At 52.3% G+C, this 55779-nt stretch carries 62 protein-coding genes, 1 other RNA gene and 1 riboswitch (1 of these 64 only partly in view); of the genes, 51 read left to right on the top strand and 12 right to left on the bottom strand.

The window, feature by feature from the left end; genetic code table 11:
- From infB to ssrA, 14 genes are all read left to right on the top strand, one after another.
- Positions 1 to 2388, top strand: a 2388-nt coding sequence (infB, locus tag Q0L28_RS00005; RefSeq protein ID WP_296629821.1) for a translation initiation factor IF-2, incomplete at its 5' end; no start/stop codon positions are given.
- Positions 2389 to 2406: 18 nt separating this feature from the next.
- Positions 2407 to 2853: a 30S ribosome-binding factor RbfA gene (gene rbfA / locus Q0L28_RS00010; protein WP_296629824.1), complete on the top strand. Its 447-nt coding sequence runs from the start codon at positions 2407 to 2409 to the stop codon at positions 2851 to 2853.
- Positions 2854 to 3762, top strand: a complete 909-nt coding sequence (gene truB, locus Q0L28_RS00015) for a tRNA pseudouridine(55) synthase TruB (RefSeq protein ID WP_296629827.1) — start codon at positions 2854 to 2856, stop codon at positions 3760 to 3762. It begins immediately after the preceding gene.
- Positions 3752 to 4120 (top strand): hypothetical protein, encoded by a 369-nt coding sequence (locus Q0L28_RS00020; RefSeq protein WP_296629830.1) that lies wholly within the window; start codon positions 3752 to 3754, stop codon positions 4118 to 4120. Before truB ends, Q0L28_RS00020 begins: the two co-directional genes overlap by 11 nt.
- A gap of 87 nt (positions 4121 to 4207) precedes the next feature.
- The gene (gene pstC / locus Q0L28_RS00025) at positions 4208 to 5191 is read left to right on the top strand and encodes a phosphate ABC transporter permease subunit PstC (RefSeq protein ID WP_296629833.1); all 984 of its coding nucleotides are present in this window, start codon (positions 4208 to 4210) and stop codon (positions 5189 to 5191) included.
- Entirely contained in the window at positions 5191 to 6276 is a 1086-nt protein-coding gene (gene pstA, locus Q0L28_RS00030) for a phosphate ABC transporter permease PstA (RefSeq protein WP_296629836.1), read from the top strand. The genes pstC and pstA overlap by 1 nt, the downstream gene beginning before the upstream one ends.
- Positions 6277 to 7059, top strand: a complete 783-nt coding sequence (pstB, locus tag Q0L28_RS00035; protein WP_296629839.1) for a phosphate ABC transporter ATP-binding protein PstB — start codon at positions 6277 to 6279, stop codon at positions 7057 to 7059.
- Positions 7060 to 7173: 114 nt separating this feature from the next.
- Positions 7174 to 8187 carry a substrate-binding domain-containing protein gene (locus Q0L28_RS00040; RefSeq protein WP_296629842.1) on the top strand — a complete coding sequence of 338 codons (1014 nt, stop codon included), beginning with the start codon at positions 7174 to 7176 and terminating at the stop codon, positions 8185 to 8187.
- A gap of 92 nt (positions 8188 to 8279) precedes the next feature.
- Positions 8280 to 9344, top strand: a complete 1065-nt coding sequence (locus Q0L28_RS00045) for a substrate-binding domain-containing protein (protein WP_296629845.1) — start codon at positions 8280 to 8282, stop codon at positions 9342 to 9344.
- Positions 9345 to 9386: 42 nt separating this feature from the next.
- Positions 9387 to 9797 (top strand): hypothetical protein, encoded by a 411-nt coding sequence (locus Q0L28_RS00050; protein WP_296629847.1) that lies wholly within the window; start codon positions 9387 to 9389, stop codon positions 9795 to 9797.
- Positions 9797 to 10723: a bifunctional riboflavin kinase/FAD synthetase gene (locus tag Q0L28_RS00055; RefSeq protein WP_296629850.1), complete on the top strand. Its 927-nt coding sequence runs from the start codon at positions 9797 to 9799 to the stop codon at positions 10721 to 10723. Before Q0L28_RS00050 ends, Q0L28_RS00055 begins: the two co-directional genes overlap by 1 nt.
- A gap of 105 nt (positions 10724 to 10828) precedes the next feature.
- Positions 10829 to 11203 carry a hypothetical protein gene (locus Q0L28_RS00060; protein ID WP_296629852.1) on the top strand — a complete coding sequence of 125 codons (375 nt, stop codon included), beginning with the start codon at positions 10829 to 10831 and terminating at the stop codon, positions 11201 to 11203.
- Between the two features lie 15 nt (positions 11204 to 11218).
- Positions 11219 to 11572, top strand: a complete 354-nt coding sequence (locus tag Q0L28_RS00065) for a hypothetical protein (RefSeq protein WP_296629855.1) — start codon at positions 11219 to 11221, stop codon at positions 11570 to 11572.
- Between the two features lie 138 nt (positions 11573 to 11710).
- Positions 11711 to 12083, top strand: a transfer-messenger RNA (tmRNA) gene (gene ssrA, locus Q0L28_RS00070).
- 122 nt (positions 12084 to 12205) lie between these two features.
- On the opposite strand, the gene Q0L28_RS00075 is transcribed toward ssrA, so the two are convergent.
- Positions 12206 to 13309, bottom strand: a complete 1104-nt coding sequence (locus tag Q0L28_RS00075; RefSeq protein WP_296629858.1) for a hypothetical protein — start codon at positions 13307 to 13309, stop codon at positions 12206 to 12208.
- A 201-nt stretch (positions 13310 to 13510) separates the two neighbouring features.
- On the opposite strand from Q0L28_RS00075, the gene Q0L28_RS00080 reads away from it, so the two are divergent.
- Positions 13511 to 13888 carry a DUF805 domain-containing protein gene (locus tag Q0L28_RS00080; RefSeq protein WP_296629861.1) on the top strand — a complete coding sequence of 126 codons (378 nt, stop codon included), beginning with the start codon at positions 13511 to 13513 and terminating at the stop codon, positions 13886 to 13888.
- A gap of 16 nt (positions 13889 to 13904) precedes the next feature.
- Positions 13905 to 14555, top strand: a complete 651-nt coding sequence (locus tag Q0L28_RS00085; protein WP_296629864.1) for a trimeric intracellular cation channel family protein — start codon at positions 13905 to 13907, stop codon at positions 14553 to 14555.
- A gap of 11 nt (positions 14556 to 14566) precedes the next feature.
- On the opposite strand, the gene Q0L28_RS00090 is transcribed toward Q0L28_RS00085, so the two are convergent.
- A complete protein-coding gene (locus Q0L28_RS00090; protein WP_296629867.1) occupies positions 14567 to 14959 on the bottom strand; it encodes a hypothetical protein in 393 nt (130 codons plus the stop codon).
- Between the two features lie 137 nt (positions 14960 to 15096).
- On the opposite strand from Q0L28_RS00090, the gene Q0L28_RS00095 reads away from it, so the two are divergent.
- Positions 15097 to 15522 carry a DoxX family protein gene (locus Q0L28_RS00095; protein ID WP_296629870.1) on the top strand — a complete coding sequence of 142 codons (426 nt, stop codon included), beginning with the start codon at positions 15097 to 15099 and terminating at the stop codon, positions 15520 to 15522.
- Positions 15523 to 15525: 3 nt separating this feature from the next.
- On the opposite strand, the gene Q0L28_RS00100 is transcribed toward Q0L28_RS00095, so the two are convergent.
- From Q0L28_RS00100 to Q0L28_RS00130, 7 genes are all read right to left on the bottom strand, one after another.
- Complete coding sequence (locus Q0L28_RS00100) at positions 15526 to 16290, bottom strand: ECF transporter S component (protein ID WP_296629873.1); 765 nt, start codon at positions 16288 to 16290, stop codon at positions 15526 to 15528.
- Complete coding sequence (locus Q0L28_RS00105) at positions 16287 to 17876, bottom strand: ABC transporter ATP-binding protein (protein ID WP_296629877.1); 1590 nt, start codon at positions 17874 to 17876, stop codon at positions 16287 to 16289. Before Q0L28_RS00105 ends, Q0L28_RS00100 begins: the two co-directional genes overlap by 4 nt.
- Complete coding sequence (locus Q0L28_RS00110; protein WP_296629879.1) at positions 17873 to 18832, bottom strand: energy-coupling factor transporter transmembrane component T; 960 nt, start codon at positions 18830 to 18832, stop codon at positions 17873 to 17875. Before Q0L28_RS00110 ends, Q0L28_RS00105 begins: the two co-directional genes overlap by 4 nt.
- Positions 18819 to 19355 (bottom strand): cobalamin biosynthesis protein, encoded by a 537-nt coding sequence (locus tag Q0L28_RS00115; protein WP_296629881.1) that lies wholly within the window; start codon positions 19353 to 19355, stop codon positions 18819 to 18821. Before Q0L28_RS00115 ends, Q0L28_RS00110 begins: the two co-directional genes overlap by 14 nt.
- Entirely contained in the window at positions 19355 to 20335 is a 981-nt protein-coding gene (locus tag Q0L28_RS00120; protein WP_296629886.1) for a hypothetical protein, read from the bottom strand. The genes Q0L28_RS00115 and Q0L28_RS00120 overlap by 1 nt, the downstream gene beginning before the upstream one ends.
- Positions 20336 to 20421: 86 nt before the next feature.
- A riboswitch (cobalamin riboswitch) is annotated at positions 20422 to 20543 on the bottom strand.
- A gap of 29 nt (positions 20544 to 20572) precedes the next feature.
- A complete protein-coding gene (locus Q0L28_RS00125) occupies positions 20573 to 21322 on the bottom strand; it encodes a CPBP family intramembrane glutamic endopeptidase (protein ID WP_296629888.1) in 750 nt (249 codons plus the stop codon).
- Complete coding sequence (locus tag Q0L28_RS00130; RefSeq protein WP_296629891.1) at positions 21306 to 21677, bottom strand: DCC1-like thiol-disulfide oxidoreductase family protein; 372 nt, start codon at positions 21675 to 21677, stop codon at positions 21306 to 21308. The genes Q0L28_RS00125 and Q0L28_RS00130 overlap by 17 nt, the downstream gene beginning before the upstream one ends.
- 129 nt (positions 21678 to 21806) lie before the next feature.
- Between Q0L28_RS00130 and typA the strand changes: the two genes are divergently transcribed.
- Entirely contained in the window at positions 21807 to 23720 is a 1914-nt protein-coding gene (gene typA / locus Q0L28_RS00135) for a translational GTPase TypA (protein WP_296629893.1), read from the top strand.
- Positions 23721 to 23783: 63 nt separating this feature from the next.
- Here the strand turns inward: typA and efeU are convergent, their stop codons facing one another.
- Positions 23784 to 24602: an iron uptake transporter permease EfeU gene (gene efeU, locus Q0L28_RS00140; RefSeq protein WP_296629895.1), complete on the bottom strand. Its 819-nt coding sequence runs from the start codon at positions 24600 to 24602 to the stop codon at positions 23784 to 23786.
- A 95-nt stretch (positions 24603 to 24697) separates the two neighbouring features.
- On the opposite strand from efeU, the gene Q0L28_RS00145 reads away from it, so the two are divergent.
- Genes Q0L28_RS00145 through Q0L28_RS00160 form a run of 4 tightly spaced genes read left to right on the top strand, consistent with a single transcriptional unit; the run spans position 24698 to position 28602 of the window.
- The gene (locus tag Q0L28_RS00145; protein ID WP_296629897.1) at positions 24698 to 25825 is read left to right on the top strand and encodes a PIG-L family deacetylase; all 1128 of its coding nucleotides are present in this window, start codon (positions 24698 to 24700) and stop codon (positions 25823 to 25825) included.
- Positions 25826 to 25855: 30 nt separating this feature from the next.
- Complete coding sequence (gene fdxA / locus Q0L28_RS00150) at positions 25856 to 26173, top strand: ferredoxin (protein ID WP_296629899.1); 318 nt, start codon at positions 25856 to 25858, stop codon at positions 26171 to 26173.
- The gene (gene dapC / locus Q0L28_RS00155) at positions 26173 to 27297 is read left to right on the top strand and encodes a succinyldiaminopimelate transaminase (RefSeq protein WP_296630207.1); all 1125 of its coding nucleotides are present in this window, start codon (positions 26173 to 26175) and stop codon (positions 27295 to 27297) included. The genes fdxA and dapC overlap by 1 nt, the downstream gene beginning before the upstream one ends.
- Positions 27298 to 27327: 30 nt before the next feature.
- Entirely contained in the window at positions 27328 to 28602 is a 1275-nt protein-coding gene (locus tag Q0L28_RS00160) for a citrate synthase (protein ID WP_296629901.1), read from the top strand.
- A gap of 89 nt (positions 28603 to 28691) precedes the next feature.
- On the opposite strand, the gene rsmD is transcribed toward Q0L28_RS00160, so the two are convergent.
- Positions 28692 to 29267 (bottom strand): 16S rRNA (guanine(966)-N(2))-methyltransferase RsmD, encoded by a 576-nt coding sequence (rsmD, locus tag Q0L28_RS00165; protein WP_296629904.1) that lies wholly within the window; start codon positions 29265 to 29267, stop codon positions 28692 to 28694.
- Between the two features lie 52 nt (positions 29268 to 29319).
- Here rsmD and Q0L28_RS00170 point away from each other — a divergent pair, with 52 nt between their 5' ends.
- From Q0L28_RS00170 to Q0L28_RS00270, 21 genes are all read left to right on the top strand, one after another.
- A complete protein-coding gene (locus Q0L28_RS00170) occupies positions 29320 to 31521 on the top strand; it encodes an ATP-dependent DNA helicase RecG (protein WP_296629907.1) in 2202 nt (733 codons plus the stop codon).
- Between the two features lie 45 nt (positions 31522 to 31566).
- On the top strand, positions 31567 to 32073 hold the full coding sequence (gene coaD, locus Q0L28_RS00175) for a pantetheine-phosphate adenylyltransferase (RefSeq protein ID WP_296629910.1): 507 nt from the start codon (positions 31567 to 31569) through the stop codon (positions 32071 to 32073).
- 6 nt (positions 32074 to 32079) lie between these two features.
- The gene (locus Q0L28_RS00180; protein WP_296629912.1) at positions 32080 to 32595 is read left to right on the top strand and encodes a YceD family protein; all 516 of its coding nucleotides are present in this window, start codon (positions 32080 to 32082) and stop codon (positions 32593 to 32595) included.
- A gap of 4 nt (positions 32596 to 32599) precedes the next feature.
- Entirely contained in the window at positions 32600 to 32803 is a 204-nt protein-coding gene (gene rpmF, locus Q0L28_RS00185; RefSeq protein WP_296629915.1) for a 50S ribosomal protein L32, read from the top strand.
- Between the two features lie 18 nt (positions 32804 to 32821).
- Positions 32822 to 33484 carry a ribonuclease III gene (gene rnc, locus Q0L28_RS00190; protein ID WP_296629919.1) on the top strand — a complete coding sequence of 221 codons (663 nt, stop codon included), beginning with the start codon at positions 32822 to 32824 and terminating at the stop codon, positions 33482 to 33484.
- Positions 33485 to 33487: 3 nt separating this feature from the next.
- Positions 33488 to 34417, top strand: a complete 930-nt coding sequence (mutM, locus tag Q0L28_RS00195) for a bifunctional DNA-formamidopyrimidine glycosylase/DNA-(apurinic or apyrimidinic site) lyase (protein WP_296629922.1) — start codon at positions 33488 to 33490, stop codon at positions 34415 to 34417.
- A gap of 68 nt (positions 34418 to 34485) precedes the next feature.
- On the top strand, positions 34486 to 38001 hold the full coding sequence (smc, locus tag Q0L28_RS00200) for a chromosome segregation protein SMC (RefSeq protein ID WP_296629925.1): 3516 nt from the start codon (positions 34486 to 34488) through the stop codon (positions 37999 to 38001).
- 2 nt (positions 38002 to 38003) lie between these two features.
- Positions 38004 to 39164, top strand: coding sequence for a signal recognition particle-docking protein FtsY (gene ftsY / locus Q0L28_RS00205; protein ID WP_296629928.1), 1161 nt, complete (start codon positions 38004 to 38006; stop codon positions 39162 to 39164).
- A gap of 10 nt (positions 39165 to 39174) precedes the next feature.
- Entirely contained in the window at positions 39175 to 40677 is a 1503-nt protein-coding gene (ffh, locus tag Q0L28_RS00210) for a signal recognition particle protein (RefSeq protein ID WP_296629931.1), read from the top strand.
- A 171-nt stretch (positions 40678 to 40848) separates the two neighbouring features.
- The gene (gene rpsP / locus Q0L28_RS00215) at positions 40849 to 41418 is read left to right on the top strand and encodes a 30S ribosomal protein S16 (RefSeq protein WP_296629933.1); all 570 of its coding nucleotides are present in this window, start codon (positions 40849 to 40851) and stop codon (positions 41416 to 41418) included.
- A 3-nt stretch (positions 41419 to 41421) separates the two neighbouring features.
- Positions 41422 to 41658 carry an RNA-binding protein gene (locus tag Q0L28_RS00220; RefSeq protein WP_296629936.1) on the top strand — a complete coding sequence of 79 codons (237 nt, stop codon included), beginning with the start codon at positions 41422 to 41424 and terminating at the stop codon, positions 41656 to 41658.
- A complete protein-coding gene (rimM, locus tag Q0L28_RS00225; RefSeq protein WP_296630210.1) occupies positions 41651 to 42193 on the top strand; it encodes a ribosome maturation factor RimM in 543 nt (180 codons plus the stop codon). Before Q0L28_RS00220 ends, rimM begins: the two co-directional genes overlap by 8 nt.
- Positions 42194 to 42195: 2 nt before the next feature.
- Positions 42196 to 42882 carry a tRNA (guanosine(37)-N1)-methyltransferase TrmD gene (gene trmD, locus Q0L28_RS00230; protein ID WP_296629938.1) on the top strand — a complete coding sequence of 229 codons (687 nt, stop codon included), beginning with the start codon at positions 42196 to 42198 and terminating at the stop codon, positions 42880 to 42882.
- Positions 42883 to 43032: 150 nt separating this feature from the next.
- Positions 43033 to 43383, top strand: a complete 351-nt coding sequence (gene rplS / locus Q0L28_RS00235) for a 50S ribosomal protein L19 (RefSeq protein ID WP_296629941.1) — start codon at positions 43033 to 43035, stop codon at positions 43381 to 43383.
- 21 nt (positions 43384 to 43404) lie between these two features.
- The gene (lepB, locus tag Q0L28_RS00240) at positions 43405 to 44154 is read left to right on the top strand and encodes a signal peptidase I (protein WP_296629943.1); all 750 of its coding nucleotides are present in this window, start codon (positions 43405 to 43407) and stop codon (positions 44152 to 44154) included.
- Positions 44126 to 44827 carry a ribonuclease HII gene (locus Q0L28_RS00245; protein WP_296629946.1) on the top strand — a complete coding sequence of 234 codons (702 nt, stop codon included), beginning with the start codon at positions 44126 to 44128 and terminating at the stop codon, positions 44825 to 44827. The genes lepB and Q0L28_RS00245 overlap by 29 nt, the downstream gene beginning before the upstream one ends.
- Positions 44828 to 44837: 10 nt before the next feature.
- On the top strand, positions 44838 to 45161 hold the full coding sequence (locus Q0L28_RS00250; protein WP_296629949.1) for a DUF2469 family protein: 324 nt from the start codon (positions 44838 to 44840) through the stop codon (positions 45159 to 45161).
- A 61-nt stretch (positions 45162 to 45222) separates the two neighbouring features.
- Positions 45223 to 45591, top strand: a complete 369-nt coding sequence (locus Q0L28_RS00255) for a YraN family protein (RefSeq protein ID WP_296629952.1) — start codon at positions 45223 to 45225, stop codon at positions 45589 to 45591.
- Positions 45591 to 47174, top strand: a complete 1584-nt coding sequence (locus tag Q0L28_RS00260) for a YifB family Mg chelatase-like AAA ATPase (protein ID WP_296629955.1) — start codon at positions 45591 to 45593, stop codon at positions 47172 to 47174. The genes Q0L28_RS00255 and Q0L28_RS00260 overlap by 1 nt, the downstream gene beginning before the upstream one ends.
- A complete protein-coding gene (gene dprA, locus Q0L28_RS00265) occupies positions 47167 to 48411 on the top strand; it encodes a DNA-processing protein DprA (RefSeq protein WP_296629958.1) in 1245 nt (414 codons plus the stop codon). Before Q0L28_RS00260 ends, dprA begins: the two co-directional genes overlap by 8 nt.
- A 2-nt stretch (positions 48412 to 48413) precedes the next feature.
- On the top strand, positions 48414 to 49322 hold the full coding sequence (locus tag Q0L28_RS00270; RefSeq protein ID WP_296629963.1) for a tyrosine recombinase XerC: 909 nt from the start codon (positions 48414 to 48416) through the stop codon (positions 49320 to 49322).
- On the opposite strand, the gene Q0L28_RS00275 is transcribed toward Q0L28_RS00270, so the two are convergent.
- Positions 49319 to 49849, bottom strand: coding sequence for a M23 family metallopeptidase (locus tag Q0L28_RS00275; RefSeq protein ID WP_296629966.1), 531 nt, complete (start codon positions 49847 to 49849; stop codon positions 49319 to 49321). The two genes, Q0L28_RS00270 and Q0L28_RS00275, sit on opposite strands and share 4 nt — an antisense overlap.
- 280 nt (positions 49850 to 50129) lie before the next feature.
- Between Q0L28_RS00275 and rpsB the strand changes: the two genes are divergently transcribed.
- From rpsB to Q0L28_RS00315, 8 genes are all read left to right on the top strand, one after another.
- Entirely contained in the window at positions 50130 to 50975 is an 846-nt protein-coding gene (gene rpsB, locus Q0L28_RS00280) for a 30S ribosomal protein S2 (protein ID WP_296629969.1), read from the top strand.
- Between the two features lie 2 nt (positions 50976 to 50977).
- Entirely contained in the window at positions 50978 to 51805 is an 828-nt protein-coding gene (gene tsf, locus Q0L28_RS00285; RefSeq protein ID WP_296629972.1) for a translation elongation factor Ts, read from the top strand.
- Between the two features lie 98 nt (positions 51806 to 51903).
- Positions 51904 to 52614: a UMP kinase gene (gene pyrH / locus Q0L28_RS00290; RefSeq protein WP_296629976.1), complete on the top strand. Its 711-nt coding sequence runs from the start codon at positions 51904 to 51906 to the stop codon at positions 52612 to 52614.
- A gap of 28 nt (positions 52615 to 52642) precedes the next feature.
- Positions 52643 to 53203, top strand: coding sequence for a ribosome recycling factor (frr, locus tag Q0L28_RS00295; RefSeq protein WP_296629979.1), 561 nt, complete (start codon positions 52643 to 52645; stop codon positions 53201 to 53203).
- A 1-nt stretch (position 53204) separates the two neighbouring features.
- Positions 53205 to 54062 carry a CDP-archaeol synthase gene (locus Q0L28_RS00300; RefSeq protein WP_296629982.1) on the top strand — a complete coding sequence of 286 codons (858 nt, stop codon included), beginning with the start codon at positions 53205 to 53207 and terminating at the stop codon, positions 54060 to 54062.
- A 19-nt stretch (positions 54063 to 54081) separates the two neighbouring features.
- Positions 54082 to 54633, top strand: coding sequence for a DivIVA domain-containing protein (locus tag Q0L28_RS00305; protein WP_296629985.1), 552 nt, complete (start codon positions 54082 to 54084; stop codon positions 54631 to 54633).
- Between the two features lie 16 nt (positions 54634 to 54649).
- Positions 54650 to 55276 carry an HNH endonuclease family protein gene (locus tag Q0L28_RS00310; protein WP_296629988.1) on the top strand — a complete coding sequence of 209 codons (627 nt, stop codon included), beginning with the start codon at positions 54650 to 54652 and terminating at the stop codon, positions 55274 to 55276.
- Positions 55277 to 55365: 89 nt separating this feature from the next.
- Positions 55366 to 55779, top strand: partial view of a lytic transglycosylase domain-containing protein gene (locus Q0L28_RS00315; protein ID WP_296629991.1) — the 5' portion only. It continues 243 nt past the right edge of the window; the window shows 414 of its 657 coding nt (coding positions 1-414); the start codon lies at positions 55366 to 55368; the stop codon falls past the right edge of the window.

Consider the following 55779-nt stretch of genomic DNA (forward strand, 5'->3'; position numbering starts at 1 on the left):
GCAACTCCGCCACCGGCAACTCCTGGCGCACCAGCGCCGGCAGCCCCGGCCGCGGCCGCTCCAGCAGCGCCTTCGGCCACCCCAGGCATTCCTCGCCCGGGCAACAATCCTTTTGCAGCTTCACAGGGCATGGGCATTCCTCGCCCAGTTAGCCGCCCAGGCAACAACCCATTCGCTTCGGCTCAGGGAATGGGTCGCCCAGGCGCACCTCGCCCTGCAGGTGCCGGCCGCCCAGGTGGCCCAGGTGCCGGTGGCGCAGGTCGCCCAGGTGGTGCCGGCGGTGCTGGTCGTCCAGCAGGCGCTGGTGGCCCAGGTCGTCCGGGTGGTTTCTCTGGTGCTCCGCGTCCCGGTTTTGGTGGCGGTGCTCCAGGTGGTGCTCCAGGTGCGGGTGGCTTTAACCGCCCAGGCGGTGGCCCAGCTGGTGGTCGCGGTCGCGGTGTTGGCGGTGGAACCGCAGGTGCGTTTGGTAAGGGCGGTGCTCGTGGCCAAAGCCGTGCGCGCAAGTCAAAGCGTGCAAAGCGCGAAGAGTTCGAACAGCGCACCAATGCGCCATCACTTGGTGGCGCGATTGTTCCACGCGGTGACGGCAACACAGTTGTGCGTTTGCGTCGCGGTGCCTCAATCCAAGATTTTGCCGACAAGATTGAAACTACTCCTGGTCAGTTGATCACCGTGCTTTTCGCACTTGGTCAAATGGCAACTGCAACCGCATCGCTAGACGAAGAGACTTTCCAGATTCTTGGTGAAGAGCTTGGTTACAAGATCGAAGTTGTTTCACCAGAAGACGAAGAGCGCGAACTGTTCGACAGCTTCGGCCTCGATGTTTCAACAGACTACGACGATGACGAAGAAGATCTAGTTGCCCGCCCTCCAGTAGTTACCGTTATGGGTCACGTTGACCACGGTAAGACTCGCTTGCTTGACAGCATTAGAAACTCAAACGTCATCGCAGGCGAAGCAGGTGGCATCACCCAGCACATTGGTGCCTACCAGGTGCACGTTGAGCACGAAGGCATCGACCGCGCAATTACCTTTATCGATACACCGGGTCACGAGGCGTTTACCGCTATGCGTGCACGTGGTGCACAGGTAACCGACGTTGCGATTCTGGTTGTTGCCGCCGATGACGGTGTGATGCCGCAGACCATTGAAGCGTTGAACCACGCTCAATCGGCCGGTGTACCTATCGTTGTTGCTGTTAACAAGACCGATAAAGAGGGCGCGAACCCATCGAAGATTCGTCAGCAGCTAACCGAGTTCAACTTGCTAGCCGAAGAATACGGCGGTGACGTGATGTTCGTTGACGTTTCTGCGTTGACAGGCAAGGGCATCAAGGAGCTTCTTGACGCTGTGCTTTTGACCGCGGATGCTGCGCTCGACATGCGCGCCAACCCAAACAAAGACGCTCGCGGTGTTGCCATCGAAGCAAACCTAGACAAGGGTCGTGGTTCAGTTGCAACCGTTCTGATTCAGTCAGGAACTTTGCACGTTGGTGACTCAATCGTTGCGGGTGCTGCTCACGGTCGCGTTCGAGCAATGTTCGACGAGAACGGCAACGCGGTTGAGGCTGCTGTGCCTAGCCGCCCTGTTCAGGTTCTTGGTTTGCAGTCAGTGCCTCGCGCTGGTGACACATTTGTGGTTACCGAAGACGAGCGTCAGGCTCGTCAGATTGCCGAGAAGCGTGAAGCTGCCGACCGCAACGCACTGCTTGCTAAGACTCGCAAGCGCGTTAGTCTCGAAGACTTCACCAAGGCTCTTGAAGACGGCAAGGTCGAGTCACTTAACCTCATCATCAAGGGTGACGTTTCTGGTGCTGTTGAAGCACTTGAAGACTCGTTGCTCAAGATCGAAGTTGACGATTCAGTTCAGTTGCGCATCATCCACCGTGGTGTTGGTGCAATTACCGAGTCTGACGTTAACCTTGCAACCGTTGACAGCGCCATCATCATTGGCTTCAACGTTAAGCCAGACAACAAGGCCAAAGAACGTGCCGACCGCGAGGGCGTTGACATTCGTCAGTACTCAGTTATCTATGCAGCTTTGGATGACATCGAGAAGGCCCTTAAGGGAATGCTTAAGCCTGAATACGAAGAGGCGCAGCTTGGAACCGCAGAGGTTCGCGAACTGTTCAAGTCTTCAAAGGTTGGCACCATCGCAGGTTCGATCGTTCGCTCGGGCACCATTAAGCGAAACTCTTCGGCACGCGTTCTTCGCGACGGCAAGGTAATTGTCGACAACGTGAAGATCGAGTCGCTAAAGCGATTCAAGGATGACGCAACCGAAGTTCGCACCGACTTTGAGTGTGGTATCGGACTTGCCGGCTTCAACGAGCTTGAGCTTGGCGACATCATTGAGACATTCGAAATGCGCGAAAAGCCTCGCGTTTAGTTAGACGGAATTAAGTAAATGGTTGATGCTGCACGTGCCCGCAAACTTGCGGAACGCATTAAGGTTTTGGTGGCCGAGGCGCTTGAGCGCGCGGTCAAAGACCCTGACCTCGGTTTTGTAACCATCACCGATGTGAAGGTCACACCAGACCTGCAGCACTCAACCATTTACTTCACTGTTTATGGTTCTAACGAAGACAAAAAGCGCAGCGCCGAAATCATCGAAAAGAACCGCGGAGTAATTCGTCGCGAAGTGGGACACAAGCTAAACATTCGCCTTACTCCAACTGTCACTTTTGTTGCCGACGAAATTCCTGAAACGGCAGCACACATGAACGACTTGCTGGCTGCGGCAAAGGCCCGCGACGAAGAAGTGGCTCGCTTGGCCGCTGAAGCGCAATGGGCTGGCGAAGCTAACCCATACAAAGAGCCAAAACAGCACCACGACGAAGAAGACGAAGACTAAATGCCTTCTGGCCTGGTTCTGATTGATAAACCGATAGGTTTCACCAGTCACGACGTAGTTGCCAAACTGCGCGGCATCGCCGGCACCCGTCGCGTGGGCCACGCCGGCACTCTCGACCCAATGGCCACCGGACTATTGCTAATCGGCATCAACTCGGCCACCAAACTGCTCACTTTTTTAGTTGGCGAAAACAAAACTTACTTGGCAACCATTCGCCTCGGTGCCAGCACCATAACCGATGACAAAGAATCTGAATTTCTAACCGTTGCAAATGCTGCGGATGTCTCCGCCCTAACTGACGATCAGGTTGAAAACGCAATTTCACAGCTGCGTGGCGAGATCATGCAAGTGCCAAGTTCGGTGAGTGCAATCAAAGTTGATGGCCAACGCGCATATGCAAAAGTTCGCGGGGGAGACGAAGTAAAACTCGCAGCCCGCCCAATCACAATTCACAAATTTGAAATTCTTTCGGCCCCGACTCGGGTGACCGAAGGCGGCAATTCTTTTATCGATGTCGAGGTTGTCGTTGATTGTTCGTCGGGCACTTACATTCGCGCACTTGCTCGCGATCTTGGCGAGGTGCTTGGTGTTGGTGGCCACCTAACCGCTCTGCGTCGCACCAAAGTTGGCAGCTACAACATCGAGCAGGCTCAATCGCTAGAAGGCCTCACTCGCGAAACCCTCCAAGTGTTGCCAATCGAGCAGGCAGCCAAGCAGCAATTTGAAGTTCGCAAACTTTCGGCACAAGAGGTAATTGATATTCGTCACGGCAAAAAATTGGCTGTGGAAAACGAGGGTGACCAACCCGTTGCCGCTTTGGATGATTCGGGCAATTTGATTGCCATGCTCACCAAACAAGGTATCTCGGTTAAGTCGCTCGTAGTTTTTGCGGAGGGTAATGATGCTTGATTGGCTTTATTCGGCGCAGGTTGCGATTGCCACATCCGCAGGAGTGTTGTGTTTGATTTTGGGCTTAGCCAAACGCAAACCAAGTCTGATCACGCTGGGTTCTATTGCTCTGGTTGAGCTGGGGTTGCTGGTTCAACTCATCGCCTCAATCGCCATCGTGATTTCGGGGGCCCGAGCCAAAAATGACACCATTGAGTTCTTTGCCTATCTGCTGGTTGCCTTGATGATTCCGGTCGGGGCGGTTTTCTGGGCTTTGATAGAGCGAAACCGCTGGTCAACCGTAGTTTTGGCGGTTGCCGGGCTAACCGTGGCAGTCATGCTGGTTCGAATGCACCAAATTTGGACTGGAATTTACTGAAAAATAGTCCCAAAAACGCCAAGTTGTTCACCTTGCGTTTACCTAGCGACTAGCGAAATTTCACTAGCGCCGAACATTATTGTTGCTATGACTGCCCAAGCACCCGAGAAGATTCCGCCACGCCTCAAACTGGTAGTAAAGCCAACCACTGTTCCAGACAAGATTTTCTTCGGAATCTCTACTGCAGCTGGCTACTCGTCTATCGTGCTTGTTTCGCTGATCTTGTTGTTCTTGATCATTCGCGCCTGGCCGGCCTTCGCTTCGCAAAACATTTTTGACTTCATGTTTGCTGCTGGTTGGGATAACGCAGCTCAGCCACCAATTTTCCACATCGGCGCAATGCTCTGGGGTTCGCTCCTAGTTGCGGGACTCGGAGTTTTGTTTGCAATTCCAATGGCGATCTCAATTGCCTACTTCATTGAATTCATGGCTCCAAAGGCAATTGCAAAAGGCGCAACCGTTTTAGTTGACTTCCTAGCGGCTATTCCTTCGATTGTGCTTGGCCTCTGGGGTTTCACAGTTCTTTCACCAGTGGCTGCCGAATGGGCGGCGATGCTTAATAAGTCCCTGGGCTTCATTCCGATTTTTGCAAACGGTGACGCAAACTTTCAGCGGTCACCATTCATCGCCGGCATCGTAGTTTCGGTGATGATCGTGCCGATCATCGCATCAATTACTCGCGAAATTTTCAGCCAGATGGACCAAGAGCTCATCAAGGGTTCATTGGCTTTGGGTGCTACAAAAGAGAGCACTTTCCGTCGCGTTATCCTGCCAACCGCATCCGGCGGCATCGTGGGTGGTGTTTTGCTTGGTCTTGGCCGTGCCCTAGGTGAGACCGTCGCAATCTTCTACGTGTTGAACGTTATTTACGACGACTTCAACTGGTTCAACATTCTTGAGCCACGCGGTGGTTCGATTGCATCATTGATTTTGGCGAAGTTTGGTGAAGCCACTTCGGATGAAATTCCTGCGCTGATGGCTGCCGGTGTGGTTTTGTTCGTCGTGACTTTGATCATTAGCTCGATTGCTTCTTACATCGTGGCTAAGGCTCAGCCTTGGAGGAAGAACTAATGGCTAACACTATTGACCTAAGCCCAGTCGCTCGTCCTAAAACGGCGACTCCTTGGACTCGCACTTCGCCAGCTCAGAAACTTTCATACGCAGCGGCTGTCGTTGTGCCAGCCGGTCTTTACGCGTTGTACATGGTGCTAACCGGTGCAGATTTGATGTCTGGTTTGTTCACAATCTTCTTGCCACTTCAAATTCTGGTTGGCATGCTTGCTGGAATTTTGACCTACGGCAAGAAGGGCATCATGGATGCACTTCTTTATGTAGTGACAATTTTCTTCTCGGCATTCGTTTTGGTGCTACTGCTTTCAGTGATTTGGTCACTAACTGAGGCGGGGTTGAAGGCAATAAGTCCTCACTTCTTCTATCAAAACAACAACTACGTGCAGGTGAACACCAGTCTTGAATACGGTGGTGTAGGTCACGCAATTCTCGGAACCGTGCTGATCGTTGGAGTTTCGGCTTTGATCACCGTGCCTCTCGCAATTGCAACCGGAGTGTTCCTAACTGAGACTCGCAGCAAGACTCGCGGTGTAATTCGCACTTTGTTGCAGGCTATGTCAGGTTTGCCTTCGGTGGTTGCCGGTTTGTTTGTTTACTCAATGCTTATCGTCACAGGCGTTACACAGTATGCAGGTTGGGCTGGTGCTATCGCCTTGATTCCGTTGATGTTGCCAACCGTGGCTCGAGTTACCGAAGAGGCACTTCGACTTGTGCCAGTAGAGCTTCGCAACGGTGCACTTGCACTTGGCGCACCAGCATGGCGTGCATTCTTGCAGGTGACCTTGCCGGCAGCTCGCACGGGAATTTTGACTGCTGTTTTGCTTGGTCTAGCTCGCGTGATTGGTGAGACTGCTCCACTAATTTTGACAACGCTGCCTGGCAACGGAACCAATTTGAACATCTTTGAGGGCCCGATTGCCACTCTGCCTACCTACATCTACTACTACATCTCGGTTGGTTTCGACACCTCTATCCAACGCGCTTGGGGTGCTGCGCTGGTCATCATGATTTTGGTAGCCATCTTGTTTACTTCAGCTCGTCTAGTTGCTCGTCCAGTCGGTCAATTCCGCAAAAAGGGAAAATAAATGAACACCAACATTAAGAACCACCTAACCTCAGAAGACGTAAACGTCTGGTTCGGCGAGCGTCACGTTCTAAAGAACGTGTCACTGCAGTTTCCAAACCGTCAGGTGACCGCGCTCATTGGCCCGTCTGGTTGTGGCAAGTCAACTTTTATTCGCACGCTAAACCGCATGCACGAGTTGATTCCTTCAGCTGGTTTCGCTGGCAAGGTATTGCTAGATGGCGACGACATTTACGGCGAAAGCGTTGACCCGGTTACCGTGCGCGCAAAAATCGGAATGGTCTTTCAGAAGCCAAACCCGTTCCCAACTATGTCGATTAAAGACAACGTGCTTTCAGGCATGAAACTTTCGGGCACCAAGATCACCAACGGTGAAGAGCTAGTTGAAACTTCTCTTCGTCGCGCATCAATCTGGAACGAAGTTAAAGACCGTCTAGGCGAGCCAGCACTTTCACTTTCAGGTGGTCAGCAGCAGCGTCTTTGCATTGCCCGCGGTTTGGCTATGAGCCCAGAAGTGCTATTGATGGATGAGCCTTGTTCAGCGCTAGACCCAGGCTCAACCCGTCGCATCGAGGAGACCATTCTTGAGCTAAAAGAGCAGATGACCATCGTTATTGTGACTCACAACATGCAGCAAGCACAGCGCGTTGCAGACCAAACTGCTTTCTTCTTGTCTGAAGACGGCAACCCGGGTCACGTTGTTGAGTTTGGCACCACCGACCAAGTGTTCAACATGCCAGTTGATGCGCGCACCAACGACTACGTAAACGGCCACTTCGGTTAAGCAAACGTTAACCTTTGGTTCTTGCGCCGTTCAGGCACTTTGCTAACCAAGTTAACTTGCAAGCCTTTCAATGTAACCAGTCTGAATAGACCCCCAATACAAGGAGAAAAAAATATGAAGCGTTCATTCGCTGGCATCCTAGCTGCTACAGCTTTGGTTGCATCTTTCGCAGTATCGCCTGCTGCAAACGCCGCTGATGTAAGCATCACTGGTTCAGGCTCTTCATACATCAACTCAATGGTTACTACTTGTGCTGCTGCTGCTGATGGCGTAAAGGTTACTTACGCAAAGCCTGGTTCTGGCGCTGGCCGTGCAGCATTCGCTGCTGGCACCGTTGACTTTGGTGGAACCGACTGGGTTTACACCGCAACCGAGGCAAAGCCTTCTGTTAAGTGGACCTACGTTCCAGTAGTTGCTGGCCCAATCGTTGTGACTTACAACGTTCCTGGTCTAAACCTAAAGCTTGACGCTAAGACTCTTTCAGCAATCCTTAAGGGCAAGATCACCACTTGGAACAACGCAGCAATTGCGAAACTAAACAAGGGTGCAGCTCTTCCTTCACAGAACATCACCATCGTTTACCGTGCAGCATCATCAGGTACCACTCAGAACCTAGTTGCGTACCTTCGCGACCTAGTTCCTGGCGACTCTTGGAAAGACTCAGGCACTTACACCACTGCTTCGGGTAACTCAAAGGGCACTGGTGTTCCAACAAACACTGAAATCGTAAACACTGTAAAGAAGACTCCTTACACAATTGGTTACGCAGACCTTGCTGACACCCTAACCGCTGGTGTTCAGGCAGCTGCAATCAAGAACGGTGCAGGCGCTTACGTAAAGCCAACCGTTTCAGCTGCAGCTAAGTTCCTTGCAAAGCAGCCGATGTCTTCAAACGGCGTTGTTCGTTTTGACTACGAAGAAGTTATCAAGGGTGCTTACAACCTTGCTCTAGTTGCTTACGCAGTTGCTCCAACTGCTTCAGGCTCTGACAAGGCTGCTGCAACCAGCACCTGGTTGAAGGCTTTCGTTGGCACCTGTGCGCCAGCAAAGGCTGCTGCACTTGGTTATGTAGCGCTTACTGGCTCTGCTAAGACCACTGCTCTAAAGCTTGCTGCAACCGTAAAGTAATCAGCAAACAGAGTTAAATCAGAAGAGGAGCGCGATCATCCGGTCGCGCTCCTCTACTGTTTCTCTAAAGTCTCAAACCTAAAGGAATCAAAATGCTCGCCAAGTCACTAAAAGTTTCAGCTCTTGCGCTAGGTCTCATGATTGGCTTGACCGCCTGTGACCCGCCAATGCCACCGGAGCTGCTTACCGAACTTGCCGAGCGCAGCGTTACCTGCGTAGACGGACCGGTCACCGTTTCAGTGCCAGAAGGTCTTGTAGACCAGGCAGACACCTGGGCCGCGACTCTTGTTGATGCCTGCCCAGGCACACAGTTCAGTTATGTAGCAGATGGTCAGAAGGCCGACATCGTGCTTTCGGCATCGCAGCCTGCCGCTACCGTGTGCAAGCCTTTCGCTACTGCACCCTTTGCCATCGATGGCACCGCTCTAGTTTTCATGTCTGCTGACTTCACCAACATCAACCTTGATGGGGCTGCAGCCGCCGGCATTTTGACTGGTCAGATTTCAACCTGGGATGACCCAGCTCTTGTAGCCCTAAACCCAGACATTGCACTTCCGTCTACTGCCATCACTCTCGACACCAAGGCTCCAGCACCGCAAATTGCTGCCGCTGAAGCGTGGCTGTCAAATTTGACTAAGACCGAAGTAAAACTTTCAAACTTCACCGTTGATAACTCTGCAACTGGCCAGGATCGCCTCTACAACATGCCTGAAGGCGCTCTGGGCCTCGCAGCATTCTCTGACTCAATGGCTGCCAGCGCTTACATGGCAACCATCATCGCCGGCCCAGATGCAACAGTTGATTTCGTGAACCCAGAATCTGCAACCTTGGCTTCTGCTGCAACTCAGCTAAAGATCACCAAAGATGCAGCCTCGGTAACTGTCGCACTTGACCCAAGCATCAAGGCAACTCCGCCAGCTGGTTCAGACACCGTGCCAAACCCATACCAAGCAATTTTTGCCACCAACATGTACCTATGTGGCAAAGACAACTTAAATGCCCGTGCGCTTGCGCGTTTCTTGCTTCGTCAAGACACTCAGGGAAACGTTGCTGGTGGAACCTCACTGCCGTTGCCTAACAACGTAAAGTTCAAGGCAATCTCGTTGATTGAGACCGGCTTGCCGTCACCAAGCCCTGTTGCCACCGAAGGCAACTAAGCCCCGAATTTTGACACCGGTCGCCAAGGATAGAATCTATCCATGGCGACCGGTTCTTCATCTCTAGGCATTGGCCGCGTTCTTATAGCCGCATATGCAGTGTTGGCTTTTGCCTCTTTTGGTCGAGCCGGATACGAACTCGCTGCAAAATTCAATGAAGCCCCTTTGCCGTATGCGCTTTCGGCATTCTCTGCGGTGGTTTACATCGTTGCCACCTTCGCGCTGGCTCGCCGTGGTTCAACAGCCCGCAAAATTGCTTCGATTGCCGTGAGCATCGAATTGCTCGGTGTTCTCACAATTGGAGCAGCGAGCCTGATTTGGCCAGAGGTATTCACGTTTGACGGCAAGCAGGTTCGCACAGTTTGGTCATTCTTCGGCATCGCCTACGGCTTCGTTCCATTGGTTTTGCCGGTGCTCGGCTTGCTTTGGTTAAGAAAGACGGCAACTAAGTAATGCAACACATCCAAGGCTTAAATAACGTGAACGCTGAGCAGACTGGCAGTGCCGTCACAATCGGCAAGTTTGATGGCATTCATCTTGGGCACCAAAAACTTATTGGTGCCTTGTTAAATGTTGCCCAAGAGCACCAAATCGCCAGCGTCGTGGTCACTTTCGACCGCCACCCAGATGCACTTTTGAATCCGCAGCAATGCAAGCTGCCTCTAGTTGGCGCGGGCCAAAAAATTGCCTTGCTCGAGAACCTTGGCGTTGATCAACTGCTCACTCTCGAGTTTGACCACGCACTAGCTCAGCTGACTCCAGAAGAGTTCGTAGTCAACATTTTGGTGCAGGCGCTCAAAGCCAAAGTTGTTTTGGTGGGAGAGGACTTCAAGTTTGGAGTTCGCGGCAGCGGCGATGTTTCAACCCTGCACGACCTAGGTCAACAATTCGGATTTGAAGTTCGCGTTGTTTCAAGCGCCTTTGTGGGCGATCAAAAAGTTTCAACCACTGCAATTCGCAATGCTTTGGATGAAGGCAATGTCACTGCAGCGGCAGCATTGCTGGGCCGCGTGCACACCACCATCGGTGTAATTGAACACGGACTCAAAATTGGTCGCACAATTGGTTTTCCAACAGCCAACATGGCGCGTGACTGCGAAGGCTATTTGCCCCTAGATGGCGTCTATGCCGGTTGGCTTATTGCCGATGGAGTGCGCTACCCAGCAGCCCACTCAGTTGGCATCAACGAAACTTTTCAAGCAGTGCCGCGATTGGTTGAATCGCATGTGCTCGATCGCAACGACATTGACCTATACGACAAAATCGTGACCCTCGAATATGTCGAGTTCATTCGCCCTGCTGCAAAATTCAATGGCGTGGATGACCTGGTTGCGGAAATTAACCGCGACCTAGACAAGGTTCGCGCGGTTCTGGCCTAGCTCGCCAAGTCTCAGACAACACACAGGTGTTTTGCACCTTGCGCTCAAGTTGCCCTGCGAAATTGTTCTTGTGGCAAAGACCACCAAAACGAATTGAGGCAAAAAATGAGTGAGCAAAACCAAAACTCGCCTTACGAATATGACGCACCTAAGGGTGGCATCAAACGCAAGGCAACCAGCATCGCCGTTCTAGGTGTGTTGGCAGCTGGGGCAATCGTTGGCGGCAGCGCTTGGGCCTCAACTAACACTTCTCCAGATCCTGTGGCTCCGACATCCCAGGTTGTAAGCGCCAGCACAGATGCTGCCACCGACGCAACCGCAACCGATGAAACAACCGAGGGCACTTACACAGTTGATGACCCAACCGTGAGCGTGCCAGTGGTTTCATACTCAGACGACGATGACGCAGACGACCAAGGTGACGATGCCGATGACCAGAGCGTCGACAGCACTCACGACGACACTGAAGCTGACGACTAATAACAGGGGGAACACATGACTAAGAAAACTAAAGCAGAAGAAGTAGTAGAAGGCCCATACGTGGTCGAAGAAGCCAAGGCGAAGCGTGCACTACCTAGTTGGATCAAGTCACGTGCGGCCAAGATTACTGCGGTTTCAGTGGCCGGGGCCTTGTTGCTTGGTGGCGCGTTCGTTGCCGGTGCAGCAGTAGGGCACGAGATCAATGATCCACGTGGTGGTTTTGCTGCTCAGTTCGGCGACCGCGATGGCGATCACGATCGTGGCGTTTTCAACAATGCGCCTCGACCTCCGCATGGCCCAGGTGATGGTGATGGTTTCCAGCCACCGGCAAATCCAACTGCTCCGGATGCGTCTACGACTAATCCGTAATTTGTTTTCTGGCAGTTAGATGTGAGTCTTAGCCCCGGCATGGCGATTGTCGGGGCTTTGGCTTACCATTGGAGCAACCCCAAAAAATCGAGACCCAGACGTTTAGGTTGGATTTTTTGGGAGTTGGTAACTAAATATGGGGATGATCGGTTTCGACAGTGCATGTGTAACTGAATGAAGCGGGTCGTGAATGTAGCGTCAACACGTAAATGTCCGCTGCAAACTATAAGTGCTAAATCATCACGCACTGACTTCGCCCTAGCTGCTTAATAGCGCTTAGCCCGAAGTCCGTTAGACCAGATTTGATTTCGTTCTGGAGCCTAGCGTCATTTAGAAATCTTGCTTCGTAGTTATGCCTTAGGGCTACGTTGGACTTTAACTAGGACTGGGCCCGTCGGTTATGTCGCTTCAAGCTAGCACCGGGGCCGAGTAGAACCTTATTGAAGCTACACCCGTAGAATAGTCAGAAACTCTGTATTGGACGGGGGTTCAATTCCCCCCATCTCCACTCAGGGCAGTGCCGCAAGGCACCGGCTAACGAGTCATCCCATAACAAGCAACCCACCAGTAATGGTGGGTTTTTTGTTTAACTTTCAAGGGCTGCGAACTTTGTGTTTTTGGCAAACATCAAACCTAGAGTTTGTCGGGAAGGTTTAGCGAAGGCTTCAAACTGACCGCATACTTGGCTACTTTTTCGTAGAAATTAGTCGGGGTTAGGCCAAAGTTGTCTTCAAACGCAGTTGCAAAGCTCTTAGTTTTTACGTCCATCATGAACATCTTGATTTGCTTGATGCCAAATTTTGCGACCAACACTTCTGTCGCCACAGCGCCCAGGTAGTAAGAAACCGAACCTAAATTCTTCATTTTCTCTGTTGGAACTGTTCGGGTCATTGAGTCGGTTTGCGCGAAGCAGTTCATGATGTCAGCTTCGGTTGCCGTTTTACAAATGTCTTGTCTGAGATACAAAGACCTGGCGTCAAAGTTGATGAAATAATCCAGCTGATTTGGCATCGATGAGTCTTTGTAGAGTCCAAGGTAGGCGCCGAAAAATGAGCCACCACCATAGGAAAACCACATAGGCAGAACGTTGGGGTTTGAAGCCTGTAAAACGTTTCCAAAGTATTCGTGGGGGGTGGTCTGCAAATTTTGAATGTCTTCATGGTGCTGCCCGATGCACTGAAAAATGATCGGATGATTGTCATCGGTAAGAAAGGCTCGTGCCCCGGTGCATGCGCCAATATCTATACCCTGCTGAATTTTCTTTGAGAAAGATTCAGAAAAACCGCTACAGAAATTTGCTTTGGCGCAAAGCACGGAATCAACACTGTTGACGTCTCCTTCGGCAAAGTAGGTCGCATAAACCTTTTTTGGCTTGAATATGTCGCTCCAGAGGTTTATCGAGTTTTGCAGGGCAGGCACCTGCTGTTTTGCGTATGCCACATCTGCACTAGCGCCAACAATCAGTTCAATTGAGGCATCTGACTTCTGCGAGGCAAAGAGTGTTTTTGTGAATTCGTTCCACGCAGCTTTGCGAACGTTTGTTTTGTTCAGATTGTCCAGGTCTATCACTGTCGCAACTGAGGCCGTTGGCGTTTGTGTTGGCGCAGAGGCCTTTGATTTTGCGTAGGTCCACACCTTCTTTCTATTTTTCAACACACAGGAGTAAGTCTTAGTCGCTACTGTTTTCACAAGCCCGACTTTCGAGCAGACGCTGCCAATTTTTGGTGCTGCTGCCACACCGTCAAGCGTTTGGAGTGTGAGCGCCAAAATAATTACCAGTGCGCCCAGCGATACTTTTGTGAAATTACCCCAAATTTTCATCCCTCTATGCTTGCACCAGATTTGCAAATAGTTCTATGGGTTATGCATTTGTTATTTTGTGGTTGGTTTTCCGAAAGATCCTCAGCGCGGGTGTTAGTGTGAGAAAAAAAGGTAATCATGTCATTCGGTGCAGCAATTAAGAGCTTTTGGGTCAACTACGTAAACTTCACAGGCCGCGCTCGTCGCAGTGAGTTTTGGTTTGCATTCCTTTTCACTTCTTTGGTGAGTGCCGCGATCGGCATCGTTTTTCCTGGCCACGTTGAGCACATGAGTGGCTTCGACATTCAGCAGTCGTCAGCAGCCTCTAATCTTTGGTCTTTGGCTACATTCCTGCCAACCTTGGCAATCACCTGGCGTCGACTTCACGACGTTGACAAATCAGGTGGCTGGTTCTTCTTCGTGTTCTTGCCAATCGTGGGCTGGATTCTGCTCTTGATTCAGTTGGTCAAAGACAGCGTTCCAGGTGCCAACCGATTTGGCGAACCCGTTAAATAACGGGCACACTTAAGGCATGAATTCAACCCCAACCATCGCCGAGTGGCTGGTTAGCTATGGCAACCAAGCATTCGAAGTGGTTGGGGTTCTTGCTTTTGCGCTTTCGGGTCTAATTGAGGCCGCTCGCAAAAAACTCGACCTAGTGGGCATGGCGATGGTTACCGCCCTCGCAGCCTTTGGTGGCGGAACCCTTCGAGATTTGCTGCTCAACCGAAGGCCATTCTTTTGGGTTGAAAACGAATTTTGGCTCTGGGCCATCCTGGGGCTTTGTGCACTTGCCCTGTTTTTCATGCGCGCCCGCCACATTGAACTCACCGAGCGAGCAACTCAATGGCCCGATGCCTTGGGGCTTGGCATCTTCGCCGCCGGCGGCACCCAGATTGCACTTGATGCAAACATGTCACCGCTAATTGCAGTGCTGATGGGTGTGATTACAGCTGTGTTCGGTGGCGTGCTGCGCGATGTAGTGGTGAACGAGATTCCACGTGCGTTTAACGATCACCAGCCATATGCTGTGGTGGCATTTGCTGGGGGCTGGGTCGTGGTTGCGGCTAATGCACTGAACTGGAGTTCATTCTTGGCCGTGGGAATTGGAAGTCTAGCGATTGTGTCGGTGCGCTTGGCAGCAATGATTTTTGGTTGGCGTTTGCCAACCTGGCGCGTTTAGCGCAAAAGCTTTTAGGCTGATTGCTCAACTTCGGCACAAGGTGCCAACTGGGCAACGCGCTGAGGAGTTACACCCAACAACACGGCAATGTCTCGCATGGTTAATCCGCGGTCACGCATGCGACCAACTACATCGCGAATCTCGGCAGAGGCTTCTTCTTGCAGGCGAGTGGCATCGGCCATCTTTTGCTGAGCAGCTTCAATGTCGCAGATGATGCCGGGCATAACTGCCTCAACCTTCACCACGATGTCGCATTTTGACTCACCGGTGAGGTTCTCGGCTAATGCCTTGATTTGCTCGGTGGCCTTGTCTAGGCGTTTGGCCGTGGTGCGAAAGTTATCCAGTTCTGGCACGGCAACAAGCCAACCATCGCCTTGGCGCTCACATAGGGCTTTGATCTCCATGGTGGCTCTTTTCTAAACTTTCGATTAATTCTACCACTTTTGTAAAGGCCTACTTGACTTATTTAGTAAACCCGTGCTTTACTTATCAACTGTAAATCCGATTTCTCGGAAACTCAAGACTAATTCAAAGGAATTTCATGAACATCGTTATCGCAATCGCCGCCCTAGCGGTTTCAGCATTCAGCGCATTTGGCTTCTGGAAAGCTGGCTCATTCAAGTCAAAGGCTTCAAAGGAAGTTCTATTGGGCGCAGGCATGGGCTGGGTTGAGAAGACCCCTCTAGGCACCGTTCGTCTAGTTGCTTGGCTAGAGATCCTTGGCGCAATTGGTGTTGTGCTTGCTCCAATCGGCGCATACGTGACCACCGGTGACTTGTCAGTTGCTTCAAAGTGGATTGGTGTTGCAGCTGCAGCCGGTCTTGCTCTAACCATGCTTGTTGCATTCATCATGCACGCAGCTCGTGGCGAGGCTAAGTACACCTGGAAGATCAACACCCAGATGTTCCTAACCGCAGTTGTTGCTGGCGTGCTTCAGGCATTCGTAACTCTGCCAGTGCTTGGCTAAGGTCTAAAGCTTTTCAAAACCAGCCCTGTTTGCTGCTCGATTGAGAGTGGCCAGCAGGGCTGGTGCCGTTACCAAGATCAAAACACTCGTAGTGATTGCTCGACCAAGATCCCAAATCAACCCACCGGTGAGTAGTTCGTAATTAATAAACCTCAGGATGTTCGCGCCCACACCTTCGCCGGCTGCGTATGAGACTGAGCTGCCGATGCCAGCCAAGAATGGCCAGTTCCACATCGTCATTAATCCGCCGTAAATAAAACTCGAAATTGTTGCGTAGCCAATCAATGCGGTGAGCAGCAACCAGCGACGTTTTGGTTTGGGAATGAAGCCGGCGCCAAGACCAATTAATCCGGCAGCCATCATTTGAAATGGCAACCATGGGCCAACGCCACCACTGAGCAGTGCGCTCACGAGCAACGAAGTTGTGCCAAGCAAAAAGCCGAAGCCACTGCCAAAAACAGATGCGCTGATGATGATGATGAAAAACGCCGTTTCAACACCGGCGGTGCCAGCGCCCAGCATTCGCACCACCGCGTTAAGCGCCGTGAGCACTCCCAAAATTGCCAGGTGCCTTGAGTCAATTCCGCCGGTGGCAAACTCCACCAATATCAAAACCAAAATCATCGGCATCAGCAAAATAAAAGCTGTTTGGGCAACCACGGCTTCGTTGGCTGCCGTCGAGCCAATAAACAAAGGCCAGGTAAACATCAAAAGCGAGGTTAGGCCAGCGGCACCAATGATCACTTTGGATAGTGCAGATGTTTTCATGACAGCACCACCTGAGCGACGGTGAGTAATCCTGGTTGATTGCAAATCTGAGCCACCTGGGTTGCCAGATCAGATTCTGCGCCGAGAGCAATTTCGGTTTTGCCGCTGAACACCATTTGGCCTGCTGCCAACTGAATAACCTCATCGGCAACAAGTGCCACAAACTCAACATCGTGAGAGGCCAGCACAATGCATTTGCCCATCTGGCGAAGTTTGATTAACTGGTCGGCGAGCTGTTGCTTGGCCGCGTAATCGAGACCGCGAGTGGGTTCGTCGAGCAACAAAATCTTGGCGCCTTTAACTAGTTGAATGGCCAGCACCAAAGCCAACTGTTGACCAGAAGAAAGATCACGCGGGTGAATTGCTGGGTCGATGCGGCCGGCAAGTTTTTCAAAAAGCGAAGCAGTGGTGGCGGGGGATACCTTGGCGAACCGGTCTGATTCTTCAAGCTCCAGGGCGAGTGAATTTAGAAACAGCAGGTCTGATGCTTTTTGCGGCACCATGGCCACCACGGATAGGCGCTCATCCGTTGGCATTGATGCGCAGTCGCCCCAAGGTGTAATTGCGGTGCCGGTGGAGCGCAGCCCTGAACCCTGAAGGGCCCAAAGCAAGCTGGTTTTGCCTGAGCCGTTAGGCCCCATGATTGCAGTGATTTGCGCTTGGTTCACGGTTGCAGTGAATGGTTGCAGGGCAATCTCGTCTTGGTAGCGAACCGACAGCTCATTGATCTTGAGTGCCCAGTCCTTGGCTGCATTCTCGGCAATCGGAAGCCGCGGTCTAATTTCAAAAAGACGCTCACCGATTCCATTGCGAGCTTCGGCGGCAGTAGTTGCCAGTGGCAGCAGTTCAAGTTTTTGACTCAACTCAATTACCGGAGGAACCATTCGGTAGTCGTTGAATTGTTCGCGGGCTGCGCCCTTAGTTACCGAGCCATCGCCGTGCACCACAATTACTGAGTCAACTTGCTCAACAACGCGCTCGATGCGGTGTTCAGCTAACAACACGGTGATGCCCAGTTCACTCGAGAGTCGCTTGAGTGTTTTCACAATTTCTAACGCAGCCTGCGGGTCAAGTGCCGAGGTTGGCTCATCAAGCAACAAAACTTTTTGTCCTGCGGCGAGTGCTGCAGCTATTGCAACACGTTGTTGTTGGCCCCCGGATAAAAATCCGAGTGGTTGGTGCAGAAGTTTCTCGATGCCCAGTTGAGCAGCAATCTGCTCAATGCGAACTCGCATCTCGGCAGGTGCAACTCCAAGTTGCTCAAGCCCGTAGGCAAGTTCATCAATCACAGTGTCAGCAACGAATGCCGACTCGGGCTGTTGATTTACAAATCCGATTTTGTCGGAGAGCTCATGTGGCAACTTGCTGGCAATCTCAATTTCATCCAGCTTGATGCTGCCCTTGAATTTGCCACCGGTGAAGTGTGGAGCTAATCCGTTGATGACCTTGAGCAAAGTTGACTTTCCTGAGCCAGTAGGCCCGCAAACCAAAACAAATTCACCTGATTCAATTTGCAGGTTTACACGATTTAGGTTTGGCGAATCGCTGGCCTTATAACTAAAAGAAACATCCGCGATTTTTATCAAGGCAACCACCAATGCATGATTGCGCCAAAAATTGCCACTCCGCCGAATGCCATCACGGCAAAGTCCTGTGACTGCCAGTTGGCTTTGATCAATCGGGTTCGGTTGCTCTTGCGTGAGGTGATGCGCACGGCGATTGCGGCAAAGGCTACGGCCAACAAACCCAGGGCCAGTGCCAAGAGTTGCAACTGGCCATTGACTAAAAACAGGTAAATCGCCATTGAGGTTGCTAGCAGCGACCCAAGGCTCATCAGGCGAGCTAGTGTTTGCTCAAACCGCGACATGGTTCCGCGTCTGCCAAATCCTCGCGCATCCATGCTGGCGGCCAATGCAAGTGAATGGTCAATGGTGTCTTCAAGCACTGGAATAACCGTGCCGGCCAAGGCACCAAGGCCTTTGCTGCGACCGCGCAAAGACCTGGCTCGGCGCACTCGTTGCAAACTCTCGATTAACTGTGGCGCTAGGTTGATGGCCACCGAAATGGCACTTGCGATTTCATAAAGAGCAGCCGGCGTTGATTTTAAAAGTTTGCGAGGGTTAGCCAGAGTGTTGGCAAGACCAATGCTCAAAATGATTGCCGAAAGTCTCAGGCCATCTGCGAATGCTGCACCAAGTGAAGCGGCAGAAACGTTGCCGAGCATTGAAATTGAACCACCGAGACCGAGATTGATTTCAAGGGCAGGCAGCTGCAGCAAGGTGTCGTCAGCAGGTGCCGAGTAATTAAAAACAATTCGAAAGGCAACGCGGGTTAGCAAGATGAAAGCGGAGAGGCCCAAATAAAACTTCAGCGATTGTGACCAAGGAGCTGGTTCGCGCGCAATCAGAATAACTGCGACACAAAATGCGATTGTGCTGATCAAGATAAGTGGGTTGGATGTCATGCCGCTAGCGAATGCAAGACAAATGCCCAGCACCCACCAGGTTGCCGGCTCAAAGTTAGATGCCTTAAGCGCAGCCACGAGTCTTCGGCTCAAATCTTGGCAGCACGTCGTTTGAGCTTTGGTTAGGTGCAACCCACACCCATGCTTCGTAGCCACCGCAAACCACCGAGTGGCCGGCTGCACCAATTGGGCTTAAGAGCCATCCGGGGCCTAGGTTTGGGTTAGTCACAAAATAGGCCCAGTTGCCCTCGGCGTAGGTTGGCGTATCTTGGCAGTCTTGTTCGGCAACGCTTGGCCAACCTTCGATGCGACAGACGAACGCACTTGGGTTATCGCCAGTGCCTTCAACCTTTAAGTCGGCCGCTTCAAATAATTGCCAGCTCTTTGCAGTTGCGTCAACCGCAACATCGTTGCGAACCATGACTTCGCGATTCGAATCTTTGCCAAAGTCAATCACCAGAGTGACGTGGCTCTCGCTGGAAGAGTTGTAAACCTTGCTGGGCGTTTGCGCGGGTTCGCCTGCAGAAAGCGTGCAGCCACTTAAGCCAATTGCCGAAATGGCAATCAGCGCAACGGCAGCTTTCTGCAGGCGATTACGCATTAGTTTTTCTTGATCAGATCTAGGTAGCTCAAACCAATCAGTGGCACATAGCCCTGAGAGGTTGAGTAAACATCACCTAGGCCAGCTGACCATGAGGTTTTGAAACCACCGGTTGGCGCAAGCTTTGACTGCAGCCAAGCCGAGTAAGCGGTGATTTTCGCTCCAGCTGCCTTTAGGCCCATCGCCGCATAGGCAGTTGAGTTGATCGATGCTTCACCGTAGGCATCCCAGTGATTGTTTGCAACATCGGTTGAACGCAGGTAGGCCACAGCAGTCTTGGTTGCGGCTAGACGAAGAGCATCTTGGTCTTTGCTGCCGAAGGTCTTGTAGAGCGAAATAGCCTGCAGGGCCAAGCCGGTTGCATCTGCAGAGCTGTCAGTGCCACCAGAGCCAAATCCACCATCAGCATGTTGTTGCTTCAGCATCTGCAAAACAACTTTGTTGGCCAATGACTTTTCGTCGTAGCTGTTCAAGCCGAGCGATGCCCATGCGTAATCGATTGATCCAGCCGCAACTCCGGTGATCTCACCGGTGGTCGCGTTGGTAACTGCCTTGAGTTTCTTGAAAACCATTGCGCGAACTGCGTTGTTTGGCACATCAAGTGCTTCGCTAGCGAACAGGAACAAACCTGCGCGACCAACTTTAAGAGTGCCATCGGCGTTGGTTAGAAAACCAGGAGCCGCTTTGTTTCCAATTGCATTCAGGCTGCTGGCCAAAACATTTTGAACCGCAGGTAGCTGTTTGGTAAGTGAGCGACCGCCAGCTTTTAGCTGAATCATCGACTCGAGGGTTACGCCCCACTCGGTTTTTCCATAAAGATCTACCTTCTTGCCGTCGGTGCCAAATGCACCAGCCAAGAAAGTAACTGTCTCAGGGAATTTAGTTTCCGCTGCTTGCGCTGCAAGGGGAATTGATAGTGCCAGTGTTGTGATTGCTGTGATTGCCGCTAATTTGCGCAACCCAGATTTAGCTTCGAACATTCGAAACCTTTCGCTTCATGCGATCTGAGTGCGAAGGCGAAAGGTTTGACACCATTCGACTCCGACCGTAGACCTCGACGGTAAATATGGAGTCAATTGTTTTTTGCAGGCATTCCGACTGTTGAAGCGAACTTCAAATCACGGTTGCGGGTCAGCGCCAGATTCTCACTGGCTTCCCCTGCTCAAAACAAAAGCTGTTGCCCATGAGGGCAACTCGATAAACATAGCAGGCAAAAGTTATGGCAAATGAAGCGACTTGCCAACCAAGGCGAAGCCAACAAAGCTCACGGCATCTAACACAAAGTGTGCAACCACCAGTGGCATTACTCGACCCCAGCGGCGATAGGCCCAACCAAAAACCAAGCCCATGGCAACGTTGCCAATAAAGCCACCAAACCCTTGATAAAGGTGGTAGCTGCCTCGAATCAAAGCCGAACCCAGCAACTGCCAACGAAAACTCACGCCGAGTTTCTCGAGCCGATCAAAAAGGTAGCCAACCATGATCACTTCTTCGAGAAGTGCGGCGCGAACTGCTGCCAGCAGCAACACCGGCACCGCCCACCAATAGCTCGGCAACTCGGCCGGCACAACCTTCGACGACCAACCCAAGATTCGCGCCAGCAAATAAAGCCCGATTCCGGGCACACCAATCAAAGCCGCCAGCGCCAAGCCGCGAACCGCACTTTGGCCGAACCGCGCGAAATTCAAGCCGATTCGGGCAAATGGATTTCCGTTGGTTTGCCAAAGCAAAAACAGCGCCAGGGCCACCGGCGCCAGGCCAAAACCTATCCCAAGCAGTTGATAGGTGAGGTCGAGCCATTCACGTTGGGCCATCGAGGGGTTGAGTGTGGTCACTTGGTTTGCCAGGCCGCTCGGGGCAGTGAGCTTGGCAATCAGTGAAACTATCGAATAAACCGCGGATGCGCCCAGGCTCAGGGCAAAGACAATGGCGAGCTCGGCTACCAGTGGCTTACGGGCGGTCGTCAATTGAACATTCCTTGGTGCCACCAGGCAAACGGTGGCGATTCTTGGCAACCCAGGCATAAACCAACGCCGAAACAGGGGAGTAGAAGGTAATTAGAGAACCCAGCAGGCGCCAGCCGTAGGTGGGTTGTTGGCTCAGAATCCAGGCTGCTGCGCGGTGGCCACCCAAGCGTTTTTCGCCATCAACCAGCCAAATCTGCTCGCGAACCTGAGCTTCGGTCAGGCCGTAATCTGCGGGGTTTATTTTTTGAAACGCCACATAGCGACTGAACCAGGGCAGGTGATCGATGCCCCAGCGCAGTGACTGGCGACAAAAGGCGCAATCGCCGTCGTAGATAAGGGTCGCAGACTCGTTCACGGTTCTAGGCTAACCCCGTTTGGGCAGTTAGAATGTAGGTGCAGGGGCCTCAAAGATGCAGTTCTGCACCCCCTAATTTCATTAAACGCGCAGGCAAAAAATCTCGCGCGCTCAAAAGAGGATGTTCTTATGGCTCAGGCCACCAGAGATGATTTGCGTAACGTAGCGATTGTTGCCCACGTAGACCACGGAAAAACCACACTTGTTGACGCGATGCTTCGCCAGACCGGTTCATTCAGCGACCACGCCGCAGTGGGCGAACGCGTAATGGACTCAGGTGACCTTGAGCGCGAAAAGGGAATCACCATTCTTGCCAAGAACACCGCGATTGCCTACAAGGGCGAGCACTCTGGCGGCAAAGAAATCACCATCAACGTTATTGACACCCCAGGCCACGCCGACTTCGGTGGCGAGGTTGAGCGCGGTCTTTCAATGGTTGACGGCGTTGTGCTTTTGGTTGACGCATCTGAAGGTCCACTGCCTCAGACTCGCTTCGTATTGCGCAAGGCGCTTGAGTCAAAGCTTCCAGTGATCTTGTTGGTTAACAAGACTGACCGCCCGGATGCTCGCATCGACGAGGTTGTAGAAGAGACTCACGACTTGCTATTGGGTCTTGCATCTGATCTTCACGACACTGTTCCAGATCTAGACATCGACGGCATTCTTGAGTTGCCAATTATTTATGCATCTGGTCGCGCTGGTATTGCATCACTTACCAAGCCTGCCGATGGCACCATGCCTGAGGGCGAAAACCTTGAGCCACTATTTGGCGCAATCATGAAGTACATCCCGGCTCCAAAGTACGACGACGAGGCTCCACTTCAGGCGCACGTCACCAACCTTGACGCATCTCCATTCTTGGGTCGACTTGCGTTGCTTCGTATTTTCAACGGAACTCTTAAGAAGGGTCAGCAGGTTGCTTGGGTTCGTCAGGATGGCACCACTCAGAACGTAAAGATCACTGAGCTTCTAAAGACCAAGGCGCTTGAGCGTTTTCCAACCGAAGAAGCTAACCCAGGTGACATCGTTGCGGTTGCCGGCATCGAGGAGATCACTATCGGTGAAACTTTGGCCGACCCTAACGACGTTCGCCCGTTGCCAATGATCACCGTTGACGACCCAGCTATCTCTATGACGATTGGTATTAACACCTCGCCATTGGCTGGTCGCGTCAAGGGTGCAAAGGTAACTGCACGTCTCGTGAAAGACCGTCTAGACAAAGAGCTAATCGGTAACGTGTCAATCAAGGTTTTGCCTACCGAGCGTCCAGACGCTTGGGAAGTTCAGGGTCGTGGAGAGCTTGCTCTTGCGATTTTGGTTGAGCAGATGCGTCGCGAAGGTTACGAGCTAACCGTTGGTAAGCCTCAGGTAGTTACCAAGCGCGTCGATGGCAAGTTGCATGAGCCTTACGAAGACCTAACCATCGATGTTCCAGAAGAGTTCTTGGGTTCAATGACTCAGCTACTTGCTGCTCGCAAGGGTCAGATGAAGAACATGGTTTCTAACTCAACCGGTTGGACGCGCATGGAGTTCCGTGTTCCGAGCCGCGGACTTATTGGTTTCCGCACCGAGTTCCTAACTCAGACCAAGGGAACCGGTATTGCTAACGCAATTTCAGCTGGATACGACGCCTGGGCAGGTGAGATTGTGACTCGCAACAACGGTTCACTAATTGCTGACCGTGCCGGTGTAGTTACTCCGTTTGCGATGATTGGTTTGCAAGAGCGTGGTTCATTCTTCGTTCAGCCAACCAGCGAGGTTTACGCGGGAATGGTTGTTGGCGAGAACTCACGCGCCGACGACATGGACATCAACATCACCAAGGAAAAGAAGCTCACCAACATGCGTGCAGCTTCTTCTGACGAATTCCAGTCACTAACCCCACCACGCACTTTGTCGCTAGAAGAGTGTCTTGAATTCGCTCGTGAAGATGAGTGTGTTGAGGTTACTCCTGAGGCAACCCGCATTCGCAAGGTTGAGCTAGATGCAAACGTTCGTGCGCGTCTATACTCACAGCGCAAGAATGCCAGCGACTCTAAATAAGTCTTAAAAAGAAAATCCCTGCCGAATTATTCGGCAGGGATTTTTTATTTTGAAGTTTGCGCCTTAGGCAGCAACCTTCTTCTTGGTCTTTGAACGGTTCCAGAAGATGATTGCGGTTGGAATGAAGTACAGCGCCCATACCAAAGTTTCTAGTTGGCTCGGTGTTGCTCTAAAGCTGATTGTGCCGCGAAGAATTGTGTCGAGCACGCCACCCTTGACTACAACGTTGCTCACGTCATAGCTGGTTGCAGTTAGGAACGGCAAGAAGCCGATCTCTTGGAATTCGTGAATGCCGTAAGCCAAAATGCCAGCAGCAACAATCACAAGGAATGCGCCGGTGTATTTGAAAAATACGCTGAGGTTTAGTTTCACAGCACCGCGGTAGATGAAGTAGCCAAGCACTGCCGCGGTGAGCAATCCCAAGATTGCACCGAACACAGGGTTGGTGTCAGTGCCGGTCGAACGAGCGGCACTCCAGATGAACACGGAAGTCTCGGCGCCTTCACGAATCACTGCAAAGAATGCCACCGCGGTAAGGCCAACGGCTGAACCTTCTTTAACCTTGTCGATGCGGCCACGAAGATCGCCTCCCAGGTTCTTGCTCTGCTTGGCCATCCAGAAAATCATCCAGGTGACGAACACCACGGCAATAATCGAGGCCGAACCGGCGATGATTTCGTTGGTTCCTTCTGGAACCTCTTGCACCACATAGGTCAAGAAGACGCCAATGCCGATCGAAACCAAAATTGCTGAAATCACTCCCACCCACAGGGCACGCAGGCCTTTGTGCTGGCCCAGTTTCACTAGGTAGGCAACGAGGATGCCAACGATGAGGGCGGCTTCAAGGCCTTCGCGAAGGCCGATCAAGAAGTTAGCGAGCAATTGATTTTTACCTTTCAGGGGGATTACTTAGGTAACACTAAGTTAGGCAACCCTAAGTTGGCAAGGATTATTTCCAAATCACATAAAGTGTTTGTATGGCCAAGCCTCAATTCAACCCAACACGACTGCTTATTGTTCACGCGCACCCAGATGACGAGAGCCTTTACACCGGTCACATCATTGCCGACCGCATCGCGAAGAAATCCGAGGTGATGGTTTTGACCCTCACTCGCGGTGAACGCGGCAAGGTGAAGCTTGCCGAGCTAAAGCCTCTAGAGGGCAATTTTGCGGCCATGGGTGCGTTTCGCCGCACCGAACTTATCGAGGCGCTAAAGGCTTTCGGCCCAGTGAAGCACGCATTTGCCGGCACCCGCGCCTACCTAGATTCAGGCATGCGCATCAACGCTTTTGGCAAACCAATCAAACCTAAAAACTTGGATGAGCTCGCGCTCTCGGCCGCTTCAAACTCCGTTATTGCAGACGATGTGGTGAAAGCGATTCTCGAATTTAAACCGGACGCGGTGCTCACCTATAACCGCCGCGGGGGATTTGGTCACCCAGATCACAAGAAGGCCTACGAAGCATCTGCCATGGCGGTGCGCGAGGTTGCCCGTCAAACTAAGCGAGCACCACAGTTTTGGGTCGTTGCCGAACCACGAGAGAAATTTGATGCCGAAATTGGCGACGCCAAAACCGCGCTGATTAAGAAATCCGCACTCGAAGCTCATGCCAGTCAGGTAGCAGTCAGTGCCGAGACCTACTCGGTGGTGCCGGGCAAATATGTTCGTTATGACCGCCCAGAGCGCGTGCGGCTTGCTCATCCAAGTTCGATTGCTCAGTTCAAGCCCTTCTTAACTTTCTTTTGGGCGTTGCCGCTGGGTGTAATTTTTGGCCTCTTTGGCACCTTGATTCACCTGGTGCGCGCAAACGACGATTCATCAACACCTATTGGTTTGGTGGTTGCGCTTGCCATGACTGGCTCTGCCGCTCTGGCCCTGCGATTGCTTCGTGGCTCTCGAGGCGCACTCTATGTATTCAGCGGCGCTTTAACTGCGACTGTTTTTTGGATGGCACAGCGACAAATTGGTGGCGAAGTATTTATCCCAGACCAGCTGCTTAGCAATATTTGGGCCTACGGTTCAATCGGTGTTTGTGCGCTAGTGATTATTTTTCCGAAAATTCAGGCTGGCGCGTGGCGCCGCAGTTCTCGTGGCCACCGTTAATATAGAGACCAGTAATCGAGAGGGTTCAAAGTGACTTACGTAATCGCGCTGCCATGTGTAGATGTTAAAGACAAGGCATGCATCGAGGAGTGCCCGGTTGACTGTATCTATGAAAGTGACCGCATGCTTTACATCCACCCAGATGAGTGCGTTGACTGTGGTGCCTGTGAGCCTGTTTGCCCAGTAGAAGCGATTTACTACGAAGACGACCTCCCAGCTCAGTGGTCTGACTACTACAAGGCCAACGTTGAGTTCTTCAACGAGGTTGGCTCACCTGGCGGCGCTGCCAAGGTTGGCGTCATTCCTGGTGACCACCCAGTGGTTACCGCTCTTCCACAACAGGCTTAATTCTCGTGTTCGACCGCTTGCCGGAGTATCCGTGGGAGCAACTAAAGCCATATTCAGCTAAAGCTGCAAAGCATGCCGGCGGTGCAGTTGATCTTTCAGTCGGTTCACCAGTTGATCCAACTCCATCGATCATTCAAGATGCGCTAAACGCATCATCAAACGCGCCGGGATACCCATCTACCGGCGGCTCGCTCGAATTTAAAAATGCCGTTGTTGAATGGTTTGCACGACGTCGCGGTGTTGTTGGCCTAACCGCCGATCAAGTTATGCCAACCATTGGTTCAAAAGAATTGATTTCGTGGTTGCCACTGCTTATGGGTCTTGGTCCTGGCGATGTTGTGGTTCAGCCAAAGGTTGCTTACACCGCCTATGTCGTTGGTGCCGCAATGTGTGGTGCCGAAATTGTTTCTGAAGACGACCCAGCACAGTGGCCGGCAAACGCAAAACTAATTTGGATTAATTCACCCGGCAACCCTGATGGTCGCGTTCTTGACGTTGCCGAAATGAAAGCAGCTGTTGACCGTGCACGCGAACTTGGCGCGTTGCTTGCGAGCGATGAATGCTACGCAGAACTTGGTTGGGGTGAGTGGTCTGACAAGTTAATTCCGAGCGTGCTCGACCCTCGCGTTTGTGGTGGTTCACACGAAGGAATTCTTGCGGTTTACTCACTAAGTAAGCAGTCCAACTTGGCCGGTTATCGAGCCGCTTTTGCGGTTGGCGAGGCTTCGTTGATTAAGGCTTTGGTAAACCTGCGCATGCACAGTGGTCTTAACACCCCTGCGCCGGTTCAGCGAGCCATGGTTGTTGCACTTGGCGACTACGAACACGTTGCAATTGCCAAAGAAATTTACCGCGAACGCCGAGAAGTGCTTCTAAGCGCGATTCGTGCCTATGGATTTGAGCTTGCCGACAGCGAGGCTGGCCTTTACCTATGGGCTACTCTCGGTGAGGACTGCTGGAAGACCGTTGATCGCATGGCCGATTTGGGCATCGTTGTGGTTCCAGGCACCTTCTATGGCGAACATTCCACCGACTATGTAAGGTTCTCGATCACCGCAACCGATGACAAAATCGCAGAGGCAGCAACACGCCTTCGTGATGCCATAGGCTTATCCAAGGCCTAATCGGGCATAAAAACAGCACTAGGAGCTTCGATGACCTCGAGCGAAAAAGTTTCACTCACCTATGGCGACATAACCGCCGAGTTTCCAGTAATTTCAGCCGTAGATGGCCACGACGCAGTGGACATTTCGAAGCTAACCGCAACAACCGGTCTTACCGCTTTTGACCCTGGATTCGTAAACACCGCGTCGACCAAATCGGCGATCACATTCATTGATGGCGACAAAGGAATTTTGCGCCACCGCGGTTACCCAATCGAGCAGCTTGCCGGTCACAAGAGTTTTCTTGAGACCTCATGGCTCTTGATTTACGGCGAATTGCCAACTGCCGAGCAGCTCAAGACCTTCGAAGACGAAGTTCGTGAACACACGCTTATCAACGAAGCGCTCAAGAATCTTTTTGAGGCTATGCCACAGAGCGCGCACCCGATGGCAGTTTTGGCAGCCGGTGTTTCTGCGCTTTCAACTTTTTATCAAGACTCTCTCAACACTCACGATGCCGCGCAGGTTGAGCTTTCAACAATTCGTCTGTTGGCAAAGTTGCCGGTGTTGGCTGCCTATGCTCACAAGAACAGCTTGGGCCAGGCTCTTCTATACCCAGACAACTCGTTGTCTTATGTAGAAAACTTCTTGCACTTGAACTTTGGCAACATGGCTGCGCCGTACGAGCAGAACCCGATCGTCACCAAGGCGATGGAAACTCTTTTGGTGTTGCACGCTGACCACGAGCAGAACTGTTCAACTTCAACCGTTCGTCTTGTTGGTTCAAGCCAGGCAAACCTGTTTGCTTCAATCTCTTCCGGCATCAATGCTTTGTTTGGCCCACTGCACGGTGGCGCAAACGAAGCTGTGTTGCAGATGTTGCAAGAGATTCACGATTCAGGCATGAGCGTTCAAGACTTTGTAGACAAGGTCAAGAACAAAGAAGCTGGAATTCGTCTGATGGGCTTTGGTCACCGCGTATATAAGAACACTGACCCTCGCGCACGCATCGTTAAGGCAACTGCCGACCAGGTGCTTTCTGAGCTTGGAGTCAAAGACCCGCTGCTAGACATCGCCAAAGAACTTGAGGCTGCTGCTCTTGCTGATCCTTACTTCCAAGAGCGTCGTTTGTATCCAAACGTTGATTTCTACACTGGTGTCATTTACAAGGCCCTCGGATTCCCACCGCACATGTTCACTGCATTATTTGCAGTCGGGCGCTTGCCAGGTTGGATTGCTCACTGGCGCGAGATGAACGCTGATGCAGCCACCAAGATTGGTCGCCCGCAGCAGATTTACATCGGCAAGCCAGAGCGCTCAATCTAGATGTTTAAAAACCCTCCGAGAAATCGGAGGGTTTTTCTTTAGCTCAGCACTTACTTCTTTATTAACCAATACACGACTGTGTTGGTCGGCTACGCCGATTTCGACAGCCAATAAATGACTGTGTCGCCATAAGACTTTTCTTCATCGAGTTCGTAACCCGATGGCAGTTCTGGCATCGGGCTGCGGCTTGAACGCTCAACCATAACAACCGCGTCGTTCGATAGTCGAGGCAACAACGCAGTTAGGTTTTCGGTAACTTCTTCGTTGTCAATTTCGTATGGAGGGTCGATGAAGACCAAGTCGTATTCAAGGGTGTCTTCACCAAGAAACTTGGAAACAGCTTTGTTGGCAACTTTGGTCACCTGGTCAAAGAAGCCCTCTTTTTCCATCGCCTTTTGAATCATCTGGCAGTTCTTAACGCACACTGCGGCGGCCTTGCCATCGCGTTCAACCAACATTGCATAGATGGCCCCACGGCTAACAGCCTCAAGGGCGAGTGCGCCGGTGCCTGCGTATAGGTCAAGCACGCGCAAGCCATCCACGTGATTGCGTGATGAGAGGCGGTTGAAAATTGATTCACGCACGCGATCGCTGGTTGGGCGAGTTGCCTTTGCTGGGCTGGTGAGTTGTCTTGAGCCGGCGATGCCGCTAATGATTCGTGTCATAACTCGCCAAGCCTATCGCTGTGCGCTGCCGCCCGTAGGCGAAGATAGAGGCATGCTGCTTTCGCAAGAACCCCTTGACCGCGTGCTGGGTGACCGCACCGCCAAGTCATTTGCGAAACATCTTGGCCTCAAAACCGTCGCCGATCTGTTGATGCACTTTCCCCGCCGCTATTCCACTCGCGGTGAGCTCACTCCGATAAGCGAGTTGCCAATTGGCGAAACCGCCACCGTGGTTGCCGATATTGTTGACGTCTCCGAGCGTCGAATGAAGGGCCGCGCCGGCAGCATCCTAGAAATTCGAATCACCGACGGCCATGGCTTCATGAGCCTCACATTTTTCAATCAAGCCTGGCGTCAAAAAGAACTTCGGGTAGGTGCCCGCGGATTATTTGCCGGCAAGATTGGCAGCTACCTAGGCAAGTTGCAATTAGCCCACCCCGACTACGAGCTGTTTCCAGATGAAGTTGCCGACGAAGACGCCAAGCGTTGGGCGCAGTTGCCAATTCCGATTTATCCGGCGGCCTCAACCATCACCACCTGGGCGATTCAGAGGGCCATGGCGGTGGTGCTCGACACTCTTTCACCAATCGAAGATGAGTTGCCAGCCGAAGTAGTTCGGCAGCATAACCTGTTGAGCGCAAACGACGCGATTCACAAAATTCATCGCCCCGAGATTCATGATGATTGGCAAAGAGCGCGCGAAACCCTAAAGGTGCACGAAGCATTTTTGTTGCAGGCAACTTTGCTTAAGCGCCGCATAGAAAACCAACATGTGCGCACCACTTCACGTGTTGCTAAATCTGGGGGAGCGCTTGCCAAGTTTGATGCTGCGTTGCCGTTTGAACTAACCAAGGGTCAGATTGAGGTTGGTGCCCAGCTTCAAGAAGATCTCGAAAAAACTCATCCGATGAATCGATTGCTTCAAGGTGAAGTCGGCTCCGGTAAAACCGTGGTGGCACTTCGAGCCATGTTGGCAGTTGCAGATGCCGGCGGCCAATCTGCTTTGCTTGCACCAACCGAAGTTCTCGCCGCTCAACACTTTGCTTCGATGCGAAAAGTATTGGGTGACAGTTTGGCCGACGAAATTGGTCTCACCCTTTTGACTGGTCAACTAAACACCGCAGATCACAAGCGAGCTTTGTTGCAACTTGTCAGCGGCAAGGCACAAGTTGTGGTTGGCACACACGCCCTGATTGCCAACAGGGTGGAATTCTTTGACCTAGGCCTAATTGTGATTGATGAGCAACACCGTTTTGGTGTTGAGCAACGTGAAGCACTGCGACAAAAAGGCAAGCAGCCACCGCACGTTCTAACCATGACGGCAACACCCATTCCACGCACGCTTGCAGTAACAGTGTTTGGTGACCTAGATGTTTCAACGCTCAGCGAATTGCCAAAGGGTCGACAGCCAATTGCTTCGCACATTGTGCAGCTAAACCAACCAGCATTAGTCGCTCGCGCTTGGCAACGCATCGCCGAAGAAGTCGGCAATGGCAAGCAGGCTTTTGTGGTTTGCCCGCGCATCGATGAAGATGACCCAGGCGTCGAGTTAATCGAATCTGGTGGCGCTGCCCAAGAAGATCAAACTTTCTTAGATGGCACCGATGAAGCCGCTGCAGAATTTGCCAAGAAACCAAGGCAACCATTGGCTTCTGCAATCGGCATGACCGAGTCGCTGAAAAATGTTCCGGCTTTGAGTGGGCTAGCCATCGGCACGTTACATGGGCGAATGTCATCCGAAGAAAAAGCCGAAGTCATGGGCAAGTTTCAAAATCGAGAAATCGATGTTTTGGTTTCGACCACCGTTATTGAAGTTGGTGTCGATGTGCCCAACGCAACCGTGATGGTGATTCTCGACGCCGACCGGTTTGGCGTGAGTCAGTTGCACCAACTTCGTGGTCGAGTTGGTCGTGGCACCGACCCAGGCCTTTGCCTAATGCTCACAACCGCCGAAGAGGGTTCGATTGCTCTTGAACGCTTGAGCGCGGTTGCCAAAACTACGGATGGCTTCGAACTCAGCGAGATTGACCTTGAACTTCGTCGCGAGGGAGATGTGCTTGGCGAAAGTCAATCGGGTGGTCGCTCAAGTTTGAAACTGGTTCGCGTGGTTCAAGACGCCAAGTTGATTCAGCAATTGCGCATAGACGCCGAGAAACTGTTTGAGGTCGACCCAACGCTCGAAAAGCACCCGCTGCTTGCCCAGACCCTTGAACTCCAAGATCAAGTGCGCCAAACATATTTAACAAAGGTGTAAATCACGGGACTGTGCCTGAAACACACACTGGGCTAACCTTGAGCCATGTCTTCAATCGCTGTGTATCCCGGCTCATTCGACCCAATCACGCTCGGTCACCTAGATGTTGCCCGCCGTGCCGCCGGAATCTTTGATGAATTGCACATCCTCGTGGTGCACAACCCAGCAAAGTCGCCGCTGTTTTCTAGCGAAGAGCGGGTTGAGTTAATTCGTGCCAGCCTCGGTGAATTGGGTATCCATTCGGGAGCAAAGCTATCCGTAGACACTTTGGATTCTGGTCTGCTCGTGAATTACTGCAAGATGGTCAGCGCCAGCACCATCATTAAGGGGTTTAGAAACAGTTCTGACCTTGATTACGAATTGCCAATGGCTCAGGTGAACAAAGATCTAGCCGCCGTTGAGACGATTTTTATGGCTTCGGCCCCAGAACATGGCTTGGTTTCAAGCAGTTTGGTCAAGCAGGTGGCCGAACTCGATGGCGATGTTTCGAAATATGTTTCGCGGGCAGTGGCTCGTGCGTTAGCCTCTTCTTCGGCTAATCGAAAGGGCTAAATCATCATGGCGAACACTGAATATCAAATCTCAGTGCGCGATCTGATGCACAAACCCGGCCAGATGCGCGAATACAAGCTTGATATCGTCACCCCAGAAGACATGGGCGAGGGCATTGCCAAGGTTTCAAAGGGAGTTGAGCTCGACCTTGACGTTCGTTTGGAGTCAGTTCACGAGGGCATTTTGGCCACCGGTGAGGTCTTTGTAGATGCTGATGCCGAGTGCAGTCGCTGCCTCGACCCGCTAACTGTGCCTATTGAGGTAGATTTTCAGGAACTTTTCGCCTATTCTTTAACCAACGAGGATGACTCAGTTGTTGAAGACGAGCAAATCGATCTTGATCAAGTCATCCGTGACGCGGTAGTTCTAAACCTTCCGTTCCACCCACTTTGTTCAGAAGACTGTCCTGGTCTTTGCGCGGAATGCGGTGTGAAGATGGCCGACAATCCGCACCACGTGCACGAAGCCCCGATTGATTCGCGGTGGAACGCCCTAGAAAGCTTCACGAAAAAGGAAGAGTAGTACCATGCCAGTACCTAAGAGACGCCTCTCACGTTCACGCACACACGCGCGTCGTTCACAGTGGAAGGCCGCTGAAGTTACCCTGGTGAAGACCATTGAAAACGGCAAGACCGTTTACTCAATGCCTCACCGCGCAAAGCTAGTTGAAGACTCAAACGGCAACGCGCTGTTCCTTGAGTACAAGGGCCGCAAGGTCGCTGACGCTTAAGACTTTTTAAGTCACGCGATGGACGTTCTTTGCACTCGCTTAGGCGTTGACCTCGAGCCTCAGTTGCTCGAACTCGCATTGACTCACCGCTCATATTCATATGAGCATGGCAACCTACCCAACAACGAACGCCTCGAATTTCTCGGGGACTCGGTGTTGGGTTTCGTTGTTACGGCACACATTCACGATTTGCTCACCGATTTGCCTGAAGGCGAATTAACCAAAGTTAAAAACGCGGTGGTGTCTGCGCGCGCTCTAGCTTCGATTGCCGGTGACCTCGGCATTGGCGAATTCATGCGACTCGGCAAAGGTGAAGAGCAAACCGGTGGCCGCACCAAAATGAACTTGCTTGCCGACACCTTCGAAGCAATCCTGGGCGCCATCTATGTTTCTAAGGGTCTAGACGCCGCACAAGAGTTTGTCGCGCGTTTTGTTTTTCCATTGCTTGAGGACACCGATGCGCTTCGTGAAAACAGTGACCCAAAAACCACTTTGAACGAGCGCCTGCAAGCTCTGGGCAAGCCAATCGCAAATTACGAAACCACTCACGAAGGCCCAGACCACGACCGGGTTTTCTTTGCCAAAGTTTTTGTTGACGAAAAACAAATTGGCTCCGGCCAAGGTCGCACTCGCAAGGGTGCCGAAACCGAAGCTGCCATCGACGCCCTCGTTTCGCTTTAGTCCATGCCTGAACTTCCAGAAGTAGAAACCGTTCGCGCCGGCTTGGCGCCTGCGCTCACCAATGCAAAAGTCACCGGCGTGGATGTTCTCGACGCGCGATCGCTAAAGCGTCACCCGGGTGGCGTCGAAGATTTTAAGCAGACGCTGATTGGCGCAAAGATTTTGGGCGTGGTTCGTCGTGGCAAATTTCTTTGGTTGCCAATCGAGGTCAAAGGCACAACGCAAAAACTTGCGCTGGTTGGTCACTTGGGCATGAGCGGGCAAATGTTGCTTCGCAGCCCAGGCGCATCCGAAGACAAACTCACCCGCGTGGTGATTCACGCCAAGTGCGCCGATGGCGAAAAAGTTGAATTTCGTTTTATCGATCAGCGCATTTTTGGTTCGTTGGCGATTGATGAATTAATTGAAACCTCGGATGGCAAGCCCGGTGGTTTTAGCGCCGGGGTAGGGCTCGGTCAGTACTGGCAGAACATGATTCCTCGCCAGGCGGCGCACATCACCCGTGACCCTTTGGACGAAGATTTCGACGAACCAGCCGTGCTAGCCAAATTCAAGAAAAAGAATTCGGGAATCAAGCGCGTGCTGCTGGACCAACAAACTTTAAGTGGCATTGGCAACATTTATGCCGACGAGGCGCTGTGGCAGGCCAAGTTGCATTACGACCAGCCTGCAGCTTCGATTTCGAAGGCCAAGGCTAGCGAATTGTTGGCGGCCGTCAAAGACATCCTGGCCAAGGCAGTGGCGCAGGGCGGCACGAGTTTTGACGAGCAATACAAGAATGTGAATGGCGAAAGCGGCTATTTTGCTGTGTCTTTGAACGCATATGGCATGACTGGCCTGCCCTGCAAGCGCTGCGGCCACCCAATCAAGCGTGAAAACTGGATGAATCGCGGTTCGCACCTTTGCCCTAAGTGTCAGAGGCGGCGTGGCTGATGCGGTATTTTGGTTATTCGTGGCTTTTGCCACACTAACCAACAATCAGCGAGGGGCGGGGGAATAGCTTGTATCTCAAGAGCCTCACCCTCAAGGGCTTCAAGTCTTTCGCTCAGCCAACCACTTTCGCGTTTGAAAAAGGCGTTACGGCCGTTGTTGGCCCTAACGGTTCCGGAAAATCAAACGTCGTTGACGCGCTCGCCTGGGTTATGGGTGAGCAAGGCGCCAAGAGCCTTCGCGGCGGCAAGATGGAAGACGTTATCTTTGCCGGCACATCTACAAAGGGCCCGCTAGGTCGCGCCGAAGTTATTTTGACCATCGATAACAGCGATGGTGCCTTGCCAATTGACTACACCGAAGTGACTATTGCTCGAACCTTGTTTCGCAACGGTGGCAGTGAGTATGCAATCAACGGCGATGCTTGCCGCTTGCTAGACGTTCAAGAATTGCTTAGCGACTCAGGTTTGGGTCGCGAAATGCACGTGATTGTTGGTCAGGGTCAGCTTGATTCAGTGCTTCGTGCAACACCTGAAGAGCGTCGTGGCTTTATTGAAGAAGCTGCCGGAATTTTGAAGCACCGTCGCCGCAAAGAAAAAACAGAGCGCAAGCTCGAGGCAATGCAGGCGAACCTGACTCGTTTGAACGACTTGGCCGGCGAAGTTCGTCGTCAACTCAAGCCACTTGGTGCTCAAGCCGAGGTTGCTCGCGAAGCCCAGGGCATTGCTTCGGTGGTTCGCGACGCTAAGGCTCGTTTGTTGGCTGCGGATATTTCAGACCTGCACCGCGCACTCGAAGAAACGGCTAAGAGCGAAGCCGATCGTCGTGGCGAACGCAACATCTTGCAAGAGTTGCTTGCCGAAAACACAGCGCGTTTGGGTCAACTAGAAGCCGCTCAGGTTTCAACCGACCTAGATCAGGCGCGCAATCTTTCTTACCAATTTGATTCACTAGCTGAGCGCTTGCGTTCATTGCTTTCGATTGCCAACCAGCGCGTTGCGTTGCTTGGTTCGCAGGCTGAAGTTGCTGGCGCTCAACTTGACCCAGCAGCTCTTGAAGCAGAGGCTCAGGCTGCAAGCAATGCGGCCGTTGAACTAGCGGCAACTGTTGAAACTCTCAAGGCGGCATTGCACGAGGCTGAAGCTTCGCGCAGCGAAGCTCGTGATGTGCTTGAAAAGTTTGACAACCAGGTTGCCGAGCAAAATGCATTGATTTCTAAGTTCGACCTAGACAAAGCACGCTTGGCAAATGAAGCAACTGTTGCCGAATCTAAGTTGGCGTCTTTGCGCGATGAAGTTGTTCGTCACCAAAGTGCACTGGCCGAGTCACGCGATCGCTTCAATGCGAGCAAGGCTGAGTACGACTCGCTTGAACAGCAATTGCAAAACCAGCAGTCACCGCAAGACAGCGGTCTTGAAGGTCGCTATGAAGCGGCACAAAAAGCTGTTTCAGATGCGGGCGCAAAGATCGAATCACTTCGCGAAGAAATTCACCAGGCAGAGCGTGAGCGCGACTCACTTTCGGCAAAGCGCTCGGCGCTAAACCTAACGCTTGAGCAAAAAGACGGCGCCACCGAATTGTCGGCCGCTGGTCTGCGCGGTATCCGTGGCCTGGTTGCAAGTCACATGAAAATTCAAAATGGTTTCGAGACTGCTATTGCCGCAGCGCTTGGACCATTGGCCGATGCTTTGGTTGCTGACTCTCGCGACGAAGGTCTGGCAGCGATTGAGCACTTGAAGAAGAGCGATGGCGGTCGTGTTGAGCTGATCGTTGCAGACGTCGACGCCAAGGGTGCAGCTAGCAACCTGCCAAATGTTGCCGGTGCTCGTGCGGCTGCGGATGTTGTCGAAGCGCCAACTGGAATTTTGGCGTTGCTAAATAACGTGGTCATCGTTGACGATCTTGACGCAGCGCGCTCGCTTTACAACAGCGACAAGTCAACTCTGAAATTAGTTTTGATTACTCGCGATGGCGATGTTCTTACTGAGTCGGTTATTCGCGGTGGTTCATCAAGCAAGCCTTCGAAGCTTGAGCTTGTTGCAGAGCGCGATGCTGCTGAGACTCGTCTGGTTGAAGTAAACGACCACATCGAGAAATCACGCGCCGAATTGGCGCAGGCTCGAGCTACCGAAGATGCCGCAAAAGTTTCTGCCAAAGAGGCATTGGCTGCACTAAATGAATATGACGCCGTGCTTGCTGGCAACGCTGAAAAGCTTGGTCGTTTGCGTGTTCAAGTTGAAGCTGCTCAGGCTGAAGTAGACCGCTTGGCTCAGGTTGCCGCGACTGCAGAGTTTGCAATTGCCGAAGCCTCGAGTGCACTTGCCACCGCGGTTGAAGCGCACGATGAATTTGCTGCGCAAGAGCGCCCTGAACTTGATTTGGCCAACCGTCAAACTTTGGCTGACAACCTTGAGCAAGAGCGTCAGCGCGAGTTGGATATTCGCATTGAACTTGGCGCAGCGGTCGAGCGTTTGCGCGTAGAGCAAGAACGTGCAACTTCGCTTCAGTCACAAATTGCCGAAGCACGCGAAGCTATTGAGCGTGCCAAGATTGCGGCCGCTGCACAACAGCGTCAATTGCAGTCGGCAAAACGAGTGCTGCACGCTTTGCCGAACTTTATGAACGCAGTTGCCGACAGCGCATCTCAGGCAAAGCTTCGTTTGCACGAGCTGGAATCTGCGCGCGCAAACCAGAACGCCGAACTTGTGAAGCTTCGCGGCGAAACCGCAGAGATTCAAATGAAACTTGCAGGCCTCACTCAGAGCGTGCACGACATGGAACTTGCCAACCACGAGAAGCGCCTGACCTTGGCCAACTTGGTATCGCGTTCAAACGATGAACTTGGCCTTGAGCAGTCGATCTTGCTCGAAGAGTATGGCCCAGACAAGTTGATTCCAGACGAAGAAGCAGAATCCGGCAGCAAGCCATTTGTGCGCGAAGAACAGCAGAAGCGCTTGAAAGATGCTGAGCGTTTGTTTGAGAAGCTTGGCAAGGTCAACCCATTGGCTCTTGAAGAATTTGCGGCGCTCGAACAGCGCCACAAGTTCTTGACCGAGCAGCTTGCTGACTTAACTCAGACTCGCAAAGACTTGCTACAGATCATTGAAGACCTTGACTCGAAGATGCAAACAATCTTTGCCGAGGCCTTTGAAGACACCCGCAAGGCTTTTGAAGAAGTGTTCCCAACCTTGTTCCCTGGCGGAACCGGTTCGATTTTCTTGACAAACCCTGAGAGCTTGTTGACCACTGGCCTCGAGGTCACCGTGAAGCCTGCCGGTAAGCGCATCGAGCGCCTGTCATTGCTTTCGGGTGGTGAGCGTTCGCTTGCAGCGGTGGCACTTATGGTTGCAATCTTTAAGGCGCGCCCTTCACCGTTCTATGTGATGGATGAGGTTGAAGCCGCACTTGACGATGCCAACCTTGGCCGTTTGTTGCAGATTTTTGAAGACCTGCGCACCAACTCGCAGTTGATTATCATCACGCACCAGAAGCGCACCATGGAGATCGCGGATGCGCTCTATGGCGTTTCAATGCGTCAAGACGGTGTGTCAGCAGTTGTTGGCCAGCGTCTTATTGAGAAGGAATAGTCATGGGCTTTCTCTTCTGGAAGAAGAAGCGCAAGGATGAGCCTGAAGTTGCGGCACCGGTTGAAGTAATCGACGTGGTTGTCGAAGATGCTGTAGTCGAAGAAGTTATCGCTGCCGAGCCGGAGCCAACTCCTGTAGTAGTTGTACCGGAACCTGAACCAACGCCGATTGTTGTTGTTGCCGAACCGGAACCCGTAATAGTTGCCCCGGTTGCTCCAGCGCCGGTCATCAATGTTCCAGTCGAAGTCGCACCGGCTCCAGAAGTAGTCGAAGAACTAGAAGCCGTTGAACTTCCAAAACGCAGCGCCCGCAAAGGAATCCGTTCACTTTTTTCTCGCATCAAGTTTGATCCGGCAAATCTGGATGACCTCGAAGATATCTTGATTCAAGCCGACTTTGGCGTGGATGCTTCAAGCGCCATTGTTGATGAAGTCAAAGCCGCTGCAAAGAAGCAGGGTGCAAAATCCGAGGCAGATTTGAAGAAAATCTTGGCTCAAATTATTGCTGCCAATTTGGAACACCCAGCCAAAGCTCTGAACCTGAGCGACGGCAAGTTGCCTTATGTGTTTTTAGTTGTCGGTGTGAATGGTGTTGGCAAAACCACCACCATCGGCAAACTAGCAAAGTGGATGACCGAGGGTGGCTGGAAAGTTGTGATTGGCGCAGCCGACACATTTAGAGCAGCGGCGGTTGATCAGGTGGCTACTTGGGCCGAACGCGCCGGTGCCCAAATTGTGAAGCCAAAGCTTGAAGGGCAAGACCCAGCTGCCGTTGCATTCGAAGCGGTAGAAGCGGCAATTAAATCAGAAGCCGACGTTCTTATCATCGACACTGCAGGTCGCTTGCAAAATAAAAAAGACTTGATGAACGAACTCGACAAGATTCGTCGCGTGGTTGAGAAGCAGGCTTCGATTGCCGAAGTTCTTTTGGTGCTAGATGCAACTACTGGCCAAAACGGTCTGACTCAAGCAAAGGCTTTCACCGAGGTTGCCAACGTAACCGGGGTAGTGCTAACCAAACTCGATGGCACAGCCAAGGGTGGCATTGTTTACTCAATTCAGCGCGAACTTGGAATTCCTGTAAAACTAGTTGGCGTTGGTGAAGGAATCGAAGACTTTGCGTTCTTTGACGCCCAAGAGTTCGCCAACGGATTAGTTAGCTAAGGAGTAGCGGTTGTTCGGCAATCTTTCTGATCGTCTCGTCGAGACGTTTAAGAACCTGCGCAGCAAAGGCAAACTAAGCCCTGCTGACATTGACGCAACCCTTCGTGAGATTCGCCGTGCCCTGCTCGAAGCTGACGTAGCTCTCGAAGTTGTTAAAAATTTCACCGCCGCAGTTCGCGAGCGTGCCCTTGGTGACGAAGTATCAAAAGCTCTTAACCCAGCCCAACAAGTTGTGCAGATTGTTAACGATGAACTCGTCACCATTCTGGGTGGGCAGCAGCGCAAACTAACTTTTGCAAAAACCGCACCAACAGTAATCATGCTTGCCGGTTTGCAGGGTTCTGGTAAGACCACCCTCGCCGGAAAACTTGCCAAGTGGTTGAAAGACCAAGGTCAAACTCCAATTTTGGTTGCGGCTGACTTGCAGCGACCTAACGCCGTCAACCAATTGCAGGTTGTTGGTGAGCGCGTTGGTGTTCCAGTGTTTGCTCCAGAGCCAGGCAATGGCGTGGGCAACCCAGTATCCGTAGCAAAAGATTCGATCAAGCACGCCAAGCAAAAAATGTTCAGCGTTGTCATCGTCGACACCGCAGGTCGTTTGGGCATCGATGAAGAGTTGATGACCCAGGCTAAAGATATTCGCAAGGCCGTGGACCCAGACGAAGTTCTTTTCGTAATCGACTCAATGGTTGGTCAAGATGCGGTCAACGTTGCCAAGGCATTTGAAGACGGCGTTGGCATCACCGGCGTTGTGCTCACCAAACTTGATGGCGATGCTCGCGGTGGTGCGGCGCTTTCGGTGGCCTCGGTTACCGGCAAGCCAATCATCTTCGCTTCAAATGGCGAGGCCATGGATGCCTTCGAGCCGTTCTACCCAGACCGCATGGCAAGCCGCATTTTGGACATGGGTGACATTCTCACTCTGATTGAGCAAACTCAAAAGCAGTTTGATCAAGAAGAAGCTCGAGCCATGGCCGAGAAGATTGCCAAAGAGACCTTCACTCTTGAGGACTTCTTAGACCAGATGCAGCAGATCAAAAAGATGGGCTCGCTCAAAAACATGCTGGCCATGATGCCGGGTGCCGGCCAAATGCGTCAGCAACTTGAAAACTTTGACGAAAAAGAAATCGACCGCACCGAGGCAATCATTCGCTCGATGACTCCGGCAGAACGCCGCCAGCCAAAAATTCTCAACGGTTCCCGACGCTCACGCATCGCTCGTGGTTCGGGAATGACCGTGACCGACGTGAATTCGCTGGTTAATCGCTTTGAGCAAGCGGCCAAGATGATGAAGGGCATGGCTAAGGGTGGCGGTATGCCGCAAATGCCTGGAATGCCGCCGATGCCTGGCCTGGGTGGCTTTGGTGGCTCAAAAGCCAAGGGCAAAGACAAGAAAAAGGGCTCAAAATCGGGCAACCCAGCCAAGCGCGCAGCCGAAGAAGCCGCCCGCGGCCTTGGCCAAAAGCCTGCACCCGGCACTGACGGCACCGCGGGATCATCCTTCGGGCTTTGAAACTCGTGGCTTGACTAGCGCTGAAGGGCAAAGTCTGGCAGAATAGAGCGGTTGTCGCCGTTTGACCCTCTAACCAAACGATTACGACAACCCCTAGAGCTTTTTCTACCGAGTGTGCCCCCACGCTCACGGTTGAACGTTCGCCTCAATACGAATAATCAGGAGCAATCGTTGGCTGTTAAGATCCGCCTAAAGCGTCACGGAAAAATCCGTGCACCTCACTACCGCATCGTGGTAGCAGACTCTCGTACACACCGTGACGGTCGTGTAATCGAGGAGATCGGTCGTTACATTCCGACCGAAAACCCATCTTTCATCGAAGTTAACTCTGAGCGCGCTCAGTACTGGCTTGGCGTTGGCGCACAGCCAACCGAGCAGGTCGCTGTGTTGCTAAAGCTGACTGGAGACTTCCAGGCTTCAAAGGGTGACAAGAACGCAAAGAACACCGTTCAGGTGAAGGCTGCAAAGCCAGAGTTCGTAATTGACTCAAAGAAGAAGACTGTTCTGATTCCTAAGGATGAACTAGCTGCGAAGAAGGCTGCACCTGTAGCCGAAGAAGCAGCAGCTGTTGAAGAAGTTGCTGCAGAAGCAACCGAAGCAGCAGTTGAGACTCCTGCAGTTGAAGAAGTAGCTGCAGAGGCACCTGCTGCAGAAGCAGAAGTTGTTGCCGAAGCACCTGCTGAAGAAGTTGCTGTTGAAGCTGCACCTGCAGCTGAAGCCGCTGAATCAACCGAGGCTTAATAAGTGCTAGCCGCTGCGCTCGAACACCTAGTTAAAGGAATCGTCGACAATCCTGACGACGCCACTGTAACTGCACGCTCAACCTCGCGAGGAGACTTGCTTGAGGTTAACGTGCACCCAGATGATCTGGGTCGCGTGATCGGGCGCAACGGCCGCACTGCCAAAGCGTTGCGCACCGTTGTCAACGCCCTAGCCGATGGCAAAAAAGTCCGCGTAGACGTGGTGGACACCGATTTCTAGCAAGACAACGCTCCGAGTTGGCCGTCTGGTCAAGGCCCACGGCCTAAAGGGAGCGTTCAAACTTGAGCTTTATACCGATAGCCCCGACGAGCGTTTTAAGCCCGGAGCTGTTCTGGACCTTCAGGTTCCTGACACCTCACCTTGGTTTGGTAAAACCGTCACGGTAAAAGAACTGCGTTATTACAACCAGTCACCGGTGCTATTTCTAAACGAAGCCGAAGACCGTGATGCGGCCGACACTCTTGTCAAAGCAATCCTTTTGGTAAATGCCGATGTCGAGGCGTTGCCAGCCGAACCAGACGCTTGGTACGACCACCAGCTTGTTGGTTTGCGCGTTCTTCGTGGAGGTGTCGAGGTTGGCAAAGTTATTCGCGTTGATCACTTGCCAGCACAAGACTGCCTGGCCATCGAGACAGCCACCGGCGAAGTGTTATTGCCGTTCCTAAAGATTTTTGTGCCTACCGTTGACATCACCAAGGGTGAAGTCACCATCACACCTCCGGGTGGCTTGTTCGAAGAGTTGCCAGAGAACTAATCATGCGCATCGATGCCGTCACAATCTTTCCGGACTATTTCAAGGCGCTCGATCTTTCGCTTTTGGGTAAGGCCCGCGAAAAAGAACTTATTGAACTAAACGTTCACGACCTGCGCGACTTCACGCATGACAAACACAAAACTGTGGATGACAGCCCGTATGGCGGCGGTGCTGGCATGTTGATGAAGCCTGAACCGTGGGGAGAAGCCCTGGACTCGGTGTTAGCCGAAGATGGCAGCTCGATCGCGATTTTCACTTCGCCGGCCGGTGAGCAATTCAAGCAGGCCACCGCTTATGAGTTGGCCAACGCAAAGCATATTGTTTTTGCCTGTGGGCGCTACGAAGGCATTGACCAACGCGTGGTTGACTACGCGCAAACCAAGGCTCAGGTTCGCTTGATCAGCCTGGGTGACTACGTTCTCAATGGCGGTGAGGTGGCTGCCCTAGCCATGATCGAAGCCATCGCACGCTTGATTCCAGGTGTAATCGGCAATGCCGAAAGCCTCACCGAAGAATCACACACCGATGGCTTGCTCGAATACCCGAGCTACACCAAACCGGCGTCCTGGCGCGGATTTGATGTGCCCGAGGTTCTCACCAGCGGAAACCACGCAGCGATTGCTGCCTGGCGCAAACAACAGCAAATTGAGCGCACTCAGCGCGTTCGCCCAGACCTGCTTTCTGAATAGCCTCGCCTTGCCGTTTGCCCATCCGCGGGCTAAACTAGTGAGGTTGTTCGCCTTAGACGCTCTGCCACAGGGGAGCCAGGCAATATGAATAACAAACCATCAATTACTTACCCGTTGTTGACCTGTGAGCAGTAACAGAAGGCGAAACAAATGAACATTCTTGACTCAGTCGACTCAGCGTCTCTTCGCACCGACATCCCAGCGTTCCGCGTTGGTGACACCGTAAAGGTTCACGTAAACATCATCGAAGGTAACCGCAGCCGTGTGCAGGTTTTCCAGGGCATCGTTATCCGTCGCTCAGGTGACTCAGTTCGCGAGACTTTCACCGTTCGCAAGATTTCTTTCCAGGTAGGCGTTGAGCGTACCTTCCCAATTCACTCACCAGTTATCGAGAAGATCGAAGTTGTAACTCGCGGTGACGTTCGTCGCGCCAAGCTTTACTTCTTGCGTGAGCTTCGCGGCAAGAAGGCGAAGATCGCCGAAAAGCGCGACAACATCTAATCTGCGATTAACTTTTAATCCATGAGTCACATCGGGCTTCCAGAAGGCTCGCAACACAGAGCACCACGCAGCGCCAAAGCTAGATGGCGTCGAATCAGAAAAAACATTTTTGTTTCCTTCTTTATCGACCTGCTAGTAATTCTTGGTTCTGCGTTGGTGCTTTCGTTGTTAATCAAGACTTTCTTGATTCGATCATTCTTCATTCCGTCAGGTTCAATGCTCGAAACTTTGAAGATCGACGACCGCATCATCGTGAACGAATTGGTGCCGAATGTAATTCCAATCGAACGCGGCGACGTTGTGGTTTTTAAAGATCCCGGCGGATGGCTTGGCCCAATTGAGGCTCGTCAACTTAACCCGTTCGAGGCAACAGCCGAATGGTTCTTGTCTGCGTTTGGAGTCGTTGCGCCTGATAGCAGTCAGCACTTGGTAAAGCGCGTGATCGGTGTTGGCGGCGATCACATCACATGTTGTGATGGCGACGGCAAACTAACCATCAACGGCCACGCCCTCAACGAGCCTTACCTTGCTAAAGACATGCAGCCCTCAAATCTCGAATTTGATATCACAGTGCCTGAGGGTTCAATTTGGGTGATGGGCGACAACCGCAGCAACTCAGAAGACTCGCGCTACCACCAAGACTTGCCAAGCAAGGGTTTTGTAAGCAAAGAATTTATTGTTGGTCGCGCTGTGATTGTTAGCTGGCCTTTTAGCAACTGGCAGTGGTTAGACAACTATCCAAATGTCTTCAAAGATATTCCCAAGCCTTGACCTAGAACGTGAACTCTTTAATCGGGGTTCACGTTTTGTCGTTGGCATGGATGAAGTTGGCCGCGGTGCGATTGCCGGTCCAGTGGCCGTTGGCGTCGCAATCCTAGATAAAAATGATTCGCGAATTAGTGAACCTTGGCCGGCACAGCTACGTGATTCAAAACTGATCAGTGAAAAAGTGCGCAACGCAATTGTTGAACCGTTGCAGCAATGGGTTTCGGGTTCGGCAGTTGGCATGGTGAGCGCTGCCGAAATTGATGAATTGGGCATTGTGGCGGCACTGGCCAAGGCAGGCCAGACTGCGCTGCAAGAGCTGTTGGCAGCTGCGAGCCTGCGGGCAGCAATTGTGGCCGATGGGGCAACCATCATTTTGGATGGATCACATAACTGGCTCGGCGCGAAGGCTTCGGGAATTGATGTTCTAGTGCGCACAAAGGCTGACCGTGATTGCGTTTCGGTTGCCGCCGCCTCGGTGGTGGCCAAGGTGAGTCGCGACAACTTGATGATTGAACTCGCTAAATCGCTGCCGGCCTATGGGCTAGAGGGTCATAAGGGCTATGCCTCGGCTGGCCACATTGAGGCAGTTCGTGCTATTGGCCCGTCTAATGAACATCGAGTGACCTGGTTGACCAAGATTCTGGCCGACGCCGAGCCTGCCGGGCCAGAGGCTTAGACTTTTAGCAATGGACGAGAACGATTTTGACGACTACGACAGAGAAGCTGAGTTAGCTCTCTATCGCGAATATCGCGATGTTGTGGGCACATTTAAATATGTGATTGAAACCGAGCGCCGTTTTTACCTGGCCAATGAGGTTGACCTAAAGCGTGTAGACGCCGCCAACGACTTTTACTTTGAACTCAACATGAAAGATGTTTGGGTTTGGGATATCTACCGCAGTGATCGCTTTGTAAACAACGTGCGAGTGCTCACCTTTAAAGACGTGAACGTCGAAGAACTAACCGGTCAGGTATTTAACTTGCCTAAAGACCTCGCTGTCGGCGAATAGTTTTATCCACAGATTATCCGCGGGATAACCACCGCTCGGCTCGTTTGTCGATGCTTGGTTAGTGCACAAAAATCAACTGCTTGGCAAATATGGTGAAGACCGCGCCGCTGACTATTTTTTGAATCTGGGCTATGAAGTTATCGACCGCAATTGGCGGTGTGCCGAAGGCGAAATTGATCTAATCACCTTCAAGACGGGGCGATTTGTCTTCACGGAGGTAAAGACCCGAAGTGGCCGCGGCTACGGGCATCCATTTGAAGCAATCACGGCGCAAAAAGTTCAACGCATGCGCAGGCTGGTGGCGCTGTGGTGCGAACAGCGCGAAAAAACTGGTGAGTCGGTGCTTGGCAAAAAGGTGCGGCTCGACGCAATTAGTGTTTTGGTCACCAATGGCAAGGTTGCCATCGAGCATCTCAAGCAGGTCTATTAATGCAACTTGCCAAGAGTTATGCAATCAGTCTGATGGGCTTGGCTGGCACATTAATTGAGGTTGAGGCCGAGATTTCGAGCAACTTGCCAAATTTTGTATTGGTTGGTTTGCCTGATGCCTCGCTGTCTGAAGCAAAAGATCGCGTGCGCGCAGCCATTCACAACTCAGGTTTAGAAATGCCTGCTCGCAGAGTGACCATAAACTTGTCGCCCGCTTCGGTGCCAAAGCAGGGTGCCAGTTTCGACCTCTCTATTGCTGTGGCAATCTTGGCTGCCAATGGTGTGGTGCAGAGCGAGGCTGTTGCATCGGCAATTCACATTGGTGAGCTTGGCCTCGATGGTTCGATTCGCAGAGTTGCCGGTGTGTTGCCGAGTCTTATTTCGGCAGTGAATGCTGGTTTTAAGCGAGCAATCGTGCCGATGGCAAATCTCGAAGAAGCACGATTGGCCCAAGGCATTGAGGTGGTTGGGGCTGTGCACCTAGCCCAAGTGGCCAAAATCCACGGGGCAGAAATTGAATTCGAACCACCTTCTGTTGAGCCGATAATTCGGGTCGAAAGCCCAAGGGCGGCGCAAGAATTCAACAGCATCGACATTGCTGATGTGATTGGCCAAGTAGAAGCCATTTCAGCGCTCACAGTTGCTGCCGCAGGAGGGCATCACCTTTTGATGGTGGGCGCCCCCGGAGCCGGCAAAACTATGTTGGCAGAACGACTTGCTACTTTGTTGCCAGATCTGGCTCACGCTTGCGCCATCGAAACCACTGCCGTTTATTCAATTGCAGGCCATCGATTAGTGCAGAACACCGGCGTTGATTCGCTAATTGTTCGTCCGCCATTTCAGGCACCTCATCACACCTCTTCAGTGACTGCTCTCGTAGGCGGGGGAATGGGGTCTCCCCGACCCGGGCTAATCTCGCTGGCAAATCACGGGGTGTTGTTTTTAGACGAGGCTCCGGAATTTCAATTGCCAGCGCTCGAATCGTTGCGTCAACCGCTGGAGTCGGGTGAGGTTGTCATCAACCGATCGGGTGGCACTGCAAGGTTTCCAGCTCACTTTCAATTGGTGCTGGCTGCAAACCCCTGCCCCTGCGGCAACAACACCGGCAAGGGCAAGCGTTGTGTTTGCACGCAAGGTCAAAAGTTGCGCTACGCGGCAAAACTTTCTGGCCCTTTGCTCGATCGTGTAGACATTCGCCTGCAAATTCAACCGGTATCAAAAACTCAGCTAGCCATGTTGAAGGCTGAGGGGCACAGCAATAAATCTTCGAAGCAATTACGCGAAATTGTCACCGAGGCAAGGGCGCGTGCAGCTGCAAGACTTGCCGGCACTCCTTGGTCAATAAATGCTCAAGTGCCAGGCGCTTATCTGCGTAAGCATTTGAAGATTGACGATGGAGTTGGCCAGCAATTGCAAAAGGCACTCGAAAAAGGCTCAATCAGCATGCGTGGTTTTGATCGTTGCGTTCGACTTGCCTGGACCAACGCAGATTTGGCGGGTCGCGACAAACCTAATGAAGAAGATTTGGCCGAGGCCATCCTGTTGCGCGGCAGCGAGAATCCAATGGAGTTTGGTCATGCTTAAACCACGGGACCTAAAAGTAAGTGATTCCGAAGTTGACTCGGTTTTGATGCACATTAATGATGACGAAGATCGGCTCAGTGCTTTCGCTTCGATTGCGTGGAGCATTGTGTGCGAACCAGGCGACGGCACCGCAGGATTACTGGTGAAAACATTTGGTGCGGCTGAAGCGTTGAAGCTTGAGCTTGACCAGGTTGCCCCAAGTCGAATCATTGAGATGCTGCTAGAAGCAAATGCAATTTACTCAGCCAAGTCGAATCAATGGCATGATCGATTCACAGAGGGCCGTGAACGCTGGAAGGCCCGGCTAAATTTCGCTTCAGTGTTAACTGCTGCAAACACGCTTCGATATTTGAATGGCAAATTACTCACCAATCAGTCACAGCTTTGGCCACTTCAAATAAATGATCTAGCCGAAGACGATAAGAGTTTTCAGCCCCATGCACTTTGGGTTCGAGGTCAGGCATCAAACTTGCCTCTAACCAATCGCTCGCTTGGCGTGGTTGGTTCGCGCACGGCAACCTCGTATGGCGAATTTGTAACTGCAGATTTAATTGCAAGCCCAGTTTCGCGCAACTACTCAATAATTTCGGGTGGTGCATATGGAATCGATTCATTGGCTCACCGAGCCACTCTGGCTCTCGACGGAATCACATTTGCCGTCATGGCCGGCGGAATAGACGAGTTTTATCCGACGGCAAATAATCAACTCTTTGATCAAATCATGCGCAACGGGGCAATGATTAGCGAGGTTGCGCCGGGTTCGGCACCTACCAAGTGGCGATTCCTGCAGCGAAATCGGTTGATAGCTGCACTGAGCAATGCTGTTTTATTGGTTGAGGCGGGTCATCGGTCTGGCGCTCAAAATACGGCAACGCATGCCCACAACCTGAACCGGCCAATCGGTGCCGTTCCGGGGCCTATCACTGCACCAGCCTCGGCAGGTTGCCACAAGCTCATTCGCGAGGGAGTTGCACAGTTGATCACCGACTCGACCGACCTCTTTGATCTGCTCGGCGAACCAATTGAGTGGCAGAGCGTTGCTGAACTTACCGGCTTGGGCCCGTTGGAGATTCGAACCCTAGATGCAATCGGTTTCGGCAGTCTCGACATTGACAAAATTTGCAGCAGCGCCGGGCTCACAAAGAAGGAGGTTCGAATCGCTTTGAGCTCGCTTGAGCTCGACAAATTGGTGGTTCGCACCAACACCGGTTGGAGCAGGTCTCAAACTACAGTTTGAATGTGGCCAACTCACTCAGTCAATCGCTCGCGGGGTTTGAACAACACCTTGGCGCCGGTCGCGGCTACTCAGCAAACACAGTTAAGGCCTACGTCACTGATGTAGCCGATTTGGTCGCATCTTTGAGCCTTCAAAACATCGCAACGGTTGATCAAATCACACTTGAAGGTTTGCGCGATTGGTTGTGGCAGGTGACCCAAAAAGGTTTGACCAAGGCAACGATTGCGCGCAAAAGCGCTGCCGTCAGATCGTTCACCGCCTGGCTAGCGGCTACTAAACAAATTGAGATAGACCCAGGGCTGCGACTCCGCTCGCCAAAATCCTCGCGCACTCTGCCAAAGGTGGTTTCTCGAGAGAGTTTGCAGATGATTTTCGAGTCACTAGAGATTCGAGCCACCGCGGATAACCCGCAGGGTGTTCGTGATCTTTTGGCTGTGGAATTGCTTTATGCCTCGGGCGCACGCGTGAGTGAACTAGTGGGACTGAATCTTGAAGACATCGACCTAACCCGCAACATTATGCGGGTGACCGGTAAGGGCAGTAAGCAACGAATGATTCCATTCGGGCAACCCGCACGTGATGCGCTGAATCGATGGCTCGGCTCGGCTCGAGCTGAGCTTGCTAACGAAAAAAGCGGAACCGCACTTTTGCTCAACAGCAAAGGTGAGCGAATCGGTGTGCGGCAGGTTTATGGTTTGGTTGCCAAATTATTGGGGGATACCCCATCGGGCGTAGCCGGCCCGCACTCGTTGCGTCACTCGGCGGCCACCCACCTTTTGGATGGCGGTGCTGATTTGCGTGCGGTTCAAGAATTGCTGGGCCATGCCAGCCTGGGCACCACGCAGATTTATACCCACGTTTCGGTGGAGCGTTTGCGTGAGGGCTATAAAAACGCTCATCCGCGGGCCTAACCCACATTTGGCAACAGGCGACTTGGGTTCATGCGACCAATCAGGGCAAGCGGCGAGAGATATTTGCCATTGATTTTCATGGCAAAGTGCAGGCACCTGGCAGCAAAACAATGCTGGTTATAACTAGGCAAGGCGTCGCAAACCTTGGCAATTACTTGGCTGCGGAGAACCGACTCTCCAGCAGCCACGATTGGGCAGGCCGGTTCAAATTCGGTTGAAATGGCTGAACCGTGCATGATGCTGAGCACCGAGCGGTTCACCACCATCCCGGCAAAATAGACAACTCCATCGGCCGGCGCCAAAACTGGCTGCCCCAGCGAAACTTGGTAGTCCACTCCGCGATGCCCGGCCGAGTAGTCAGAGTTAGGTTGGCGATATTGGTTGATTAGCTCAATCGGCGGGTTTAGTGGCATTTGCCAGGCCGGATTGCCCGGCAAGGGCGCGCCGGAAGAGGCCATCGGCCCAAAAACCATCAAAACCACTGCTGCCAAGGAAGCCAAACCGGTGCGCATGTGCCAAAACCTCATGCGACCAGCATCCCAAGTGGGCCTGATTGCCAGATAAACATTGGGCAAACGGTGGATAACCTCGCCCAGACGCTGATAGACTTTGCAAAGCGGCAAGCTCGCGAAATCCCTCTTTTGATGGCCTTCTAAAAGCATGCCGACTTCGCGTGTCGAACTAGATACCAAATCTTCGGTCCTGAGCAATCAGGCGATTCGGATCCGGCACCAGGTGTATCAAGCAACCGCTTGAAACAGAAAACTGATTGGTGCACATTTGTGCGCCGTAAAAGGAGAAACTGCCATGGCAGTAGTAACAGTTCGCCAGCTGCTCGACAGCGGCGTTCACTTCGGGCACCAGACCCGTCGTTGGAACCCAAAGATGCGTCGCTTCATTCTGACCGACCGTTCAGGCATCTACATCATCGACCTTCAGAAGTCACTTGCATTCATTGACAAGGCTTACGACTTCGTGAAGGACACCGTTGCACACGGTGGCTCAATTCTTTTCGTTGGCACCAAGAAGCAGGCTCAAGAGGCAATCGCTGAGCAGGCTCTTCGTGTTGGCCAGCCATACATCAACCAGCGCTGGTTGGGTGGTCTATTGACCAACTTCCAGACCATTCAGATGCGTCTTGCACGTCTGAAGGAACTAGAAGTTATGGACTTCACTGGCAAGACCAAGACTGGTCTTACCAAGAAGGAACTTCTTATTCTTCGTCGCGAGAAGGACAAGCTTGAGAAGGCACTGGGCGGTATCCGCAACATCACCAAGACTCCATCAGCGATCTGGGTTGTAGACACCAACAAAGAGCACCTAGCAATCACCGAAGCTAAGAAGCTTGGCATTCCGGTTATCGCAATTCTTGACACCAACTGTGACCCAGATGAGGTCACCATCGGTATCCCAGGTAACGACGACGCAATTCGTTCAGTTCAGCTGCTAACCCGCGTTATCGCAGACGCAGTTGCTGAGGGTCTAATTGCTCGTCACTCAAAGCCAGAGGCAGAAGCAGAGCCTCTAGCTGAGTGGGAGCGCGAACTTCTAGAGCAGGGCAACGCAGCAGCAGCTGCAGCGCCGGTTGCTGAGTCAACCACCGAAACCCCAGAAGTTGCAGCAGAAGTTGCAGCAGTAGAGGAAGCAAAGTAAACATGGCAAACTACACCGCCGCAGATGTAAAGGCGCTTCGCGAGAAGTCAGGCGCCGGAATGATGGACTGCAAGAGTGCACTTGACGAAGCCGAAGGCAACGTTGAGAAGGCTATGGAAGTTCTTCGCCTAAAGGGCCTAAAGGGCGTTACCAAGCGTGAAGGTCGCACCACCAGCAACGGTCTTATCGTTGCTCGTGTTTCAGGCGGCACCGGTTACCTAATCGAGCTAGCTTGTGAGACCGACTTCGTTGCTAAGGCAGAGAAGTTCATTGCACTCGCAGATTCAGTTGCTGACGCAATTGCTGCCGCTGGCGCAACCGACCTAGCTTCAGCTTTGACTGCAAACCTAAACGGCAAGACCGTTCAGGATGCAATCAACGACGAAGCAGCAATCATGGGCGAGAAGGTAGAACTGCGCAAGGTTGCAGCCGTGAAGGATGCAGCTGTTGACGCTTACCTACACCGCACCAGCAAGGACCTACCTCCTCAGGTTGGTGTTTTGGTTGCTTACTCAGGTTCAGACGCTGACACCGCTCACGACGTTGCAGTTCACATTGCAGCGTTCAGCCCAACTGCTCTTACTCGCGATGACATCGCGGCTGAGACTGTTGAGACCGAGCGTCGCATTGCTGGCGAAACCGCTCGCAACGAAGGCAAGCCAGAAGCTGCACTAGAGAAGATCGTTGAAGGCCGTGTTACTGGCTTCTTCAAGGAGAACGTACTTCTAGAGCAGGACTTTGCAAAGGACAACAAGAAGTCAGTTGCTAAGGTTCTTGACGAAGCTGGCCTAAAGGTTTCTGCGTTCCTACGCTTCCGCGTTGGCGCATAACTAAAGCTCAAACAAAAAGGCTCGGTCGTTTCGGCCGGGCCTTTTTGCTGCTCGGTTTACAATAGAACAAGTAAATTCCCATGATTCAGGAGGCTTCGATGCCACAGAAAAAGCGCCGCGTACTGCTAAAGCTTTCGGGCGAGGCTTTCGGTGGCGGCACCATCGGAGTGAACCCTGACATCGTTGCTCAAATTGCAAAAGAGATTGCTGACGGCGCTAAGTCAGCAGAGGTTGCAATCGTGGTTGGCGGTGGCAACTTCTTTAGGGGTGCCGAGCTTTCACAACGTGGCATGGAGCGCACTCGCGCTGACTACATGGGCATGTTGGGCACTGTGATGAACGCCCTAGCCCTGCAAGACTTTCTAGAACAAGCCGGCGTGGATGTTCGTGTGCAGTCGGCAATTACCATGTCCCAGGTTACCGAGCCATACATTCCACTGCGCGCAATTCGCCACCTTGAAAAAGGTCGCGTTGTAATCTTTGGAGCCGGCGCAGGCTTGCCTTACTTCTCTACCGACACAGTTGCTGCGCAGCGTGCACTCGAAATTAAAGCCGACGAAGTTTTGGTTGCCAAGAACGGCGTAGACGGCGTTTACTCGGCTGACCCTAAGAAAGACCCGAGCGCAGTCAAGCTAGAAAAAATTACCTACCAGGATGCCTTGGTGCAGGGCCTAAAGGTTGTTGACGCAACTGCGTTTAGCTTGTGCATGGATAACAAGATGCCGATGCGCGTATTTGGAATGCAGGGTGGAGCAAACATCACCGATGCAATCAAGGGCAAGAAAATCGGAACTTTCGTTTCGGCTTAACTAAAACTTTTTACAACAGGAGAAAATCATGATTTCAGAAATCTTGGCAACCGCGACCGACAAAATGGGCAAAGCGGTAGAAGCGGCTAAGGATGACTTTTCAAACGTGCGCACCGGCCGCGCTAACCCACAGTTGTTTCAAAAAGTGATGGTTGATTACTACGGCACTCCAACTCCGTTGGCTCAGCTTGGTCAGTTGGCCAACCCAGAGGCTCGCACCATCGTGATCACTCCTTATGACAAGGGTGCGCTTAAGGCAATTGAAGCAGCGCTTCGTGAAATGCCAAACCTAGATGCCAACCCACAAAACGATGGCAACCTAATTCGTGTGACGCTCCCAGACCTAACCGAAGAGCGTCGTCGTGAATATGTGAAGTTGGTTAAGGCTAAGGCTGAAGACCACCGCGTTGCTGTGCGCAACGTGCGTCGCAAGGGAAACGATGACCTTGCTGCACTAAAGAAGGATTCGCTAGCTGGCGACGATGAAATCTCACGCGCCGAAAAAGAACTAGATGCGCTAACCAAAACTTATGTTGACGCAATTGACGAAGCGCTAAAGCGCAAAGAAACCGAACTGCTCGAGGTTTAAGTTGAGTTCGCAGCAGGCAAAAACTGGAGGTCGAAGCCTTTCAAAATCGGTAATCGTCGGCGTGCTGCTTGGTGCTGTTTTTCTGCTTTCAGTTCTAATCTTCAAAGAACTTTTCATTCTGCTGGCTGCAATTGCTGCCGGTGCTGGCGCCTGGGAACTTGCCGCTGCACTGCGCATCAAGGGTTGGCATGTTCCTCGAGTGCCGGTGACCGTCGGTTCGGTGCTGCTGATGCCAATTACCTACTACGGCGGTGCTGAGCTGCAGTGGCTTGGTGTTCTGGCGATTGTGGCGGCACTTGTGCTTTGGCGAATCGTTGAGCTGTTACTAGACAGCCGCTTGTATCCAAGTCAAAGCCTGCGTCTGACCCTTCGCGATTTTGCGGCATCTTCATTTGTGGTTATCTACCTGTCGCTGATGACTAGTTTCACCATGTTGCTGATGCGACGTGAAGATGGCTCAATGTGGGTTTTGGCTTTTGTCGTCACCGTTTCGATGGTCGACACCATGGGTTATTTGATCGGTCGCCAGTTTGGCCGTCACAAGCTTGCCCCAGGGGTTAGCCCAAAGAAAACTTGGGAAGGCTTGCTTGCGTCGATCACCGCAGGTCTGGCATCCGCAATTTTGTTCAGCGTGTTTGGCTTGCACCTTTCATGGTGGGTTGGTTTGCTCTTTGGTGTCGTGCTTTTGCTTGGAGCCGTCTTTGGTGACCTCGCCGAATCTCTCATCAAGCGAGACCTCGGCGTGAAAGACATGAGCAGTGTCTTGCCCGGCCACGGTGGCGTGATGGATCGCCTGGACTCAATCTTGCCGACCGCATTGCTCACTTACCTCTTTGCTTCGATAGTTTTGCCGCTCTAAGGCGCGAGAGAATAGACCCGTGAGTTTTTCATTTCCTAAAGAGTCGGCAAAACAATTTGGCTACAACCCAGAACAGGTTGATAGCTTCGTCGAGCTGGCTCGTCGTCAGTTCAACGATGCATCCCTAGGATTGGTAACTGCCGATCAGGTGCGAAATACCGAGTTTGACTTGGTTGCCGGTGGCTACATTATTGGAGCCGTTGACACAGCCCTTGACCGTCTCGAAGATTCATTTGCCTCTCGCGAAATTGCGCACCAAAAAATTACTCGTGGCGATGCAGCTTTGGCCGATCGCCTGGCGCGCGTCGTTGAAATTGTTAAGGGTCGAACTGATCGACCTAAGGGCAAAAAATTTAAATCCACCGGATTGCTCCTGCGCGGCTACAGTCGCAAGCAAGTTGATGCTCTTTGTGACCAAATAGCTCTGCATGTTGGCTCAGGAACCAAGCTGCCGTTAAATGTCGTTCGCCGCTCTACATTTAAAACTAAGAGGGGTGGCTATGTTGAAAGTCAGGTTGACGCGTTCATTGATCGCGTTGTTGATATTTTGCAGATTGAGGCCAACCGCTAGCTTGCTTGCATTGGTCGTGCTCGCGAGCACTAGTCAAGCAATTGCTTTTGAGGTCACACCAGCCACCGCGGCTACCTCTGTTTCGGCAACAGCCGCACTGAATAAATTGCCAATAAAAGGGCGGGCGCCCAAAACTGGCTACGACCGAACAAATTTCAGTGATGGTTGGGGCGACATCGGATACTGCGACACGCGCAACTACATTCTTAAGCGGGACCTCACCAACATCACTTGGCGCAGCAGCCCAGATTGCACTGTGGCCACCGGCACACTTCACGACCCATACACCGGCAAAGTAATTCATTTTGTGAGGGGAGTGGGCTCATCGTTAGCTGTTCAAATCGACCATGTGGTAGCGGTTAGCGACGCCTGGCAAAAAGGCGCTCAACAACTCGGCTATTCCAAGCGGTATGCCTTTTACAACGATCCACTGAATCTTCTTGCAGTCGATGGCCCTACCAACTCATCCAAAGGCGATGGCGATGCGGCCACCTGGCTGCCACCCAATAAGGGCTATCGTTGCGCCTATGTAGCCCGACAAATTGCTGTGAAACGCAAGTATTCACTCTGGGTCACAAGCGCCGAGAAGTCAGCGATGGCAAGGGTTCTAGCCGGTTGCCCAACGCAGAAGCTGCCTAACTAACTGGATGACTCTGGCACTTCAAACCGAGCGCGGGTAAACTGGAGTTTTGCGGTTTGTGTTAACGCAGAGGCTGTTTTGAAAGGCTACTAATGGGCAGACATGAGGCTTATAAGCCCCACTTGTCGAACCGTTTGGGTTCGGCCGTCGACTCAGCGCTCGCCAACACTCCTTTTTCTCGACCGAAACTCAACCTAAAAAAGCATGCCTTCAGGCCGTTGCTTGGGTTCCTTTTTTCAGTTGGCTTTATTTTGGTTTCGATTGTTGACCCTTATTCAGGCACCATGGCCAGTGCAGCCACAATTCAGATCTATAGCGATGACGAGCTCTCGCAAACCTACGGATACGCCGAGAGTCAAACAATTTCATTTGCGCGTGGTGGTTTTAACATCGTCACCGGCAACGACGCTGCGGCTATGTTCGTAGAGACGGCCGATATCCCATCCGCGGGCACCGCACAGTCATATGCATTTGCGCTGCTTAGCTCAATGAGCTTTGGTGTCGAT

It is taken from the genome of Rhodoluna sp. (assembly GCF_024639375.1).
Classification (GTDB): domain Bacteria; phylum Actinomycetota; class Actinomycetes; order Actinomycetales; family Microbacteriaceae; genus Rhodoluna.

What these genes read in the sequence shown, in the direction of transcription:
- rbfA (WP_296629824.1), top strand. Translation starts at nt 2,407, where the DNA reads ATGGTTGATGCTGCACGTGCCCGCAAACTTGCGGAACGCATTAAGGTT.
- truB (WP_296629827.1), top strand. Translation starts at nt 2,854, where the DNA reads ATGCCTTCTGGCCTGGTTCTGATTGATAAACCGATAGGTTTCACCAGT.
- Q0L28_RS00020 (WP_296629830.1), top strand. Translation starts at nt 3,752, where the DNA reads ATGATGCTTGATTGGCTTTATTCGGCGCAGGTTGCGATTGCCACATCC.
- pstC (WP_296629833.1), top strand. Translation starts at nt 4,208, where the DNA reads ATGACTGCCCAAGCACCCGAGAAGATTCCGCCACGCCTCAAACTGGTA.
- pstA (WP_296629836.1), top strand. Translation starts at nt 5,191, where the DNA reads ATGGCTAACACTATTGACCTAAGCCCAGTCGCTCGTCCTAAAACGGCG.
- pstB (WP_296629839.1), top strand. Translation starts at nt 6,277, where the DNA reads ATGAACACCAACATTAAGAACCACCTAACCTCAGAAGACGTAAACGTC.
- Q0L28_RS00040 (WP_296629842.1), top strand. Translation starts at nt 7,174, where the DNA reads ATGAAGCGTTCATTCGCTGGCATCCTAGCTGCTACAGCTTTGGTTGCA.
- Q0L28_RS00045 (WP_296629845.1), top strand. Translation starts at nt 8,280, where the DNA reads ATGCTCGCCAAGTCACTAAAAGTTTCAGCTCTTGCGCTAGGTCTCATG.
- Q0L28_RS00050 (WP_296629847.1), top strand. Translation starts at nt 9,387, where the DNA reads ATGGCGACCGGTTCTTCATCTCTAGGCATTGGCCGCGTTCTTATAGCC.
- Q0L28_RS00055 (WP_296629850.1), top strand. Translation starts at nt 9,797, where the DNA reads ATGCAACACATCCAAGGCTTAAATAACGTGAACGCTGAGCAGACTGGC.
- Q0L28_RS00060 (WP_296629852.1), top strand. Translation starts at nt 10,829, where the DNA reads ATGAGTGAGCAAAACCAAAACTCGCCTTACGAATATGACGCACCTAAG.
- Q0L28_RS00065 (WP_296629855.1), top strand. Translation starts at nt 11,219, where the DNA reads ATGACTAAGAAAACTAAAGCAGAAGAAGTAGTAGAAGGCCCATACGTG.
- Q0L28_RS00080 (WP_296629861.1), top strand. Translation starts at nt 13,511, where the DNA reads ATGTCATTCGGTGCAGCAATTAAGAGCTTTTGGGTCAACTACGTAAAC.
- Q0L28_RS00085 (WP_296629864.1), top strand. Translation starts at nt 13,905, where the DNA reads ATGAATTCAACCCCAACCATCGCCGAGTGGCTGGTTAGCTATGGCAAC.
- Q0L28_RS00090 (WP_296629867.1), bottom strand. Translation starts at nt 14,959, where the DNA reads ATGGAGATCAAAGCCCTATGTGAGCGCCAAGGCGATGGTTGGCTTGTT.
- Q0L28_RS00095 (WP_296629870.1), top strand. Translation starts at nt 15,097, where the DNA reads ATGAACATCGTTATCGCAATCGCCGCCCTAGCGGTTTCAGCATTCAGC.
- Q0L28_RS00100 (WP_296629873.1), bottom strand. Translation starts at nt 16,290, where the DNA reads ATGAAAACATCTGCACTATCCAAAGTGATCATTGGTGCCGCTGGCCTA.
- Q0L28_RS00115 (WP_296629881.1), bottom strand. Translation starts at nt 19,355, where the DNA reads ATGCGTAATCGCCTGCAGAAAGCTGCCGTTGCGCTGATTGCCATTTCG.
- Q0L28_RS00120 (WP_296629886.1), bottom strand. Translation starts at nt 20,335, where the DNA reads ATGTTCGAAGCTAAATCTGGGTTGCGCAAATTAGCGGCAATCACAGCA.
- typA (WP_296629893.1), top strand. Translation starts at nt 21,807, where the DNA reads ATGGCTCAGGCCACCAGAGATGATTTGCGTAACGTAGCGATTGTTGCC.
- Q0L28_RS00145 (WP_296629897.1), top strand. Translation starts at nt 24,698, where the DNA reads ATGGCCAAGCCTCAATTCAACCCAACACGACTGCTTATTGTTCACGCG.
- Q0L28_RS00160 (WP_296629901.1), top strand. Translation starts at nt 27,328, where the DNA reads ATGACCTCGAGCGAAAAAGTTTCACTCACCTATGGCGACATAACCGCC.
- rsmD (WP_296629904.1), bottom strand. Translation starts at nt 29,267, where the DNA reads ATGACACGAATCATTAGCGGCATCGCCGGCTCAAGACAACTCACCAGC.
- Q0L28_RS00170 (WP_296629907.1), top strand. Translation starts at nt 29,320, where the DNA reads ATGCTGCTTTCGCAAGAACCCCTTGACCGCGTGCTGGGTGACCGCACC.
- coaD (WP_296629910.1), top strand. Translation starts at nt 31,567, where the DNA reads ATGTCTTCAATCGCTGTGTATCCCGGCTCATTCGACCCAATCACGCTC.
- Q0L28_RS00180 (WP_296629912.1), top strand. Translation starts at nt 32,080, where the DNA reads ATGGCGAACACTGAATATCAAATCTCAGTGCGCGATCTGATGCACAAA.
- rpmF (WP_296629915.1), top strand. Translation starts at nt 32,600, where the DNA reads ATGCCAGTACCTAAGAGACGCCTCTCACGTTCACGCACACACGCGCGT.
- rnc (WP_296629919.1), top strand. Translation starts at nt 32,822, where the DNA reads ATGGACGTTCTTTGCACTCGCTTAGGCGTTGACCTCGAGCCTCAGTTG.
- mutM (WP_296629922.1), top strand. Translation starts at nt 33,488, where the DNA reads ATGCCTGAACTTCCAGAAGTAGAAACCGTTCGCGCCGGCTTGGCGCCT.
- ftsY (WP_296629928.1), top strand. Translation starts at nt 38,004, where the DNA reads ATGGGCTTTCTCTTCTGGAAGAAGAAGCGCAAGGATGAGCCTGAAGTT.
- trmD (WP_296629938.1), top strand. Translation starts at nt 42,196, where the DNA reads ATGCGCATCGATGCCGTCACAATCTTTCCGGACTATTTCAAGGCGCTC.
- rplS (WP_296629941.1), top strand. Translation starts at nt 43,033, where the DNA reads ATGAACATTCTTGACTCAGTCGACTCAGCGTCTCTTCGCACCGACATC.
- lepB (WP_296629943.1), top strand. Translation starts at nt 43,405, where the DNA reads ATGAGTCACATCGGGCTTCCAGAAGGCTCGCAACACAGAGCACCACGC.
- Q0L28_RS00245 (WP_296629946.1), top strand. Translation starts at nt 44,126, where the DNA reads ATGTCTTCAAAGATATTCCCAAGCCTTGACCTAGAACGTGAACTCTTT.
- Q0L28_RS00250 (WP_296629949.1), top strand. Translation starts at nt 44,838, where the DNA reads ATGGACGAGAACGATTTTGACGACTACGACAGAGAAGCTGAGTTAGCT.
- Q0L28_RS00260 (WP_296629955.1), top strand. Translation starts at nt 45,591, where the DNA reads ATGCAACTTGCCAAGAGTTATGCAATCAGTCTGATGGGCTTGGCTGGC.
- dprA (WP_296629958.1), top strand. Translation starts at nt 47,167, where the DNA reads ATGCTTAAACCACGGGACCTAAAAGTAAGTGATTCCGAAGTTGACTCG.
- Q0L28_RS00275 (WP_296629966.1), bottom strand. Translation starts at nt 49,849, where the DNA reads ATGAGGTTTTGGCACATGCGCACCGGTTTGGCTTCCTTGGCAGCAGTG.
- rpsB (WP_296629969.1), top strand. Translation starts at nt 50,130, where the DNA reads ATGGCAGTAGTAACAGTTCGCCAGCTGCTCGACAGCGGCGTTCACTTC.
- tsf (WP_296629972.1), top strand. Translation starts at nt 50,978, where the DNA reads ATGGCAAACTACACCGCCGCAGATGTAAAGGCGCTTCGCGAGAAGTCA.
- pyrH (WP_296629976.1), top strand. Translation starts at nt 51,904, where the DNA reads ATGCCACAGAAAAAGCGCCGCGTACTGCTAAAGCTTTCGGGCGAGGCT.
- frr (WP_296629979.1), top strand. Translation starts at nt 52,643, where the DNA reads ATGATTTCAGAAATCTTGGCAACCGCGACCGACAAAATGGGCAAAGCG.